This is a genomic window from Nostoc sp. (assembly GCF_036917535.1).
Lineage (GTDB): Bacteria > Cyanobacteriota > Cyanobacteriia > Cyanobacteriales > Nostocaceae > Nostoc.
Genome location: NZ_JBALDA010000108.1, coordinates 1 through 57,671, shown reverse-complemented (window position 1 = coordinate 57,671; position 57,671 = coordinate 1). Strand labels below are relative to the sequence as shown.

At 40.7% G+C, this 57,671-nt stretch carries 46 protein-coding genes and 6 pseudogenes (1 of these 52 running past the window's edge); 17 read left to right on the top strand and 35 right to left on the bottom strand.

Annotated features, from left to right (window positions below):
• Together V7K56_RS37430 and V7K56_RS35640 are read left to right on the top strand one after the other, a co-directional pair.
• A pseudogene (locus tag V7K56_RS37430) lies at window positions 1-583 on the top strand (ISH3 family transposase) (its annotated part extends 84 nt beyond the left edge of the window); the annotation flags it as partial.
• Window positions 584-911: 328 nt separating this feature from the next.
• Window positions 912-1,719: pseudogene (locus V7K56_RS35640) on the top strand (IS5 family transposase).
• Between the two features lie 75 nt (window positions 1,720-1,794).
• On the opposite strand, the gene V7K56_RS35635 reads toward V7K56_RS35640, so the two are convergent.
• The 17 genes and pseudogenes from V7K56_RS35635 to V7K56_RS35565 form a co-directional block, all read right to left on the bottom strand.
• Complete coding sequence (locus V7K56_RS35635) at window positions 1,795-2,343, bottom strand: hypothetical protein (protein WP_334918674.1); 549 nt, start codon at window positions 2,341-2,343, stop codon at window positions 1,795-1,797.
• Window positions 2,328-2,672, bottom strand: a complete 345-nt coding sequence (locus V7K56_RS35630) for a hypothetical protein (RefSeq protein WP_334918672.1) — start codon at window positions 2,670-2,672, stop codon at window positions 2,328-2,330. The genes V7K56_RS35635 and V7K56_RS35630 overlap by 16 nt, the downstream gene beginning before the upstream one ends.
• A 5-nt stretch (window positions 2,673-2,677) precedes the next feature.
• Window positions 2,678-3,247, bottom strand: coding sequence for a hypothetical protein (locus V7K56_RS35625; protein WP_334918670.1), 570 nt, complete (start codon window positions 3,245-3,247; stop codon window positions 2,678-2,680).
• 199 nt (window positions 3,248-3,446) lie between these two features.
• Complete coding sequence (locus V7K56_RS35620; protein WP_334918668.1) at window positions 3,447-3,836, bottom strand: DDE-type integrase/transposase/recombinase; 390 nt, start codon at window positions 3,834-3,836, stop codon at window positions 3,447-3,449.
• Window positions 3,793-3,927, bottom strand: a complete 135-nt coding sequence (locus V7K56_RS37425; RefSeq protein WP_442940376.1) for a DDE-type integrase/transposase/recombinase — start codon at window positions 3,925-3,927, stop codon at window positions 3,793-3,795. Before V7K56_RS37425 ends, V7K56_RS35620 begins: the two co-directional genes overlap by 44 nt.
• Window positions 3,928-3,992: 65 nt before the next feature.
• Complete coding sequence (locus V7K56_RS35615) at window positions 3,993-4,340, bottom strand: NmrA family NAD(P)-binding protein (RefSeq protein WP_334918666.1); 348 nt, start codon at window positions 4,338-4,340, stop codon at window positions 3,993-3,995.
• A gap of 31 nt (window positions 4,341-4,371) precedes the next feature.
• Window positions 4,372-4,566, bottom strand: coding sequence for a carotenoid oxygenase family protein (locus V7K56_RS37420; RefSeq protein WP_442940375.1), 195 nt, complete (start codon window positions 4,564-4,566; stop codon window positions 4,372-4,374).
• An 817-nt stretch (window positions 4,567-5,383) separates the two neighbouring features.
• Window positions 5,384-5,581, bottom strand: a pseudogene (locus V7K56_RS35610) (ISLre2 family transposase); the annotation flags it as partial.
• Between the two features lie 62 nt (window positions 5,582-5,643).
• Window positions 5,644-6,336, bottom strand: a complete 693-nt coding sequence (locus V7K56_RS35605) for an alternative oxidase (protein ID WP_334918665.1) — start codon at window positions 6,334-6,336, stop codon at window positions 5,644-5,646.
• A 110-nt stretch (window positions 6,337-6,446) separates the two neighbouring features.
• Entirely contained in the window at window positions 6,447-6,887 is a 441-nt protein-coding gene (locus V7K56_RS35600; protein WP_334918663.1) for a DUF1622 domain-containing protein, read from the bottom strand.
• 12 nt (window positions 6,888-6,899) lie between these two features.
• Entirely contained in the window at window positions 6,900-7,718 is an 819-nt protein-coding gene (locus V7K56_RS35595) for an MIP/aquaporin family protein (RefSeq protein WP_334918661.1), read from the bottom strand.
• A gap of 39 nt (window positions 7,719-7,757) precedes the next feature.
• Window positions 7,758-9,344: a GMC family oxidoreductase gene (locus V7K56_RS35590; RefSeq protein WP_334918659.1), complete on the bottom strand. Its 1,587-nt coding sequence runs from the start codon at window positions 9,342-9,344 to the stop codon at window positions 7,758-7,760.
• Window positions 9,345-9,387: 43 nt separating this feature from the next.
• The gene (locus V7K56_RS35585; RefSeq protein WP_334918657.1) at window positions 9,388-9,717 is read right to left on the bottom strand and encodes a hypothetical protein; all 330 of its coding nucleotides are present in this window, start codon (window positions 9,715-9,717) and stop codon (window positions 9,388-9,390) included.
• A 374-nt stretch (window positions 9,718-10,091) separates the two neighbouring features.
• Window positions 10,092-11,147, bottom strand: coding sequence for a catalase family protein (locus V7K56_RS35580; protein WP_334918655.1), 1,056 nt, complete (start codon window positions 11,145-11,147; stop codon window positions 10,092-10,094).
• Window positions 11,148-11,301: 154 nt separating this feature from the next.
• Window positions 11,302-11,709 (bottom strand): hypothetical protein, encoded by a 408-nt coding sequence (locus V7K56_RS35575; protein ID WP_334918653.1) that lies wholly within the window; start codon window positions 11,707-11,709, stop codon window positions 11,302-11,304.
• Window positions 11,710-11,932: 223 nt separating this feature from the next.
• Complete coding sequence (locus tag V7K56_RS35570) at window positions 11,933-12,871, bottom strand: NAD-dependent epimerase/dehydratase family protein (protein WP_334918651.1); 939 nt, start codon at window positions 12,869-12,871, stop codon at window positions 11,933-11,935.
• Window positions 12,872-12,919: 48 nt separating this feature from the next.
• A complete protein-coding gene (locus V7K56_RS35565; RefSeq protein WP_334918649.1) occupies window positions 12,920-13,306 on the bottom strand; it encodes a nuclear transport factor 2 family protein in 387 nt (128 codons plus the stop codon).
• A 616-nt stretch (window positions 13,307-13,922) separates the two neighbouring features.
• On the opposite strand from V7K56_RS35565, the gene V7K56_RS35560 reads away from it, so the two are divergent.
• The 4 genes from V7K56_RS35560 (at window position 13,923) to V7K56_RS35545 (ending at window position 20,810) form a co-directional block, all read left to right on the top strand.
• A complete protein-coding gene (locus V7K56_RS35560) occupies window positions 13,923-14,117 on the top strand; it encodes a hypothetical protein (protein ID WP_334918647.1) in 195 nt (64 codons plus the stop codon).
• 3 nt (window positions 14,118-14,120) lie between these two features.
• Entirely contained in the window at window positions 14,121-14,306 is a 186-nt protein-coding gene (locus V7K56_RS35555) for a hypothetical protein (RefSeq protein ID WP_334918645.1), read from the top strand.
• A gap of 557 nt (window positions 14,307-14,863) precedes the next feature.
• Window positions 14,864-17,314: a two-partner secretion domain-containing protein gene (locus V7K56_RS35550; RefSeq protein WP_334918643.1), complete on the top strand. Its 2,451-nt coding sequence runs from the start codon at window positions 14,864-14,866 to the stop codon at window positions 17,312-17,314.
• Between the two features lie 787 nt (window positions 17,315-18,101).
• Window positions 18,102-20,810 (top strand): CHAT domain-containing protein, encoded by a 2,709-nt coding sequence (locus V7K56_RS35545; protein WP_334918641.1) that lies wholly within the window; start codon window positions 18,102-18,104, stop codon window positions 20,808-20,810.
• A gap of 400 nt (window positions 20,811-21,210) precedes the next feature.
• On the opposite strand, the gene V7K56_RS35540 is transcribed toward V7K56_RS35545, so the two are convergent.
• The 3 genes from V7K56_RS35540 to V7K56_RS35530 all read right to left on the bottom strand — a co-directional run bounded on the left by V7K56_RS35540 (window position 21,211) and on the right by V7K56_RS35530 (window position 22,935).
• Entirely contained in the window at window positions 21,211-21,768 is a 558-nt protein-coding gene (locus tag V7K56_RS35540; protein WP_334918639.1) for a TonB-dependent siderophore receptor, read from the bottom strand.
• 19 nt (window positions 21,769-21,787) lie between these two features.
• Window positions 21,788-22,081: a hypothetical protein gene (locus V7K56_RS35535; RefSeq protein WP_334918637.1), complete on the bottom strand. Its 294-nt coding sequence runs from the start codon at window positions 22,079-22,081 to the stop codon at window positions 21,788-21,790.
• An 83-nt stretch (window positions 22,082-22,164) separates the two neighbouring features.
• On the bottom strand, window positions 22,165-22,935 hold the full coding sequence (locus V7K56_RS35530) for a DUF928 domain-containing protein (RefSeq protein WP_334918635.1): 771 nt from the start codon (window positions 22,933-22,935) through the stop codon (window positions 22,165-22,167).
• Window positions 22,936-23,769: 834 nt separating this feature from the next.
• Between V7K56_RS35530 and V7K56_RS35525 the strand changes: the two genes are divergently transcribed.
• Genes V7K56_RS35525 through V7K56_RS35515 form a run of 3 tightly spaced genes read left to right on the top strand, consistent with a single transcriptional unit; the run spans window position 23,770 to window position 28,818 of the window.
• Window positions 23,770-25,212 carry a sigma-70 family RNA polymerase sigma factor gene (locus tag V7K56_RS35525; RefSeq protein ID WP_334918633.1) on the top strand — a complete coding sequence of 481 codons (1,443 nt, stop codon included), beginning with the start codon at window positions 23,770-23,772 and terminating at the stop codon, window positions 25,210-25,212.
• Window positions 25,213-25,231: 19 nt separating this feature from the next.
• Window positions 25,232-26,467 carry a DUF1822 family protein gene (locus V7K56_RS35520; RefSeq protein ID WP_334918631.1) on the top strand — a complete coding sequence of 412 codons (1,236 nt, stop codon included), beginning with the start codon at window positions 25,232-25,234 and terminating at the stop codon, window positions 26,465-26,467.
• A 5-nt stretch (window positions 26,468-26,472) separates the two neighbouring features.
• Window positions 26,473-28,818 (top strand): CHASE2 domain-containing protein, encoded by a 2,346-nt coding sequence (locus tag V7K56_RS35515; RefSeq protein ID WP_334918629.1) that lies wholly within the window; start codon window positions 26,473-26,475, stop codon window positions 28,816-28,818.
• 154 nt (window positions 28,819-28,972) lie between these two features.
• On the opposite strand, the gene V7K56_RS35510 is transcribed toward V7K56_RS35515, so the two are convergent.
• The 3 genes from V7K56_RS35510 to fni all read right to left on the bottom strand — a co-directional run bounded on the left by V7K56_RS35510 (window position 28,973) and on the right by fni (window position 32,695).
• Window positions 28,973-29,212, bottom strand: a complete 240-nt coding sequence (locus V7K56_RS35510) for a hypothetical protein (RefSeq protein ID WP_292873746.1) — start codon at window positions 29,210-29,212, stop codon at window positions 28,973-28,975.
• Window positions 29,213-29,733: 521 nt separating this feature from the next.
• A complete protein-coding gene (gene sppA, locus V7K56_RS35505) occupies window positions 29,734-31,569 on the bottom strand; it encodes a signal peptide peptidase SppA (protein ID WP_334918627.1) in 1,836 nt (611 codons plus the stop codon).
• A gap of 76 nt (window positions 31,570-31,645) precedes the next feature.
• Window positions 31,646-32,695 (bottom strand): type 2 isopentenyl-diphosphate Delta-isomerase, encoded by a 1,050-nt coding sequence (fni, locus tag V7K56_RS35500; RefSeq protein ID WP_334918624.1) that lies wholly within the window; start codon window positions 32,693-32,695, stop codon window positions 31,646-31,648.
• A gap of 153 nt (window positions 32,696-32,848) precedes the next feature.
• On the opposite strand from fni, the pseudogene V7K56_RS37415 reads away from it, so the two are divergent.
• Window positions 32,849-32,923: pseudogene (locus tag V7K56_RS37415) on the top strand (Uma2 family endonuclease); the annotation flags it as partial.
• A gap of 231 nt (window positions 32,924-33,154) precedes the next feature.
• Here the strand turns inward: V7K56_RS37415 and V7K56_RS35495 are convergent.
• From V7K56_RS35495 to V7K56_RS35475, 5 genes and pseudogenes are all read right to left on the bottom strand, one after another.
• Window positions 33,155-35,248, bottom strand: a complete 2,094-nt coding sequence (locus V7K56_RS35495; RefSeq protein ID WP_334918622.1) for a beta strand repeat-containing protein — start codon at window positions 35,246-35,248, stop codon at window positions 33,155-33,157.
• An 896-nt stretch (window positions 35,249-36,144) separates the two neighbouring features.
• Window positions 36,145-36,312 (bottom strand): annotated as a pseudogene (locus V7K56_RS35490) (phenylacetate--CoA ligase family protein); the annotation flags it as partial.
• A gap of 129 nt (window positions 36,313-36,441) precedes the next feature.
• Window positions 36,442-36,552 (bottom strand): annotated as a pseudogene (locus V7K56_RS35485) (tRNA-dihydrouridine synthase family protein); the annotation flags it as partial.
• Between the two features lie 346 nt (window positions 36,553-36,898).
• Complete coding sequence (locus V7K56_RS35480) at window positions 36,899-37,282, bottom strand: hypothetical protein (protein ID WP_334918620.1); 384 nt, start codon at window positions 37,280-37,282, stop codon at window positions 36,899-36,901.
• 590 nt (window positions 37,283-37,872) lie between these two features.
• Window positions 37,873-38,115, bottom strand: a complete 243-nt coding sequence (locus V7K56_RS35475; RefSeq protein WP_334918618.1) for a hypothetical protein — start codon at window positions 38,113-38,115, stop codon at window positions 37,873-37,875.
• A 509-nt stretch (window positions 38,116-38,624) separates the two neighbouring features.
• Here V7K56_RS35475 and V7K56_RS35470 point away from each other — a divergent pair.
• Complete coding sequence (locus tag V7K56_RS35470; protein ID WP_334918616.1) at window positions 38,625-39,449, top strand: TIR domain-containing protein; 825 nt, start codon at window positions 38,625-38,627, stop codon at window positions 39,447-39,449.
• A gap of 134 nt (window positions 39,450-39,583) precedes the next feature.
• On the opposite strand, the gene V7K56_RS35465 is transcribed toward V7K56_RS35470, so the two are convergent.
• Complete coding sequence (locus V7K56_RS35465; RefSeq protein ID WP_334918614.1) at window positions 39,584-39,838, bottom strand: hypothetical protein; 255 nt, start codon at window positions 39,836-39,838, stop codon at window positions 39,584-39,586.
• Window positions 39,839-39,959: 121 nt separating this feature from the next.
• Complete coding sequence (locus V7K56_RS35460) at window positions 39,960-40,184, bottom strand: hypothetical protein (RefSeq protein ID WP_334918611.1); 225 nt, start codon at window positions 40,182-40,184, stop codon at window positions 39,960-39,962.
• 57 nt (window positions 40,185-40,241) lie between these two features.
• Here V7K56_RS35460 and V7K56_RS35455 point away from each other — a divergent pair, with 57 nt between their 5' ends.
• A complete protein-coding gene (locus tag V7K56_RS35455; RefSeq protein WP_334918609.1) occupies window positions 40,242-40,868 on the top strand; it encodes a transposase in 627 nt (208 codons plus the stop codon).
• Window positions 40,869-40,892: 24 nt separating this feature from the next.
• On the opposite strand, the gene V7K56_RS35450 is transcribed toward V7K56_RS35455, so the two are convergent.
• Entirely contained in the window at window positions 40,893-42,407 is a 1,515-nt protein-coding gene (locus V7K56_RS35450; RefSeq protein ID WP_334918607.1) for a phenylacetate--CoA ligase family protein, read from the bottom strand.
• A gap of 134 nt (window positions 42,408-42,541) precedes the next feature.
• On the opposite strand from V7K56_RS35450, the gene V7K56_RS35445 reads away from it, so the two are divergent.
• A complete protein-coding gene (locus tag V7K56_RS35445) occupies window positions 42,542-44,242 on the top strand; it encodes a serine/threonine-protein kinase (protein WP_334918605.1) in 1,701 nt (566 codons plus the stop codon).
• A 43-nt stretch (window positions 44,243-44,285) separates the two neighbouring features.
• Complete coding sequence (locus V7K56_RS35440; RefSeq protein WP_334918603.1) at window positions 44,286-46,439, top strand: serine/threonine-protein kinase; 2,154 nt, start codon at window positions 44,286-44,288, stop codon at window positions 46,437-46,439.
• Between the two features lie 173 nt (window positions 46,440-46,612).
• On the opposite strand, the gene V7K56_RS35435 is transcribed toward V7K56_RS35440, so the two are convergent.
• The gene (locus tag V7K56_RS35435) at window positions 46,613-47,218 is read right to left on the bottom strand and encodes a Uma2 family endonuclease (RefSeq protein ID WP_334918601.1); all 606 of its coding nucleotides are present in this window, start codon (window positions 47,216-47,218) and stop codon (window positions 46,613-46,615) included.
• Between the two features lie 249 nt (window positions 47,219-47,467).
• Here V7K56_RS35435 and V7K56_RS35430 point away from each other — a divergent pair, with 249 nt between their 5' ends.
• Window positions 47,468-48,517, top strand: coding sequence for an aldo/keto reductase (locus V7K56_RS35430; protein ID WP_334918599.1), 1,050 nt, complete (start codon window positions 47,468-47,470; stop codon window positions 48,515-48,517).
• Window positions 48,518-48,631: 114 nt separating this feature from the next.
• A complete protein-coding gene (dps, locus tag V7K56_RS35425; protein WP_334918597.1) occupies window positions 48,632-49,204 on the top strand; it encodes a DNA starvation/stationary phase protection protein Dps in 573 nt (190 codons plus the stop codon).
• Window positions 49,205-49,418: 214 nt separating this feature from the next.
• Here dps and V7K56_RS35420 read toward each other — a convergent pair whose 3' ends face one another.
• Window positions 49,419-50,774: an AAA-like domain-containing protein gene (locus V7K56_RS35420; RefSeq protein ID WP_334918595.1), complete on the bottom strand. Its 1,356-nt coding sequence runs from the start codon at window positions 50,772-50,774 to the stop codon at window positions 49,419-49,421.
• 405 nt (window positions 50,775-51,179) lie between these two features.
• The gene (locus tag V7K56_RS35415) at window positions 51,180-52,973 is read right to left on the bottom strand and encodes a glycosyl hydrolase family 18 protein (RefSeq protein ID WP_334918593.1); all 1,794 of its coding nucleotides are present in this window, start codon (window positions 52,971-52,973) and stop codon (window positions 51,180-51,182) included.
• 304 nt (window positions 52,974-53,277) lie between these two features.
• Between V7K56_RS35415 and V7K56_RS35410 the strand changes: the two genes are divergently transcribed.
• Complete coding sequence (locus tag V7K56_RS35410) at window positions 53,278-56,007, top strand: CHASE2 domain-containing protein (protein WP_334918591.1); 2,730 nt, start codon at window positions 53,278-53,280, stop codon at window positions 56,005-56,007.
• Here the strand turns inward: V7K56_RS35410 and V7K56_RS35405 are convergent.
• Entirely contained in the window at window positions 55,985-56,746 is a 762-nt protein-coding gene (locus tag V7K56_RS35405) for a DUF928 domain-containing protein (RefSeq protein ID WP_334918589.1), read from the bottom strand. The genes V7K56_RS35410 and V7K56_RS35405 overlap by 23 nt on opposite strands.
• Window positions 56,747-57,671 lie beyond the last annotated feature (925 nt).

Below are 57,671 nucleotides of genomic sequence, written 5' to 3'. Positions count from 1 at the left end.
TTATATTTAGACCGTGAGTTCTTCTGTGTGCCTGTCATCAGATGGTTACAAGCTTTAGATATTCCATTTGAAATGCCAGCTATTATTCGAGGCAAGCATGGAGAAACTAAACAATTAATTAGAGATAGGCGTAGCTACAAAACTAGTTACACTTAAACAGCGATAAATATGGTTCAGTAACTTTTAGTGTGTGGATAGTTTGCACATATAAAAATGGTAAAAGACGAGAGCATGGTCGGGAATTTTTTGTTGACGCTGTTTATAAAGTTAAGTTAACTTTACAGATTATACATGATGACTATCGTCTGCGTTTTGGGATTGAGAGTAGTTATCGTATGAAAAACCAGTGTCGCATCAAAACTACTATTAAAAATCCTACAATTCGGCTTTTATTTGTAGCTTTGGCATTCTTAATTATTAATGTTTGGATTTATCTAGTATGGCATTATATTAGCCGTTTAAAAAGAAGTACTAGACAAGTTTTTTCTCATCTATTTACTCTCAAACAGATGCTTGAATTTTTACACCAAGTATAGACCGTAACTATGGAGTAGCCTGCGAAATTTATTTACCGTCCGGCTAATTTTGGTCGTTTTGCCACTATTTCTATAAGTTCAAGTTATAGTTGTTCTCTCGAAATCGGCTGTTCTACATTCCTAAATAAACGGTATCACAGACTACTATTTTTTAGCGATCGCAAAACTTTTCGGTCTACTAGTTGCGCGAGGTGTAATGAGCCGATTACCTCTTTAAAATTTCGTTTTTGTCCTTACTGTGGCTTTCCATATAAGGCATCTAAGAATTCTGAATCTTAAAGCTAGTTATGAGAATATTAGTGTTATTTATTACTTGTAACCTTAATAAATGAAATTTTAGAGCTTTTTTAAACTAAACCGTTTAGTTTGTACCTGATGACAGCTTCGCCAGCTCTACGCCTACTACCACCACAAAAACCGATCACAGGCAAGCCAAATAATGACCATCACACAGTTGTGAATGGCATTCTTTGGATACTGAGAACCGGAGCGCCGTGGCGAGACTTGCCAGAACGTTATGGGAAGTGGGAGAGTGCGGCAACAAGGTTCTATCGGTGGCAAAAAGCCGGAATTTGGAACCAAATCTTAGAACATCTGCAAGCACTCGCTGACGAACAAGGAAAACTTGATTGGGAAATTCATTACGTCGATGAAACAGTGATCCGCGCCCACGACTCACACAGCTGGTGGAAAAAAGGGGGTGTTCGCGTAGCGTCTCGAAGAGAAGAAGATGAGAAACTAGGTCGTTCTTGTGGTGGTTTCAGTACAAAAATACACATACGTTTTCGTTGGTAAAGGTAAGCCGATTACTTTTATCCTTAGTCCAGGCCATCGTAATGAGTCGATTTTTCACCGAACAATTGATGTCACAAGGTGCAGTCAAACGTTCTGGGCGAGGTCGCCCGCGTGTGAGACCTTTAAGACTGGTTGGAGACAAAGGTTACACTGGTCGTCGCATACGTAATTACTTGCGCCGTCGCGGTATCCGTCTGACCATACCACGGTTATCAAATGAACCACGTCGCGGCCCTTTTAGCCGTGAAATCTATCGTCAACGCAACGAACAGTTGAACGTGCTATCAACCGACTCAAGCAATTTCGCCGCATTGCTACCCGATATGAAAAACTTGCTGTAAATTATACAGCCATGATAATGATCGCCTTCATTCTGTTGTGGTTATAGTTTGAAAACACGCCCTAAAACGTCCTCTGATCAGTACACGAATTTATTCATTTACTAGCGTCTGCCAGTCTCTCACTAATTGAACAGCTTTTGGGACGTACTGGCGTCGGGTATCAACCAAAACTCAAATTGCCGTAAGAGCTTAATCTCGTCTACATCAATGCCCAATCGCTGTCTTATAGAGCTGATTGGTTCATTCTCATAGGCGGCAAAATTAAACTCATTAAGCTGTTTAACTTTAAGTCTTCTGCCATAGGCGAAGCCTAAATCAAACGCTTCTAGATCATTTCGACAAAATTGATAGGCTTTAGGATAGAGGAACTGGGCAAAAAACTTGAATATTGCTAGGTGAAACCACTTTGTCTTCAAGTCATTTCCCATTGTAAATCCAAGGATAAAGGCTTCATCTTGAGCTGACTGCTCTCGTCCTAGTAGGATGTGAACATAATCGTGATTACGCAAATTGATCTTTCCGGGTAATGCTAGAAAACTGCCAGGATTCTCTAGCAACCAAACTAGAAAAGGGATGTCTGCCTGTTCATCGCCCTCTAATGCAGAATAAGCTTGTTTTAGGGTTAGCTGATCTGCTTCAGCACTTAGACTCGCAATCAAGTTAACAGCCACCGATACACTCCTAAGCAATCGACAAAGAAAAATAAAGAGGCAGTATAGAAGGCCATAGTGTGATTGCGCTCCAGCAAGCTAGCGATTAGCAGTTGGCTGGAACTTAGGGCCAAACCCAAAAATCCATAGCCGCTAATTGAGGTATTTGATGCGAGTAAAATTCCTCCAGCCATAATACAAGAACTGCTGGACAGCTTTAGGGCTTTACTAAAGAACCGCAGATGGTTTATCAGCCAGCCACTTCCAGAAAAGCTTGTTTTAGGGATACTCATTGGTGCGTCATTCCATTGAGGACGATAGTCTAACAGCTTGCTGATGCATGTAGGCATAAGTTCTAAAGTTGAATCGTGGTTAGAACAATGCCCAGAAATGCACCTGCGATCGTCTGGGCGATCGTGTGTCGCTCCAGCACAATTCGTGCTTTACTAACTAGTGGCAGTAGTAGATAGAAGGGAAGTACAATCGCGCCAAATTGAACAGTCAGTGCTACTAAAGAGCAACCCATCGTTGCAGTGTGAATACTGATTTTCCACCAGTAGGAAATGATGGCAACGATTAAAGTTTCTGTGGCATAGCACCTCATAAGAGTCTGGATCAAGTCAGGGGCATGAACAAAAGATAAAGCGAGAAGACCAATGAATAGTACAATTGCAGCCACCACCAGGGGAAGAAAACGTTGTCGGCGATTAGGAATATCTGGCGAACTAATTAGCCCAAAACGAATGAAGATGAGGAGACACAAAATCATTAAACCAGTGGTAAACAGATCGGCAATTGCTAAAAACTCAACTTTTTTAGAAAGATTCAACTGTTGATCTGCCCATATCAGGAGTAAAAAAGTAATAGCTGGGTCAATCACTGGATTGAACACCGTCGAAATGATTTGTGCGTTGGTTCTGTTCATTGGCTTGTGAAATCAAATTGAGGACAGTTCTATATGGCGTTTCGCGAGATCGCCTCTTGGCAGTAAGAAAAACCAAGATGCAGGCGATTGGGGCAGTCATGCATAAACTCCTGCAAACTATCTATGTCCTGTTGAAGTCTCAGCGATTCTGTTGCAAAAATTTCTAAGTGACAAACGAACGGGTTTCGTTCGTATTTCTTTAAGCACTCACTCCGAAGATTTTATTGATAAATTCTGCCTGAGATACACTGTCCCCTTGGTTGATTCCTTTCACTTGTCCTTTGCGAATCATATTCATCACCTCAATCCCTCTCAAAGTCCTCCTTACCGCGTTTAACGATTGAAATCCTATCATCGGGTTTACAATCCGTTTCACGTTGCGATGGTCTTGCTCAATGATGTTGTTAAAATATTTGCTTTGCCGTAATTCGGTCTCAGCTTTTAACGTTTTATCCTGCTTCAACTCATCCATCGCAACCGGATACACGGCATTTTTATCGACCGTAATTACCCGTGGAGTCTGAGTGTGCTTCACTCCCAACACTTTACGAAAAAAGCGTGCCGCGCCTTTCCATTCCCCGCTTCGCACTCAGCATGAAATCCAGCGTAATTCCGTTAGAATCGACGGCGCGATACAAACATTTCCACTCTCCTTTGATCTCGATGTACGTTTCATCCACACGCCACGAATCGTTGGTTGGGTTCAGATAAGGTCGAATGCGCTTGTCCAATTCTGGCGCGTACTTCAACACCCACCGATGGATCGTAGAATGATCGACTTCCACTCTTCATTCTGCCAGCGAATCGCCCAGTAGGTCTCGGTCTTCTCGCCGGTGTTGAATCCGTCGATGTTGATGTAGGCGCCGTCGCATCCCCGAAATCCCTCCCGCAGCACCGCTTCGTCGGCGAACGTGCCTTCGAGGATGGTTACATTGCCAAGGGCGAGAAGCGCCTTCGCGCGCGAGGAGTTGGCGTCGCGGCTCAGGACTCGAACAGAGTATTTCCTGTCGGCGACCAAACTGCTGACCACGGGCATGCCCTGAGCACCGGTGCCGCCGATGACGAAGATCTTAGAGGTGACGTAAGCTGGCATTGGGTAACTCCTTGTAACTCTTAGAACCAAATCATGACGCACTGAACCAGTAGCCGTGAAAGTTAAATGGCACATGGTGCCTCAAATGTGCGATTGCAATTGAACCATCCGATAGATGTTCGGCAGCAAAAATCGCGAGGAAGCTCTTTTTGGTGTACCCATTCAATACCTCTGTTAGCAACCAGCCTGGTTCTTCAGTGAGATTAGCACTATTGTCGGTTAACAGGTTGTTTGTCGCTTTAACAGATTGATGTCATCAAAAGAGAAAATTATACGATGTCAGGTTTTCAGTTGTTGATGCGATCAGCTCTGGCTGGGCGTTCCACCATCATTAATCAGTGCCTTGTGAGGAATGTTCAAAAAATTAGAACTCCTTAAAGCCGACTTGACTTTAGCAGTTTATGAGAAAACGACATTAATCTGTTAAAGTGACAAACAATCTGTTAACCGACAGCTGGTAACTTTCATCTTCTTACTTCTCCCGCCTTTTTTCCTAATTCACATTAGGCGTAAATTACATATTCAGTATTCACTAAGCGAACGGTTTTGACTAGTAAAGATATAGTGCGTTAACATTCGACTTAAGCTTGTCAGGCGAGGCTAGTCGTTCTAAGCCAGTTCCACAAGATATAGTGCGTTAACATTCGACTTAAGCTGGGACAGCAGGTTAATTTAGTATAAGAAGTACACGTACAATTAGCGGGTGATACAGAGTTGGTGTGCTAGGAGAGGCTACTGGGAAATGATTTTTAAGCACCTGGTCAGGGAGCATCCCAATTTGGCAAAAAGAGAGGAGATAAGCAAGTTTATTCGGGAGCAACGCGATTTTCTGAAGTCAGACAAAAAACGAGCGATCGCTAAAATATATAGCTAAGTAAAAAGTTATTTTTTTGACGTATAATATCCTAAGTAAGCACAACAATTAATCTTAATGAGTTATTTCAAAAAGATGACTGGTAGGTAATTTGGTAATAATTCCGCTTGAATACTAAGTATTAATTATCACAATAAGCTGGTAATGAGAGAGTTTATGTATAAATTGTTCAAGCACTGCTGGAGTTAAGGAAAGAATTAAAAATAGAGTCACAAAAATTGTTCCAACTTCCAGCTATCCATTGACATCGCAGATGTAACATAATCTCTGCGTTATTTTGAAGCCAAAACTTACCGTTTCCCTTTATACGTAAGTTAACAGCTTGACGAATTAAACTTTCAACTGCACCACTACCAAGTGGTAGCTGATGGGCGGCAACGATGCCTTGTTTCTTCAGAGCAGGTTAATTACGAATTAGTAATTATTTGGTCAAACCTCTGCTTGGCTCGATAAAACTTTTGTCACTTCAAAAACTGTATGGGGACTTTTGAAGGTTAACCGTGCTTCTGGTTTCTGGAGTGCCACCATAGTTTTCACATGTTCGCATTCGTCATCACGGATGTTCACAAACACATCGTATAAATTATCTACTTTGGGACGGCGAAATTCATGACCTGGTGCAGTCTGAACTTCATCAAACATATACAGATCGCCATCGCGGTAGAAGTTAATTGCAACCTGGGGCGCTTTTTGAGCTTTCAGTTGGGCTTCATTGGTTTGCAAGTATTCGTCATAGGTGTGGTAGGCATGACCTTCAATTAGTTCCATCAAGTAGTAGGCGTAAGCGGGAAACAACATGTAAATCGGTACAACCACCCAGTAGTAAGCCACAGCAACGTGTTGAGCGATGAAGCGATCAATCCAGAGGCGACCGCCCCCCAGTGATTCCATGATTAACAAATGATGTAATTCGTTCCAGGTTTCAGCAAAGTGAACTTTCAACAAGTCAGCTTTGCGCCAGTAACCCAGCGTTTCATAAAAATGCAGCACCGATAGATAAGAAAAGTAAGGAACGCGGGCGATGGTTTCCAACATATAAAACCGAGCGTAGGAACGATTTCCGTACACGACATCTACAATGAATACGAAAAAACTGACGATCGCTCGAATCAAAACTTTCATGGTGGATTCCTCCAAAATCAGAATACATTACTGATTAGCCGATTTCGAGATTTGACTTTGACAAAGAGTTTTAGCCTTAACTCAACGGTGTTAGTACATAGACCACTAATTCATTTCAGTTTTTCACTGACTTTGCCATCAAGAGGGTAGGCTGTTTGTTGTAATTCTCGTACTTCTCGTTGTAAAAAGAAGTTGAGGAAGGTACGGATTCCAGTAATCGCTGCAAGTTTTGCCACTGCATCCCACGAGGGGGAAATAGCTGTGCCGACAATATCGGCAGCTAATAGAAATTCCAGCGCTAAGGCCAACACCACTCCTAGTTCTAAACGGATCGTTTCTTGGAGAACCCGATCGCGTCTCCAGAAACGCAAGATTTTTCGGAGGGTGAGAAGGAGTGCGATCGCAACTGTTAAAATTGCAATGCCTTCTAGAAAAACTTTCAAAAACGTTGCAAATTCTTGCAATAATCTTTCTGCTAAAAGTGTGAACCCAGAGGTGTGTTCTGCATCAGAGTTTAAGGCAATGGCTATCCAAGCAGTATAAACTGACATACCCATCTAAGCTCATTTGTGCGAGTGAGGGTGATATTGGAAATGAGGCAGTTTGACATTTTTGAAAATACTGGGGTAATCAAAAGTGTGATAGAGCTTTCCAGTTAGAACATCCCGTTCTTCTAACGCAATTAGCCGAAACGCCCCCACCGCGATCGCAGCACCCATTGGCGGAGCAATCCAATAAATCCACTGATGATGCCAATTTCCTGTGATCAGTGCCGGAGCGAAACTCCGCGCCGGATTGAGACTTGTTCCCGAAATTGGAGCTTCTTGCCATACCATCCCGGCAATTAACAGCCAAACGACTAAAGGTGTCCAGCGCATCAGCCGATAATGACTGACAAAGATAAAAATCGTCAATACCAACACAAATGTAATCGTGACTTCTGATAAAAATACAACCCACAGCGGATAATTCAACCCAGGTAGCGTCATGCCGTTACTAACGCTTCTGGCATAATCTCCCCATAGAGTCACGAGCAGTAAAACGGCAGCGATCGCTCCCAGAAATTGTCCAATTACAAAGCCAATGAAATCTCTAAGGTGCATTTTGCCATGTATCCAAAATGCGAGTGAGACAGCAGGATTGATGTGAGAACCACTCAGTTTACCGATCCCAGAAACGGCTACAATCGCTCCACTTCCAGCAAAAATTAGTCCCGTAATTAGCCGCCGAATGCTTGAATCAGGCACAAGCTTTTCCATTGGCAAACCATGCCCAAAGTTAAAAACGATTGCACTCAAACCGATTAAAATATTGAAAGCAGCTCCGAGGAATTCTGCAAAGTATTCGCGCCAATGCCACTGATTCTGAACCCTAGAATACATAGTTGATGAGTTTTGTCAACACATTTACACATGAGCGAGTTAGTAGGCAATTGCTGTCTGTGGTTGCTTTGAAACGCTACTTGCTGCTTTAATTAAGTCGGCTGCTTTTTCACCGATCATAATTGTAGGCGCGTTCGTATGTCCCGTAATTAGAGTTGGCATGATGGATGCATCGACGACACGCAACCCTTCAATTCCATGTACCCGCAGTTCGGGGTCTACAACTGCCATTGGGTCAGTTCCCATTTTGCAGGTGCCAATCGGATGAAACACCGTACCACACGTTTCCCGGACGTAGGCTGCAAGGACTTCATCGCTAGTCACGTCAGCACCAGGAGCAACTTCCCTACCGCGAAACTCATCAAAGGCACTGTTATGAAGCAATTGGCGCATCAATTTAATCGCGTCAACTAGCTTTTGCACATCGGATTGACTTTGCAGATAGTTTAATCGAATTATCGGTGTATCTTTAGGTTCGGGCGATAGTGAAGCGCTGCTGCCTTCGGCAGGACGCAAACTGACGCTACCAATGTTTTGGGGATGATTCAAAACGACTAGACCTGTAAAGCCGACACCAGAATTAGGATAGCCAGGAGGTGCCCAGAGAATCGGCCCAAAGATCAGCTCTAAATCTGGCGCAACATTTAGATTAGCCTCGCTATGCAAAAACAATCCAGTTTCAGCGATGCCATTACTGGTGTTTGCTGTATGCAAGTTCTGAGTGGACTCATACGGCACAGCAACGAAAATGTGATCTCGCAGGTTTTGACCGACCCCTGGTAAATTAGCCACGACATCAATCCCCATTGGTTGTAATTGTTCTGCATCTCCAATACCGGATAGCATAAGCAACTTAGGCGAATCGAACGCGCCCGCACTCACAATCACTTCTTTGTTGATCCTAACCTGGTGTAGCATTCCTTCATGCAAATATTCCACCCCAACGGTACGAGTGCCCTCAAACAACAACCGAGTCACTAATGCACCCGTTTGAATTGTCAAATTTGGGCGATCGAGAATAGGTAGGAGAAATGCAGCTGCCGTACTGTGCCGTTTACCATCCTTGACCGTGAACTGAAAAGGGCCCGCACCTTCTTGGTGCATAGCATTGAAATCAGGATTATAGTTATATCCCATTGCTATACATGCGTCTATAAATCTCTGGGAGATTGGAGCAGGAGAAATGATATCGGTAACACTCAACTCGCCTTCTACACCGTGGTATTGGGAAGCACCGCGTTGCTGATTCTCGGATTTATTGAAATAGGGCAATACATCTTGGTACGACCAACCGGGATTGCCTAATGACTGCCAATGGTCATAATCGTGATGATTGCCCCGGATATAGAGCAAGAAATTAATTGCACTGCTGCCTCCCAAGACTTTGCCACGAGGACAAAAGATTTTGCGATTATTTAGATACGGCTCTGGCTCAGAGAAGTATCCCCAGTCCACTTCAGTGCCAGGTAGGGTTGTGCAGTCCAACGGGATTTGGATTTCTGGTTTTGTATCTGGATTGCCCGCTTCGAGCAACAGCACAGTCGTGTCAGGGTCTTCGGTCAAACGATTAGCAACCACACAGCCTGCCGACCCGGCACCAATCACAATATAGTCATAGTGAGTCATGATTCTTTCTCCTTTATTGTCTGTCATGGATTTTTGGAACACATCAAATCTGTGCTATGCCACTATCTGCCAAAATCTCTTGTGACTGTCGAATCGATTTCAGTCCTTGCCCACACAGCCAACAGCCCAATCCATCTATCACTAAGCTGAGAATGGCAGTAACGTAAAAGAGCAAACCCCAACCTTCCCAAGAAACATGAGAGATATGAGCGGGACTCATGGCAATCAAATGAATGTATGTTGAAACCAAGATCGAACCTATCAATGCATTGAGCAAAAACCAGATTCCAATGCGGTAGAACCGTGTCCAAAGTAAAATAGCCGCAATCATGGGAGCCAGAACCAATGCGCCTCTTTTGAGTAGTGTTTTCATTGTTCTCTTTGTTTATTTGCTTTGATTATGCAACGGTGTTTTAATCGCGTTTATGAGCTAGCTCAAGTTTGAAGGAATTTAGCGATCGCTCTCAATGTTCAGATACTTTGGTTTGTAATGAGGCAGAAGGAGTTCAGAAGGCAGAAGGCACCGACGCTTAAAAACGTGGGATTGAAACAAGGACGCTTTATACCTTTGCGTTTTCCGCTGGTATAATTCTTTCTTTTAAAATGGGCAATGACCCATAACTAAAAGTTTCTATTAATACTTCTTTCCTTCTGCCCTTCGGGTTCGCCAGTTCCCCTCTCGGCAGAAGCCAAGATGGAGACTGGACTCACTTTCTGCCCTCTGCCTTTTTTCGGTAAAGCGAACAATTACTGAGGATCGTCCAAAATTGAACTGTGGGCTTGCGGTTCTTCGATGCGGTGTTGTGCGTACTTCCGCCGAGCCTTGACGATCTCCTGATACACCTTCTTGCGAGCTAAGTTGACGCTACCCAGAGGTTCGTGTTCGGGCAGGGTGTGCCAAGCCATGAACGATAGCCCCTCATCCAACCGCTTCCGTTCCTCGAAGTCAAATTTCTGAGCAGGAACTGTGATGGTTGCAAGCTTAATAAAAGGTGAGTCTTCCTCCTTCCACTCTTGCATGGGATTTTCAATGGGAGTTTTTTCATCGTCAACGTAGAGCTGCACCAAGAAGTCAAAAATTGCATCTTTGCCCTTTTCTGTGAGGTATTCGACGACTGCCTCGCGCAAGTAAGTCTCGGAAGTGGGAGGCGAACCGGGAGTATCTTGCTGATGAGGTTTTACAGAAAACTTGATCGACACAGAGCCAAGTTTATAGGGAGTCGTACTCCAATATTGGATCAGCAGCGGATTCGCCACTTGTATGCTCGTAACCGCTTTGAGGACTTCAAAAGTGGGTGCTAGCGATCGCAACTCTTCTTCATTTGCCTGACCGACGCTTGCTTTGGTCAGGTTAGCAAACCCTTGGGCATCGCGCACAAAGAACACTGGATAATTAATCAGCAAAAAGTCTTGGGTTTCCTGCTCATCATCCAGAACTTTTTCACCTTCTACCTGTAAAAGTTTAATGGCAAGCGCCCGAACATCGGGATCGAGGTCTGACGCGAGTTTACCGCGCTTTTGTGCGGAGGAAGCATTGGAGAGTCTCATCCAAAGCGGGTAGGTTTTGGGTTGAGCAAAGACACCGACCCGCAACGATTCCGGAATATCTTCCTCAACTTTGAACTCTCCCCAAACTAAGGCATGACTTTTAGGATGGTCTTTTCGCAGGTCTGGGCCCTTCTCAGCTTGAACTTTGAGATCGATATTCACGATGGTATCAGTAGCTGCTTCTTGGGCAGCAGTGTCCAAGATGGTATCAGTAGCCGCTTCTGGGACAGCAGTGGATAAATTAGATTGGCTCATGGTTCTTTCTCCTCTCCTGATTGTGAGTGTTTTAAGACTGAGAAAATGACGGTTGCAGATGAGACTTTATAAACTCTAACTGCTTGTCGATTGCTAGTTCGCAGTGCTGTTTCTTCCAGTGCTGCAATCTATGAGAACGATGATAGTTACTAACTCATAAGACCTCCTCTGGTTGCTGGATTGTTTTCAATGCCCATCCACTAATCCAACATCCCAATCCATCTACAATTAATATTAGGATAGCTGTAACTTGAAATAGCAAGCCCCAACCTGCAAAGGAAACTTGAGAAACATGATCGGGGCTAATTACGATTAAATGATTGTAAATTGCAAAAAGCAGTGATCCTGCCATTGAAAAGAGCAGCAGCCAGCTACCAAGGCGGTAGAACTGTGTCCAAAGTAAAACGGCTGCAACGATGGGAGTCAAAAAAATTACAAAAACCACAAACGAACTTTGAAGCACAGACAGGCCAACAGGGATTTCCACATGCGCTAAACCATGCAGTCCGTTGGTGATCGCATGGATGACTACAATAGTTGTCCCATATTGAGCAATCTTCATATTTATTCCTCCTAAGTAGAAAACTTTAACAGACATCATTCATCGATAGCAGTAGAAACGCAGATTCCTTTTACAGTTTGGTTTAGCGTCCGCTAAAGGAATGAACAAAGTACATGCTAGCCTGCTTGTAGAATGCCCAAAGGGCTGTAAGGCGGGCACGAACGAGAAGACGATTCTATGAAGAAACGTGAGGTATTATAACTTTTTGGTCAACTTATGTGAGTTAGCTTGCACGAGCAACAGCAGTGTCAACCATCCATTCCAAAGGTCGCGGCTGAAAATTTAATTCACGTTTTGCCTTGGCATTCGATGCGCCTCGCATCTGAGTACCGTAGTAGACGGCATCAGCACCACCGATTCGCAGAGCATCCTCAACCGATATCTGCGGCGGCGGCAAAGCATTGAGCCATTGAGCAAAAGCAGAGAGCCAGACGCGCACCTCTAAGGGTTGATCGTTGGTAATCAGGTAAACACCAGGATTGCCTCGCTCTGCTGCCGCAACTGTAGCGATCGCTGCATCTTCAATATGTAACCACGACCACACACCTTCGCCATTCCCAACGATCGGGAATTGTTGCTGCCGTACCTGTTGAGCAACGTCGCCATCGGGGGCAAACCAAGTGCCAGGGCCGTAGAAGAAGCCATAACGCAAGGCAATTCCTTCTATATTAGGCGTTTCGAGTAAGCGATGCTCAATTTCATTCACTGTACGTGCATCTGCTGCAACTGCGGGTGAAGCATCCAAGGATAGCGGTGTTTCTTCATCTGCCAATCCAGTACCAGGAACCGCCCAGAATGCGATCGATTGTCTCAAGTAACGACGTACGCCTGCGGCTTGCGCTGCTGCCAGCACATTAGCACCCCCTTCTTTACGAAGACGCTTGTTCAGTGGTGCTGCTGCACTCATCGATTCGCCAGTATAAGTTTTGGGTAGAGCAGTGAGTTGTTCGATCACCACTTTCGGTTGAGCGCGAACGACAGCAGCTTTGACAGCTTCTGCATCGAATACATCTGCGATCGCCAATTCCACACCTTGTTCGGCCAAAGCATTGGCTCTTTCTGAAGAACGGGTCAACGCAACTATATCATGTCCTTTTGCCAGCAATTGCGCGATTAGCGGACGACCGATCGCTCCCGTTGCGCCTGCAACAAAAATTTTCATTTGTGAACCTCCTGTTGAAGCTTGTGAAACATTTACATTTTGTTTAACTTATGCTATGGCAGCTTTCATTACATCAGTGTCGATGTAAACCTCTAGTCGCACAATTTTCTCTTTTTGAATTGTCCAGATATGAGCTAAGTTACAACTGAATTTTTTTCCAGTTTGCTTTGCTACGCCACTCGTTTTGCCGATCGCAACGGTTTTATCGCCAGCTTGAATGTAATTATATATCTCGACTGAAGAATCAATTAATGGAAAAAACTTAGAAAAAAAAACCTTGCTTCCATCAAAGCCACGATAGTGACCGCCCCAAGGGAGTTCTTCAGTTTGGTAAAACTCAACGTCAGGAGACATTAAAGAAAAATAACTAGGAATATCTTTTTCGTTCAGGTAAATGTAAGCCTGCTTGACAATTTCTAGAGAATTTACTGACATACTTTAGCGTCCTTTAGACACAATAGGTTAAATGGTTGCCAGGTTTGTAATCATTTCTCCCACTTCGATTGTGCGATTGCATTTCAATCGTTTCTATGAGCTATAGCAGGAGGCAGGAGGCAGAGGGCAGGAGGTAAAACTATTGCTAACTCTAGCATTCACCCCATCCTTATGTCCTAACCTGTGTTACTACGGCTATAGCTCAAACTTGAAGAGGCGATTTCCTTTGATTCATTTCTCTGGGTTAGTTGACAAGACTAAAACAGAGAGTTACAAATTGTCAAAATCTGCTTAGGTGGCATCACTTGGACACCAGCAATGAAGAATCTTTCCATTTGCCCCTAAATTACGATGTGAAACTTTAGTTCTATAAATCTATGGGTGTGAGCGAATCAACATTATGCAGCTAGTGAGAAAAAATTTCTTTACGTATCGTCGTAGCGCACAGGAGTGGTAACAGATTATCTTCCACAGTAAGCTTTTTGTCGAACATGGCGAATTGTAGCAAGGTAGCATCGGTCAAGTTGGCAATATCAACATCACTACAGGGTCGCTTTCTCTCACCAATGGCACTTTACTATATTCCAACACGTATGGACAGGGAAATGCAAGCAGTGTGAATATCAATGCCCGCGATCGCGTTTCCCTATATGGTCAAGAATCTTATTCATTATTCATCACCCCTAGTAGTATCTTTACCCAAGTGGATCAAGGCAGCGTTGGTCAAGGTGGAGATTTGACGATCGCAACTGTTAATTGGGTGACATTGAATCCTCAAGAACAAAAAAGCACAACTGTAGGGGAAAACTGACACTTGATTCCAAGTCTGGGGCGCAAAAACCGTAAATTAGAAGTTCCACAAATCAGCCCGACTATTGTGGAAGCTACTAGTTGGATAATAAATAAGTCTGGTGTGGCGCAGCTAACAGCCTCTACACCCGTAGCTACATATACCAATACTTTTAATTCCGCGATCGCCTCCAGCGGGGCTTCTCTTTGAGACGCTACGCGTAGCTTGCTTCCCCGTAGGGGTACACCCATTGCAGCTTGTCCAAATTAACAGGTTGAGTTAATGAGCAAAAAACTTTTGCAATTTTTCTTCTTAAGATAACGCTGTTTATTATCCTCAGGTTTCATTACTACTTCACTGAAGAACTTTTTACAATAGATGTTAAAAATATTACAAATTTAGTATTTTTAAACTCTTGACTTGAAATTTTGATTCTCCAAAGCATTGCTTAAGCTTTGTTACATTGCAATTTATAACACTATTAATTTTGCCTATTTTAATATAAACTTTCTTGAATAAAGTCAACAAATGCCAATGTATTAATCAAAAGTTTAATTGCTGTTTAATTATTTCAAACAGAGAATGTAGAAAACAACTTTATATAAAAACTTAAAATTGATCTGGCGAGATGTTTAAGATTGTTCAAGTGAAATACACAATCCAAAAACTGCATAAAAATCATGTTGAGGGTAACGAGAAACTTAAACTTGTTGAAATGTTTAAACATTGCTGTTACTAGTGCAGTAATTGGCGCTGGAAATTGTGCAATGTCTACGATGGGCTGCGCCTACGCTCAAATCGCCCCAGATAATACTCTCCCGATTAATTCTAATGTTCAAAAAATTGGCAACACTATAAAAATTGAAGGTGGAACTACTGTGGGAAGCAATTTATTCCACAGCTTTAGTGAGTTTTCCCTTCCTACTGGGAGTACAGCTGATTTTAACAATAGCCTGAATATTCAAAATATTATTAGCCGAGTGACAGGAAAGTCTCTCTCTAATATTGATGGTTTAATCCGAGCCAACGGTACAGCTAATCTGTTCTTGATGAATCCCAATGGGATTATATTTGGTCAAAATGCGCGGTTGGATATTGGCGGTTCGTTTGTGGCGACTACATCTAATGCAATTGGGTTTGGTAATCAAGGTTTTTTCAGTGCAACAAATCCGAATACTCCACAACTATTGACAATCAATCCAACGGCATTACTATTTAACCAAATTCGTGCCGCATCCATCGAAAATAACTCAGTTGCTTTCTCCGGTTTGAATCAATCCACTAGATTTAAAAGAGCAATGGGTTTGCGCGTACCAGATGGCAAGAGTTTGCTGTTGGTAGGCGGTGATATCAAAATGGATGGTGGAGGTTTGTATGCTTTTGGAGGGCGAGTCGAGTTAGGTGGGCTATCAAGTGAGGGAACAGTTGGGTTGAATGGAGATGGTAATAATCTGAGTTTAAGTTTTCCTGATAGTGTTGAAAGAAGCGACATTTTCCTTAGCAAGGGTACGGAAGTAAATGTATATGCACCTAATGGTGGTAGTATTGTAGTTAATGCCCGGAATTTAGAGATGACAGGAGAGAGTTCTCTGGGTGCAGGCACAGACAGGGGACTGAGTTCTGATAATAGTAAGGCGGGAAATGTTTCGGTTAATGCCAAGGGAGCAATAAAACTTAACAATAGGAGTGCCATTGCTAATCTGGTGCTAGTAGGTGCAAACAGACAGGCAGGCGATGTCAATATCAGTGCTAGCACGTTACAAGTTTTGGGTGGGGCGGGGGTATTTACTACTACATTAGGTGCAGGCAAGGGAGGTTCTGTGAGGGTTGATGCCCAAGATGTGCAACTAATTGGTAGAAGCGCTGATAATGAGCGTGGCAGTAGTTTGAATGCTTCTGCAGAGTCAACAGGGGATGCGGGAGATTTGATTATTAAAACTAATACTTTGCTAGTGCGAGATGGGGCAACGGTGAGTGTTAGTACAGGTGGTGCGGGCAAGGGAGGTTCTGTAAGGATTGATGCCCAAGATGTGCAACTGATTGGTACAAGCACTGATAATAAGCGAGCCAGTGGTGTGTTTGCTTCTACAAAGCTCAACTCAAGAGGCGATGGGGGTGATTTGATTATTAAAACTAATACTTTGCTAGTGCGAGATGGGGCAACGATAAATGTTAGCACACGTAGTGCGGGCAAGGGAGGTTCTTTGAGGGTTGATGCTCAAGATGTGCAACTAATTGGTAGAAGCACTGATAATCAGTCTCTCAGTGGTTTATTTGCTTTCACACAGTCAACAGGGAATGCGGGAGATTTAATTATTAAAACTAATACTTTGCTAGTGCGAGATGGAGCAGCAGTAAACGTGCAAAGTCGCGGAACAGGAACTGCAGGCAACATGACATTAAATGCTCGCTCTATACGTTTAAACAACAACGCTTTATTCAGCGCTACTACAAGCAGCGCTAAAGTTAACCCGAATAAGGAACAGGCGATAATTAACATTAACTCAAAAGATTTGATAATGACTGGCAATAGTAATATCACTACCAACGCTACAGGAGAAAACGTTATTGGTGGCAATATCAACATTGATACAGATATTTTAGTCGCATTTGTCAATAGCGATATCAGTGCTAATTCTACTGACTTTCGGGGCGGGAATGTAAAAATCAATGCTACGGGGATATTTGGCACTCAATTTCGTGATGCACCTACTCCAAATAGTGATATCACTGCCACAGGCAAAAATCAGCAGTTGAATGGTTCAGTCCAAATTAATACACCCGATGTAGATCCCAGTTCGGGATTAGTACAATTACCTGCCGATTTTGTAGATCGGTCTGGTTTGATTGCTCAAGACTGTCCTGCAAATAAAGGAAATTCATTTACCATCACCGGACGCGGCGGTTTGCCACCTTTACCAACACAAGCACTTGGCACTAATCAAACTGCAACTGTTGATTGGGTGACATTGAATCCTCAAGAACAAAGGAATACAAATGTAGAAAAAAGTCCACATTTAGGGAGGAATCTGTGGCACAAAAACCGTCACCTAGAAGTTCAACAAATCAGCACCCCGATTGTAGAAGCAACTGGTTGGGTAATTAACAACTCTGGTGCTGTGGAGTTAACAGCTGCTGCACCTATAGCTACACAGACAAATGCTTTTAATTCTGCAATTGCAGCTTGTCCATCCCAAGCCGCCGCTATTCAAAAATAATGCAAGTTGCTTTTGTCTGACTTGAAGATTGAGAGAAGCCCAAACAAAACCAATTCTCTAAAATCTTTAAATCTAGACTGAGATTAGCTTTCTTAGTTACGAATTACGAATTTGTATGATAGTTCGTTTAACCAACTTTCAAGTTGTAAATGCAAGTGATAACTAAAAACTCCCGGTTATTATAATCGATAGCATTATGAGAATCGCGGTCAAGTAGTTCATTCAACAATGCGATCGCCTCACTATAATATCCTTATTTAGATAATCTCAAAGTATGAGAGTGTAAATAATTTTTATCGAAAACTAATTCACTACTTCTTTTTGTATCATGTTTAATAGCAGTAATTGTAGTAGCAATTACAAATTCAGGAGAATGATTTTGTTGGATTGTAGAAGCTCTTGACATATATTATTGACCTTGATGAAGTGAAACTTGAGTTCTATGTATGTATGGGTGTAAGCAAATCGATATTATGCATTCAAAAACTCAAACAGCTTAATTTAAGAAAATTTTTAAAATTAATAGTTGTGTTTTGTTAAGATTATAAAGAAAATATATTTTTATAAGATAACCAATAAAAGTATGATAATGAATACTTAGCAGTAAGTAATAACTACTCTTTGATATGACTGTATACGTTTGAGCAAGGTAATCAAGCCAGATATTGCGCTGAAAAATTGCTTCTGTAAAATTGCCGTTAGTCAAAATTAGTACGAGGCAAAGTCAGTGATAAAAAAAAGACTTCGATTTTTCCTTGTAGTACAGCGCTTGATAAAAAGTATTATTGTGACTTGCAAAATTCGCTTTTATTCTCAAAAGTGGTTAAGAAGAATTACAATAGCTGTTTTGGTTGCCTTGTTAAGCGTTTCGGGAGTTTCATTTCCTGTATTCTCTGAATTGACTCATCAACCAAATGCTCAACAGTTGGTTGAACAAGGTCGAAAACTCTACGAAAATGGAAAGCTATCTGAAGCAGTGACAGTTTTGCAACAAGCAACAGATGTTTTTAATTTGCAAAAAGACGAATTAGGAAAAGCGATCACACTCAGCAATCTTTCGTTAGTCTTTAAGCAACTTGGACAGTGGGAAAAAGCAGAAGCTGCAATTACACAAAGCCTCAACCTATTAAAAAACTCACACCTCAAAACTCAGAACTTGGCAATAATTTTGGCACAAACCCTAGATATTCAAGGAAATCTGCAATTAGAACTAGGCAGAAGTGAACAAGCTTTGGACTCATGGAAGCAATCTGCTAATACCTACGCTCAAGCAGGTGATGAAGTTGGTATAATCCGCAGTTTGATTAATCAAAGCATGGCACAGCAAGCTTTAGGATTTTACCGTCAAGCTCGTACTACCTTAGAAACGTTGCAACCCCGCCTTGAAAAACAACCAGATTCGCTTGTTAAAGCTATAGCTTTACGTAGCTTTGGTGATGTTCTGCAATTAGTCGGTGATTTAGAACCATCCTTTAAGGTTTTACAACAAAGCCGAGACATCGCCAAAAAATTACAATCTCCTTCAGAAATCAGTGCGACGCTGCTGAGTTTAGGTAATACTGCACTGGCTTTAGGTAATAGCCAAATCTTGCAGCAAGACAGTACCAGTTTTGAAAACTATACTCCGTTGCATTGTATAAACAGACCTGTCTCTACAGGATCTCTCAAATTTTATCAACAAGCAGCGCAATTCTATGAAGAAGCTGTCACCACAGCGACCTCACCACTTTCACAAATCCAAGCCCAACTCAATCATTTGAGTATATTGTTGAAACTTCAGCAATGGTCACAAGCTAAGAAATTATCTTCCCAAATTCAAGTAAAGCTAGCCAAAATACCCCCAAGTCACACAGCAAATTACGGACAAATTAATTTTGCTCAGAACTTGGTGTGCTTGAAACAAGCTACCAACGCAGATATTCCTTCATGGAAAGAAATTGCTCAAATGTTAGCGACATCTGTACAACAAGCTAAAAGTATAGGTGATGAGCGTTCAGTTGCTTATGCTTTAGGCGCATTGGGTGGATTATATCTAGAAAACCAGGATATAGCTAATGCTCAAAAACTAACTGAGGAAGCTTTAATACAAGCCCAAGCAATAAAAGCTGGGGATATAGCTTATTTATGGCAATGGCAACTAGGATACATATTGAGAATAAAACAAGATGTGGGTGGTGCGATCGCTTCTTACACTGAAGCGGTAAATACTCTGAAATATCTCCGCAATGACTTAATTGCTCTCAATCCAGATATCCAGTTTTCCTTTCGGGATAATATAGAACCGATTTACCGACAATTAGTCGATTTACTTTTGCAACCTGCATCTACAGCAAGTACAAAAGAAAGCATTAGTCAAAAAAATTTAAAGCAAGCTCGTGCCATACTTGAAACACTGCAACTAGCTGAACTAGAAAACTTCTTTCGAGAAGCTTGTTTAAAAGCCGAACCCGAACAAATTGATGAGGTAGTTGACAAAACAGATGCCACAGCAGCAGTAATTTATCCGATTATTTTGGCAGACCGTCTAGATGTTATTCTCAAGTTACCAAATCAAGCTGAATTATCTCATTACACAATTAATAAAAAAGCAAAAGAAGTTGAAAGTGTTCTAGATAAATTACAGCAATACTTAAGACAACCAGACCGGATAAAAGATGTTAATAAGTTATCTCAACAGGTTTATAGCTGGGTTATTAAACCGTTAAAATCTGAATTAGAAAGAAGGAATGTTAAAACGCTAGTATTTGTACTAGATGGGGAATTACGGAATATTCCGATGGCAGTTTTGTATGATAACGAACATCAACAATATTTAATTCAAAAATATGCTATATCCTTAGCTCCAGGTTTACAATTAATTGAACCAAAATCTTTACAAAAAGTCCAACTAAATGGATTAATTGCTGGAGTAAGCGAACAACGTAAAATAGAAGGACGTTCATTTACTCCACTGAAAAATGTAAAAGTTGAATTACAACAAATTCAGTCAGCTATACCTAGAAATTCAGAACTATTTAATCAAACCTTTACTAAAATAAATTTACAGAATCAAATTAAAAAAGTACCATATACAGTAGTTCATATAGCAACTCACGGCGAGTTTAGTTCTAATCCTGATAAAACATTTATTTTAACTTGGGAGCAGCTTTTAAAAGTCAAGGACTTTGATAATTTAATTCGACTCGGCGGACAAAGAGAATCTAAAGCTATTGAATTACTTGTCCTCAGTGCTTGTGAAACCGCTCAAGGAGACAACCGAGCTACTTTAGGACTTGCTGGAATAGCAGTACGTGCAGGCGCTCGTAGTACACTAGCAACTTTGTGGGCGATAGATGATGAGTCTACTGCTGAATTTATGAGTCAGTTTTATCAAGAATTAGAAAATAGCAAAGTAACTAAAGCCGAAGCTGTCCGTCGTGCTCAACTTAAGCTGTTGAATGATTATGAAATTCCTTATTTATGGGCACCATATATTTTAGTAGGAAATTGGCTTTAAAAAGGTAAAAGTAATAATTAATTAGACTTTTTGTAAAAGTTATTTCAGGTTTAAAAAGCGGTTGAAACAAATTCTACGTAGCATTTTTGCGGCAAACACAATTGAAGAATTGCGGAATGTGGGTTGTAATCAAAGTTAGGTAAAACTCACGCCGCAATTTGAGATAATCATATTGCCTAAACGCTAAGTAAGCTTGTCATCAGACCTCGCCCTTTGGGGATGCTCCAAACTGCTTTGTAATAGCTACGACAAAATCATCAAGCGATGCTGAAGGCAACCCTAAAGGGCAATGCCTATTCAACCGATACAGAGCGATCGCCTAAAAGTGCCTGAACAACAAGCGCGATGATAGATGCCTTTCACCCTCGTGACATCTCATCTGTAAGTCTACACATTATCATTAAAACTCCCACGAAATCGTGCCCTCAACCGCAAATGGTTCACCATAAAAAATACGCGCCCTACCGAAGGAACTTTCAAAATAGGTGACATCGAACAGGTTTTTGAAATTGATGGCGGCGCGCAACCCATTTCGCTGGTAATAAAGCCCTGCATCCGTCCGTAGATAGTTGGGTAGCTCATAGGTACTGTCGAAAAAGCCTGGTCTGTCTTCGACAAAGAACAATCCCACAGCCACGCCGAAACCTTGCAAGGAACCTCGCTGAAATTCGTATTTTGTCCACAGGTTAAAGGAATTTTCAGCCACATTGCCAAAACGAGTACCTACGGGAATCGAGTTGTCCTTAGTGACTTTGGCATCGGTGTAGGCATAGCCCGCAATGATGCTCCATCCCGGTAAAATTTCGCCCCCAATGGTGAAGTCAATACCCCGGCTTCGCTGTTCACCAATTTGAATCGAATATTCGCCTGGCGGTACGAAGGGTCTGGTGTCTTCAGTCAAAACATTGGAAAGGGTCAGGTCATAAAAAGCAAGCGTTGTGGAAAGTCGGTCGTTCAAATCTGCCTTGACCCCGACTTCATACTGGGTGCCGCGCTGTGGTTGAAATCGGTTGCCCTGAAAGCATAAACCAAAACTCTAGAGAATGTGGACGGTCAATGCCTTGTATTATTAGATTGTCATGGCGTTGGTAGCTCTCAATCTCCAACACCAAGTTTTGTCGCAATTCAACTCGTCGAAGATGTCCTTCTCCCAATGCCTGGGGATGCTTCCAGGTAAAATCTAACTCATCATCGGGGTCATTGTTTTGTCGGGTTTTGTCAGCTTCTTCAAAGAGTTCCTTTTGCGCCTGTGGTGAAAGAATGATGGTCATAATGAATTGAACTAGAACTTATTGAGATTAATTATCACTATTCTCTTAACCCTGCACAAAAATAAAATTATAGCCAACTACTTTTACTGTTTAATTTTGACTTCTCCTACAAAAGGTTTTTGGGCTAAATTCTCTAGATCAACACTTTGCAGTAGGTTAGCCCATTCATTATCTAAAGTGGCATTTTTAGGTTTAGCAAGGCGGAGTTTTGCTAATTCTGTCAGTGCTGAGTACCAAATATCATTTTGAGTGTATAGTTGAATGCGATCGCCTTCTGTAATAGCTGTTTTTAAATGCCTTTCCAAGTTAGATGTTAAGGCTACACGCTGCACCCATGCATGTACAAAAACTGGGTCTAATTGTTGTTGATTACAATAAAGTTTAAAGTACCATTGGTATGTTTTACTAACTTCCAGTGGTACAGCTGATGGTAAACTAAAACTCACAATACCTGGTATCTCAGGCAGAGTAAAAGCAGCCCGATAAATGTCGTTGTTTGCTTCATCTTGCAAGACAAACTCTCCGCTAGGTACATCATTAGATTGATAAGGTACAAACACCCAAAAAGTGGGATTCTCTTCAACAACTGAGCTTACTTTTTTTTCAGGTATTAATGCTATAAGTGGTACTTCTACAGATGGGCAGTTACCGCGGCTTCCTGCTCCTCCTCGTTGAGAAGGTCTACCTCTACTTGAACCATCTTGTGGCTGTTGATTACCACTGCTAGCTGGCTGCTGAGACTTTGCTATCAATATTAAAGGATAGCTAGTACAGCTAAATAGTGTCAAAAGTAGAATGATCAGAAATTTTATTTGAGAAAGAGAAAACATTTTCTGTATATTTTTTAGTTTCATATAGTGGTTTGCTTTGATTTGAAGAACTTAGTTGCGTGGTGAGTGTTCGCGAAGCGTCTCGCTCCAGAAGCGTAGCGCCAGCACGATAGATAGGGAACAGGAAAAACTGAGTACAAGTGTATATAGCTTCGCAAAAATCATATAGACTCCTATAGTCCTATATATTGTTAATGGGGACAAGAAAAATTTAATTATGCAGCGACGAAAATACATTAGCTAAGTCCTTGCGAATGTGCTTCACACACAGGCTTTCCGAAGTCCCACTTCGCTAATGAGCATCGGTGAGATATTAAGACAATCTTACTTTTGTCAATTAGAAATTATGCTGAAAATTTGAGAAACCGGAGGTATTAACTTAACTTTTGTACTGGCCTGATGGGTCAAGAATGAATCATGCCTATCAAGATGACGCGTAGGCAAACATTTACCGTAGGCATCGCCTGCTCAAAAATTCTGTTGACAACCCCGATTTTAGCAACATTTTAAGTACTATTGCTTATTGACAAATGATATCCGATCTTAACCTCTTACGAATGGCTAATGAGACACTTGTTCACGTAGCATTGACCACAAGAGAACAATCGCTTTATGCAATTTTTAAATAAAAAGTGCATAAATCGATCTATGTAACACCCATTAGAAGTATAGAGGGGTAATAAACAAAGTTAAACTTCTGCTCGAACAGTCAATTACAACAGTTTGGCTCCAATCTTAGATTGATTTTAACCTCTAATTATCACTTGAAGAATAAAAAAACAATATATTTAAAAGATTAATTTTAGATAAATTATGAAAAATTTATTTAATTAATTTATGTAAAACATAGTAAAACTTATGAATAAACGTGAAGGTATTGTACAAAAGTTTTCAAGTTTTCTCAGTTTGAGAAATGATAATAAAAGTTTCAATTTTATATGGAAACCTGATTTAGACCTAGAACGTAATATAAGTTTTTTAACACAGTCAGAACCAGATGCTAAAGAGGAATATTGGGCGCGTTATTTTCTGAAAATTCTCCGAAATATATTAGAGGAGGAATCACTAAAAGTTAGTTCGGAAACTGAGAAAAAAGAAAACTTATCAAAATCTTTTTTAAGAGCAGAAAAACATTTGTGTGCATACTTACAGGAAACTTGTCTTTGGGCAGCTAGAAAAAGCTATCAAAGATTTAAATTCATTCAGCATAAATATCCATTAGAGGAATACTTTCAAATAGCTAATTCAGCTATCTATCCTCCAGTTAAAATTTTTAAAAGCTTTAACTTTGACTACCATCAAACTAATATAGAAGGTTATGCTAAAACAGCTGTCGTCCGTTTTATTAGTAACACCATTTATCAAAAAGACTTAGAAGGTAAAAGAGAAAAATTTTCTAACTACGGTCTTTTAAAAGACTTAACAAGAAAAGAGATGCAGGAAGCTTTAGTTATAAAAGGAATAAATCATAACCGTGTTAGCTTATACTGTCTAGCTTGGCAATGTTTAGATGAAATATATCAACCTAACCAAAAGCAAGGAAGTCGTAGTTTAGAAACACCTACTGCACAATGTTTTCAGGGAATTGCATCATTATATAATGAACGGTACAAGCAATTAGGATTTATGGAAGCACCAGTTTCAAAGGACAAAATTCAAGAAATATTAGAAATTTGTATCCAAGCAGCTCGTGATTACCGAACAAAGCTTTTTCTACCTTTAGAAGACTACAATAACTTAAGTGATAGTCAGCATACTGCCTTAGATAATCTTGTCCAAGAAGAAGAATGGCAGCAAGTAAACTCACTTGTAGCAAGTTTATTTTCAGCTATACCGGAAACAGGTCAAACAATGTTAATACTCTGGCTGGGATTAAACTTAACTCAAACTGAGATGGCAGGAGTTTTGAAAAATAAATATCCTGAGCTACAGAAACAATATCAAGTAGCTCGACAGTTAGCAAGATATAAAAAAGTAATATTACAAGACTTTATTAACGAAGCTAACAAAATTTATCCTGAAATTTGCTTGAATGACGAAAAAGATATCGAAATCATTAAAACATCATTAGATGAATGCTTACAATCACACTGTCAAAAACTATGCAAATTTATTTTAGATAAAATTACTCAAGAATCGCAGGTTGAGAGTGAAACAAGTAATTTACAACATACATTAAAAGAAGCTTTTATCTCTCAATTAGAAATAGATATAGGTTTACCTACAAATTCTTTGTCAGCAGTTAGTAATAAACTAGCTGATTTCGTAGATCAATGGCTAAAAAATAAATTTTTTAATTAAGTAATAGGAATTAATAATTATGATTAAGTTAGATGATTTGACTCTAATCTATCCCGAACATATATGTTTAGATATATCAACCCAAGAGCGAGACGCAGCATGGGAGCAAACTATGCAAGAGCGTTACTCTAATACAGCTGCTCGCTGGAATGCCTATCTCAATCATTTATGTTTAAATACTTTTTTAACTTGGTTGCAAGCAGATACAGATTCACAAGCAATACCTAAGTTATGCTTTCAAAAAGGTGAATTACCGAGTATTTGGGAAGTAGTAAATGGCTGTGCGTTAACTCTGGGCAAGACTCGATTAGTGTTAATTCCTAGTGATAAAAGCTACCTTGGAGAGTTTCGGATTCCCCAAGAATGGATTGATATTCCCAGTTGGGCAGCTCATTACTATGTAGCGGTGCAGTTAAACCTAGATGAATGTTGGCTACGGGTGTGGGGTTATGCTAACTATCAGCAAATTCGCAAGCAAGCTACTTACGATATCATGGATCGAACTTATTGTTTAAATACGGAGGATTTAATTGCAGACTTAAATGTGATGTGGATAGCACAAGAACTTTTTCCTCTCAATATTCCAGAGGTTAAACTTCTACCTATTTTGTCAAAAGTACAAGCACAGCAATTACTTGAAAAATTAAATAAATGGACTTTTTCTTCGCCCAGACTTAATGTCTCTTTTGATATGTGGGGAACATTACTGGCGATGGATGAATTTCGGCAGCAACTTTATCAACGACGAGTGGAAAAGCAAAAAAATAATCAAGTTGAAGCTAGCTATGCGGTTAATAACTTGAGTTTATGGTTTCAAAATATCTTTAGTGTAGGTTGGCAAAATTTAGATACTTTATTAACAGCACAACAAAAGACTTTAGCCGTTCAATTTAGAAGTGATTTTGGGTTAAATGAAGGATATGTTAAACGAGCCAAGCTAATAGATTTAGGAATGCAGCTTGGAGGTAGTGCAGTTGTGTTGTTAATTGGGCTTAAAACAGAGATTGATAACAAAATTGGTCTGCGCGTACAGTTGCATCCAGCAAATGCAGAAACTTACTTAATACCTAATCTCAGATTAATTTTGCTTTCACAAACAGGAACAATTCTTCAAGAGGTTACTTCTAGAAGCCACGATCATTATATTCAACTCAAAAAATTTAAATCATCTCCTGGAATTCGCTTTAGTATACAAGTTGCTCTCGATGATGTCAGTATAAAGGAAGATTTTGTACTGCAAGCGCTTGACGATTGATAGCCATGACTAAATTAGTCGTGTTGAACTTAGGAAAGGGTAACTTGAAACAGGGATTTGCTACTGTTACAACTCAGTTGTACAACTATAGCAACCCTATACCAATACAATTTACAGGTAGCTTGCCTGCGGCACCAGAACTAATAGAACTTTATAGACGTTGGCAGTTGCTTTATTTGTTGCTGCATGAAACTCTTTCTCCTGGTCAACGTTGGCATAGAAACATGGCAAGCGATGCAGGTATTGAAATTGATGCAGAAGATATAACTAATATTTCCTCTGTTGAGTTTAGTAATTTATGTAATAAGTTACAAGATAAAATTAACATTTGGCTAAAATCTGAGCTATTTCGCAACATTGATCAGAAATTACGCACGAAATTAAATCCTCATGAAGAAATTCGGGTGATTCTGGAAACGGAAGATGACCAAGTTCGTCGGCTACCTTGGCATTTATGGAATTTTTTTGAGGATTATCAAAGGGCAGTATTTGCTTTAAGCGTTCCGGAAGTAGATGAAGTTAAACCATTAGGCAAATCTACTAGGGATAAGGTGAGAATATTAGCTATTCTTGGTAATAGTGAAGGAATTAATATTCAACAAGACCGGGCAATACTTGAACAACTACCAGGAACGCAGACTGTTTTTCTGGTTGAGCCACAGCGCTCAGAATTAGATCGATGGCTGTGGAACAAACAAGGTTGGGATATTCTTTTTTTTGCAGGACATGGTTTAAGTCAAAATGATTGTGAAATAAGTGAAATTTATATTAATCAAACTGAGAGTTTAACAATTTCTCAGTTAAAAAATGCTTTGAAAGCAGCGATCGCCAGAGGTTTACAACTGGCGATTTTTAACTGCTGTGATGGATTAGGATTAGTACGAGAATTGGCGTCGCTGCACATTCCCCAAATGATTGTCATGCGGGAAGCAGTACCAGATCGAGTTGCTCAAGAATTTTTGAAGCACTTTCTAGAAGCTTTTGCTAATGGAGAATCTTGCCATTTGGCGATGCGGGAAGCCACAGAAAAGTTGCAAGGTCTAGAAAGCAGCTTTCCCTGTGCTAGTTGGCTACCTGTAATTTGTCAAAATCCTACGGCTATGTCGTTGGTGTTGAACAAAGTAGGCTCTAAACCTACTAGCTTGCACAATCGAAATATTATTAGCACAATTTTCCAAGTCAGTATAGCCGCGACTGCCTTAATAATGGGGATGCGCTCTCTTGGCATATTGCAGTCATGGGAGCTTGCGGCTTTTGATGCAATGATGCGATCGCGACCTGATGAAGGACAAGATCGACGCATTTTAGTAGTTACCATCACTGAAGCTGATGTGCGATCGCAAAGCGCTAAAGAAAGAGGTGGAGCTTCACTATCAGATCGCGCCCTCGCTCAAGTTATAAAAAAATTAGAGCAGTTCCAACCACGAGTCATTGGCTTAGATATCTATCGTGAGAATCCCGTAGGAGCAAAGTATCATAAATTATCTATACTTATGCAAAAAAGCGATCGCTTCATTACTATATGCAAAGTTAGTGAGGAAAACAAAAATAGTGGTGTTTCGCCACCTCCTGAAGTTCCAAAGCAAAACTTAGGTTTTAGTGACGTTATACCCGATCCCGATGGCATTATCCGCCGTCAAATATTGGCTATGGCTCCTGCATCTCCCTGCAACACTGATAAATCTTTTAGCTTTCAATTAGCAAACCGTTACTTGCTTGCTCTTGGTATTCAGTCCAAACTTACCGCAGAAAAAAACTGGCAATTTGGCAATGTTGTCTTTAAAAACTTGGAAGAAAACAGCGGCGGCTATCATAAAATCGATAATCTAGGCCACCAAGTACTGCTTAATTATCGTTCTTCCCATCAACTTGCAACACAAGTAACTCTTGCAGACGTTTTGAACGATAAACTTACTTCTGATTTAGTAAAGAATCGAATCGTTCTCATTGGTACAACTGCTGAAAGTTTTCATGATTATTGGTCTACACCTTATAGTGCCAGTCAGTGGCCATACGAGCAAATGCCAGGGGTAATACTTCAAGCACACATGGTAAGTCAAATTATTAGTAGTGTTTTAGATAATCGTCCACTATTGTGGATGTTACCGAAGTGGGGTGAATTCATTTGGGTATGGGCTTGGTCGTTGATTGGCAGCATAATTATTTGGCAATTTCGGTCATGGTCAAGATTGGGATTGGTAGGAGTGACAGCTGTTTGTGTTTTATATGGTATATCCTTTGGTCTGTCGATCCAAGGAGCCTGGATACCACTACTGCCATCAATTTTAGTTTTGATACTTAGTGGAACTAGCATGAAAATTTATATAGCTTTTCAAATTCATCAACGGTAGACCTCTTGCAAAAGTCCTAGATAGGTGGGAAAAGTAGATTAGAGTTTGGGTAGCATCTATGACCTACTTTCCAAGTGAAGAGTCTAAAGTCAGAAGACTTTAAACGCTTGTGTGGTGTACGTCCAGATACTTTTAAGCAGATGGTAGTTCATGTTCAATCTTCATTCCGTAACTGCCAGACTGCACCAAAAGCGGCCCCAGCCCCAGCTAACAATCCAGTACTCATTCCTTGGATAGTTTTTTGAAATGGATCTTGGGTTAAGCACTCGCTTGTAACCTTACTGTCATCCAAACAGAGATTACTTTCTGCCCAACCAGCAGTACCTCCTAAAATTACACCTGTGATACTACAAGAAACAATTAGCAGCAAAAGGCGTTGTGTTTTTCTAGCCATAGATGGATGTTTTACTCAATTTTGTATTTTAGACTTTAAGATGACTCAATATGTAAATACACGTCTAAATAAAGAATTTTAGATTTTTCCATACTTGAGCCACTGTTTAAGCGGGCTGCCTCAGCAAAATTCCAAAATTAAAAATTCTGTCTAAGGTTGGAAATTTGTAGTTGACTCTCAACTACTTTACACATCCGGGCGGTAAATGTCAGCTGGTTTATGGCTGATGAGGCAAACTCATGCACCTCGCCGTAGTAGTCTGTCTTTTAAAGTTATGGGTAAACAATTTCGTAGTAAGGACTTTAGTCTTTATTTTCTCAGTACTAAAATCTTGACTACAAAGCCTCAAAACTAGTTTCACAAATTAGTATTCGGTAAGTTTTGCCTAATACGCTTGGGTTAGGGGTTATTGGTATAGGTAACTGGTTTTTCAAGACGCGATAAATCGCGTCTCTACAATCTGCGTTTTGGGTTTATCTGAACTGTATTGAGTTTTTGCTCACTGATGCTCAAAAAAATATCTACTCAATCTTCAAGTTGAAAGGCAAGCGGGCATAAACCCCTTGTGGATCGTTCATCTTTTGCAGAATCTCAACTTCCTGTTGCAATTTTTGGAATTCGGTGGTCAGGGGATTGGCTGATTTGAGTTGCGTCCCTTCAATTCCTAAAGCAGTCCGTACCTCTTCTGTTGCACGCCCAAAAAAGCGTTCTCTGAAACTGCTAGTGCGAGGATATTCTTGCACTTCCCAGTCTTCTCCTAGTTTCGCCTGCTTGGCAGTGTATGCGATCGCAGTATTCAAACCACCAATTTCATCCACCAAACCAATTTCTTTGGCCACCTCACCTGACCAAACCCTTCCTTGGGCAATTTCTGCTACTTTTTGTTCTGGGAGTTTGCGACCTTGAGAAACTTTATTCAGAAACATTTTATAAAGACGGTTAACACTGCGCTGATAAATTTCCAATTCTTGAGGCGATTTCGGACGCGAAACTGTTTGACTATCAGCATAGCGTGCGGTTTTCACTGAATCCCAAGTAATACCATTATTACTGGCCAGCTTTTCCCCATTGAATAAGATCCCAAACACCCCTATGGAACCTGTAATGGTATTTGGTTCTGCAAAAATGCGATTAGAGTCGCTAGCAATCCAATAACCACCAGAGGCGGCGACATCACCCATTGACACTACAACTGGTTTTACCTGACGAGTTAATTTCACTTCTCGTTGCATGACATCGGCTGCGGTAGCGCTACCACCGGGACTATTAATTCGTAATACAACAGCCTTCACATCTTTATCTTGTCGCAGCTTGTTGAAGATTTTGGCAAAGCGCTCGCCTCCTACTTGCCCATCTTCTCCTTTACCATCGACAATCTCGCCTTCAGCATAAACAACAGCTATTTTATTTTTAGAGTTACGTTCTACACCCAGAGATTTACCTGAAACTTGTGCATAGTTATTCAGGCTAATTTGTCGGAATGTTTTGTCTTCTTTATCGCTATTTGTCAACTTTTTCAGATCAGCGACAACTTCATCGGAGTATTGTACTCGATCGACTAAACCGCTAGTTTTGGCTTGTGTGGCTTCTAGTAGGGCTTGATTATCTGCGATCGCCTGTAATTTATCGGGTTCAAGTTTCCGACTTGCACCTACAGCAGTGCGCCACTCTCCCCAAACATCATCTAACAATTTCTGAGTTTGTTCGCGGTTTTCTGGACTCAATTTTGTGAGGATAAACGGTTCAACTGCCCCTTTAAATTTCCCGACTCGCACGACTTGAACACCAATGCCATATTTCTGCAATCCTCCTGCAAAAAACATTGGTTGTGAACTCAAACCATTGATTTCCATCATTCCCAGAGGGTTAAGTACAATGGAATCTGCCACTGAACTAAGGTAATATTCCTTTTTACTCCAATCACTGCCATAAGCCACAATCTTTTTCCCCGCAGCGCGAAACTCCTCCAGCGCTTTCCGAATTTCTTTTAAAGAGGCATAGCCGACATTCCCAGCTTGGCTTGTGCTTGTTGCATCCAAGTAGATCCCAACGATTCGCGGATCGCGCCGCGCTTTTTCCAAAGTTTCCACAACTTTGCGGAGTGCCATCTGATCTTCATCCACACCTGATATTGTGTTTTGAAACAGTTCGCCTGAATTAGGTTCGCTATCAGTGATTTTCATTGACAAGTCAAAAACCAACACTGACTTATTTTTCACATAAGGCTCAGTATCTTTTGAGGAGCTAGCAGCTAATATCAGCAAGAATAGTCCAGTAGTTCCTAGACCAGCGAAAATAATTAGTCCTAGTAAGGTGCCAACTAAACTAGCAAAAGTTTGTTTGATAAAATTACGCATTAGTTATTGGAAATTGGGAATTGGGCATGGGGCATTGACAAAGGACAAATGACTGATGACTAATGACCTACTTAATTTATTCTATGCGTTGTAAACTACCAGAGTGCTTTAACTGATACAAGGTAGCATTGCCAGTGCAGAATAAGACTGTGGTGATTTCGGCAATCAATACTTCAGCGAGTTCCGCAACTGCTGTCTCTGATGTTGCTGCTGCTTGCAAAAAAGGCATTGCTAAACCAGCTATATCTGCTCCCAAAGCGATCGCTGCTGCAACATCCAATCCATGACGCAAACCTCCCGAAGCAATTAAGGGCACATCTTTGGCGATCGCTCTAATTGTTGTAATGCATTCTGCTGTCGGTAAACCCCAATCAGCAAATGTCCTCCCTAAGCGACGTTGCAAGGGATTTTCGGCCCGTTCACTTTCTACTTTTGCCCAAGAAGTACCGCCTGCACCAGCTACGTCAATTGCTGCTACCCCAGCGGCAATGAGTTTGTTGGCGATCGCTGCTGAAATGCCATTACCAACTTCCTTTGCAATCACTGGTACTGGCAATTTTGAGCATAATGTAGAAATCTTGTCAAGTAAACCTCGAAAATTTGTATCACCTTTGGGTTGAATGCACTCTTGTAAAGGGTTAATGTGTAAAATCAAGGCATCAGCTTCTAAAATATCAACTACGCGCAAACATTCATCTAAGCCGTACTTGTAGTTAAGTTGCACAGCACCCAAGTTTGCAAGTAGTAGAACATCAGGGGCATACTTGCGGACAGCAAAAGTATTAGCCACCTGGGGTTTTTCTACCGCTACTCGCTGGGAACCGACACCCATTGCAATTTTGTAGTGTTGTGCGACTTGGGCCAAACGTTGGTTAATGATTGCGGCTTGTTCTGTTCCGCCAGTCATGGAAGAAATTAACAAGGGTGCGTTAAGGTTTTTTCCCAGAAAAGTTGTACTGATATCAATATCGTTGTGGTTGAGTTCGGGTAAGCAAGAATGGATAAAGCGATAACGTTCCAGTCCATTGGTGATTTGATGAGACTGAACATCTTCTTCTAAACAGATGCGAATGTGATCGGCTTTGCGATTCTGAGTTTGTGCAGAGATATTGGTAGGGGGGTTCACTGGTGGGTATAGCTAAAAGTATTGGCTTGCGATCGCTATTGTTACATTGTCTGCAATCGTATTTGTATAATAAAAGTATTTATTTTCGCTATCTTTCAGGTACGTTACGCTATTGATAACAGAACCATTTTCTCATTTGGTGAGTTAATTAATATGGTTTTACAAACACAAAAGCACTACACCCCTGAAGAATATTTGGAATTAGAAGAGAAGGCTGAATATAAATCGCCTGAGATTAGCGAAAGTATAGTAGGCAAAAGTTAGCAGACACGATCGCGGCAGTTTGTCTTCAAATGGCTCAATTACTTGGACGATAAGGCGATGGCGTAACATTTGAATTACTCAACAAAATGGCGATCGCGTACTAAAATGACTTGTATTGAGTACCATCGTTTGCGAAGTGCTTAGAATAGCACCTTGCAACCCATATTTAGAATAATGGCAAAGCGTTAATCAAGATTAAACAACCACAAAATTGTTTTTGGTTAGTGATAATCCAGCAGATAATTGTGCAAATTTTACCTGAGTAAAGGTACTCGCACTCCCATCAAGATCAAAATACAGTGCACCTGTATCAAAGTCGTAGATAAATCGCTGATTGCTTGTTGTTGCAGATGTTCCAATGGTGAATTGACTATCTAAAAGTAAACGTTTTAATTGCTGATCAAAACCATACTTCGATAACTGAATCAGTTCATTAGTGGCGTTGAAGTCATAAAGTGTATCTATACCTTCACTGTAATTATTGAAAACAAAGGTATCTATACCATCCTTTCCATAGAGGCTATCATTACCGTTACCACCCTTTATGGTATCATTGCCGTTGCCACCCTTTATGGTATCATTGCCATTACCACCATCAAGCGTGTTCTTCTCTGAGGCGGATACCGCAGAGAGAAAATCATTGCCATCGTCCCCAAAGAGTAGGTTCTTGCCTTTGGAATAGTCAATATTTAAGTAATCGTTACCAGCACCACCGTTGAGGGTGTTATTGCCAGAAGCGTCATCGTTCTTGCCGATAAAGAACTCATCGTCATCCCTGTAGCCAGACGCAAAGAGAGAATCATTGCCATTGCCCCCAGAGAGTAGATTATCGCCTCTTGAATGGTCAATATTTAAATAATCGTTTCCAGCGCCACCGTCGAGGGTATTATTGCCAGAGGCAGCGACGAGAGCAGCATATTCTGTGGAGGTGTAGGCACTAGCTACCGAGGCAGAGAGAAAATCATTGCCATCGTCCCCAGAGAGCAAATTATTGCCTGTTGAATAATCAGCAAGCAAGGTATCGTTACCAGTGCCACCGTTGAGGGTATTATTGCCATAAACCTGAATGAATACCTCTTCAATCTCGTAGTAGCCAGAAGCAGAGAGAGAATCATTGCCATCGTTCCCAGAGAGCAAATTATTGCCTGTTGAATAGTCAGCAAGCAAGGTATCACTACTAGCACCACCGTTGAGAGTGTTATTGCCAGACACATAGCCATAATACAAGTTTCCGTACATAGTTGAGCTAGAGGCAGAGAGAAAATCATTGCCATCGTCCCCAGAGAGCAAATTATTGCCTGTTAAATAATTGTGATTAGAATCATCCAATAGAATATCGTCACCAGTACCACCGATGAGAGTATCATTGCCTACGCCACCCCGCAGCAAGTCGTTGCCACTCTTACCGTCAATGATGTCATCACCTGCCTGACCATTAATTACATCATCTGAGTTGTCAAAGCCGTTGACATTGTTGTTGAGATCGTTAAGGAAGGTGACTGTGTTCTTTTTGAAGATGCTGCTTTGGGTGGAATTGGCATCGAAGACATCAAAGCTGTCCGCGATGCTAGTTTGCCCATCAAACACAATATTGCCGACCTGGGCTAAATAGTCTAGGTTTTCCAAGGCAAAGTTTTGCAAGACCACTTTGAAATCAAGCGCCTTTTCAAAAGAGATTTCTGTATTGTTACCAATTTGAGTTAATTGTAGATTTCTTGCAGTTAATGGGTCAGGAGAATATTCATCAGAATAATCTCCTGTAAATTGCAAGGTATCCGCTTCAGCAATCACCGCCACTGATGGGTTTGAGTCTTTACCAATGCCACCAAAATCAGTAATAATAATACCACCACCACCGTTCTCGCCGAGAGCGTAAACAAACTTATCCTTGCCACCGCCACCAGTCGTCAAGTTAGTATAATAATGATTTTTTCTAGTATAAAAAGTGTCGTTTCCACTGCCACCATTGAGGGTGTTATCACCATAGTTGATATTGGAGTTAGAGGTCACGTCAGAGGTAAAGAGAGTATCATTGCCATCGCCTCCCAAGAGCAAGTTATTGCCTGATGAATGTTCAGCATTCAAGATATCATTACCAGTGCCACCATTGAGGGTAGTATTGCCTGAGGAATAGTAAACATTCAAGTAATCGTTACCAGCATCACCGTTAAGGATGTCGTAGCTTCTATTGCCATATAGTTTATCGTCACCTGCTAAACCATTAATTAAGTCATCACTCGTTGTCCCATAGAGGGTATCATTACCGTTAGTGCCATTAATATTTGCCATAACTTTTTACCTACCTAAATCGATTTTTTCAGTAAATTTCAGTTTTCAATTTGTAGTTAGTGCTGTTTTATAGCACAAATAACTCATTTAACTTTGACGTTTTTGGCATACTTTTATATTACTCTTAAGAGCAAGCAATTTTTATTTCAAGATTCACTCTATTGACCAATTTGCAAGTAGTACTGATAACAACAGTTAACGACAATAGGAAGTTTCAAGCTTGTTTTTACTATCCTTGATTCAATAGCAATCGCTGAAAAAATGTTAAAAAATCAAGTTGAAATGTCTGAAACTCACAATGAATATTTAGTTTTTTTGCCAATGCGTAAGGCTTAATATCTAGAAAATAGAGAATAGTTGACTAGTGATAGGAAAAGAGGTTTTTACACCTTTGTTGTGAGCTATTGCTGTGGGTAAGTAGCTTGAAAATAAAGAATACCTAAAGAGTTTGATAATAAGTATATACTGAACAAGTATTTAGAAGTCTATAGTTAAAAAAATCTCTTTGCATACTCTTCACATTAATTGTTAACAAATGTATATAACAGTACTAAACTTTATATATTCTTTATATTCTTCTAATTTTTAGGCAATAATTTCCAGAAAGTAGTAGGCAAATATTTGAAGAAGTGATGAAATGTATTTTTCTTAGTGTTTGCTGCCAATGCATCTTTTTTCAGCGTAGCTGCAACGCCCAATTCATAACAAGCGATCGCATCCTTTTTTCATGCCTTGGAACTAGAATATTACCGAAACTTAAAAATAGAATTATTAGTTTCAAAATGCACAAGTTATGTATTATTTTCCTTAGTTTGTGAAGTAGTTTGAAATTCAATTTGGCAGTAGGAAATCTGTGCAACACTATTGCGTGTTATCTCTAACAAAAAACTATTGTCTTATTGACGGGTATAGCGATGTTTCACACCAATGGGAAAATATTCAAAATCACCCATTGGGGCTAATGTAACCTGTGGTGTTTGATATTCTGTGGGAACATAATTAGCAAACTCGCTATTTAAGCGTAACAATTGTGAAAGAATAGAAGATGCGATCGCTTGCCTTTCCAGCGATATTATAGCCGCAGAGTTCCTTTGCTGTTTTTACTAAGTACAGCCCACCATAAAACAGGTACGGAATTCGCTTTTTGTAATGAAACGTGTCCACTGACATAGCAATTTTTATTTCCAACCCCTTTTTGCGGTGACGTGTACTAAGTCTGGAATGCTTTCGCCAATCATTTGAGCAAAAACAGGGCGACCCGTATCGTTTTCGGTGATTGCTGCTAAAATGCTACGATTGAGTCGAAATTGTATTTGAAAAAGTATTTGCCAAAAAGTCAGGTTTTTGCTGGATAAAGAAAACTGAGTTCTTAATTTTGGATAAAGTCGAGCCAAGAAGTTATTTATAGTGTGCGACTTTGCGACTTATTATTAAGCGACAAGGATACGAGCAGCGATTCCTTCGGAGAGCTTCTCTACGAGACGCTTCGCGTAGCTTGCTTCCCCGGAGGGGTACGCTAACGCATTCTGTTTGCTGGCCAGCCTAACTACTAAGGTGCGATTATGCGATACTTGCGGCGGGCTACGCCTACGCAAAGCAATCGGCATCATTCACGGTGTAATGATGCCTAGTTGTTGCTTGTTACGCTGTCTATGTAGAAGCCGCTTTTGAGTCTGCGGTGGATTTTAACCGGGTGATAGTAGCTTTACGAATGCGATCGCTTTTGCGTACCCCGCCTGTCATTTCGTATTCTCGGCTGTCTTTGCCATATTTCGATACCACAGCACTGACTAAGCGTTCTGAAGTTTCGCGGATGGTCTTTTCAAGGGTTTCTATTTTTTCCTTTGCCGAGTCCAGGGTTGTTAGCATCATATTATACTGGTCAATCTCATTGCGGAGTTGCCCGGTTAACTCGGTTAAATAGCTTAAACTGATGGAATCACCAAAGTCAAGGTTAGAATTAATTGATTTAAATCCGATTACTTTCTGTTCAGTTTTTTCTAGCACGGTAGAGCTTCTTTTTTGGCGTGGCATCAATGGATACTTTTTACTAAACTTATCTTTCTAGAGTGCCTCAATGGGACAATGTTGCGGTTCAGTAAAGTTTACTAAAAAAATGTACTTTTTTAAACTGTTTTTTGATTGCTAATTCAGTAATTACACTTTAATAGAGAATAAATAGTTGAGAACGGGCTTGTCTTGTGAACCAACGGCCTTGTCTTGTGAACCAACGGCCTCGTCTTGTGAACCAACGGCCTCGTCTTGTGAACCAACGGCCTCGTCTTGTGAACCAACGGCCTTGTCTTGTGAACCAACGGCCTCGTCTTGTGAACCAACGGCCTTGTCTTGTGAACCAATGGCCTCGTCTTGTGAACCAACGGCCTTGTCTTGTGAACCAACATATAAAACTCATATTTGAAAGCCCTTCTTTGCTTGCCTACGATGTATGCACAAGTCTTCTAAAGTTGCCGGCTTTTGATCCCCCCAACCCCCTTATAAAAGGGGGCAAAAACTTCTCAAAGTCCTCCAATTTATTGGAGGATTTAGGAGGATCTACAACATTTTAGTTTTGTATAGAGATGTGTGTACACCGTAGCTTTGCTTGCAGAGAGGGGCTTGTGATATTATTTATCCTCAGAACGGCGATGTTTGGGTAACAGGCTCTTTTTCCGTTTTTCTTGGAGACTGCTGGCTTGTTTCAGGACTGGAATACACTGGTTTATCACCCACATAAAAACCTCGATTGGTGGGTCTCCTTGCTGAAGGCGGTTTTCGGCATTTACGACAATTAATGTAGTTTGCAGAAGAATTAGCAAGAAAGCGATCGCTCTTTGATTTGCACTTTTACCACGTTTTTTAGCTGACATCTGAATTCACCTTGTTTTTGGGTTTACAAGGTGAATTATTTTTTTGGGTATTTCCCCAGACACATCCCCCACGCAGCGTCTATAATGTTTGTATCATCAGCTTTTGCGGCTTGGGGAAGCTTGTTTGTTTGGGTAATTACAAATTATTTCAATTTTCTTTATATTTTGCTAATCGCTCTTGTTTCATCAAACTACCAAAAATCTGGCTAAACTGATAACATTTTTCTGGAATCGTATCTTGTCCATTTGTAGATTTGTTTGGATACTGCTTCAATGCAGCTTATTATCTGTAGTAGTTATGCACATTAGTATCGTAGACAACACGAAAAAACTGTTTCACGCAGCCTGTGCTATCCGTGGGTTGAAGATGAGTTAAGTGATAACTGAGCTAGTTGAGCAATGGCTCTTGACTGATGAAATAAGCTTAACGACTCAGGAGGAGAGTAGACGTAATTAAAGTCCAAGTCCCATGTGTGTGGTTAATTCTCTACAAATTGGGTTAGTCAATTATGATATACGAGTATGAACATGACGTATTTATCAGTCATGCCACTGAAGACAAGGAGATTGTTGCCAGACCAGTATACCAGAAGCTAAAAGACAAAGGCTATAAAGTTTGCTTTGATGAGGCTTCATTTACAGTGGGTGATAGCTTAAGTAGATCAATTGCTAAAGGACTTTTAGAATCAAGGTTCATAATTATTGTACTTAGCCCAAGTTTTTTTAAAAAGGGATGGACAATTCATGAATATCAAGGAGCTGTGCAAAGGAAAATTGAAGCTGAAAAAATACAAACTGGAAACCCTGTCATACTTCCTATATGGCATGAGGTTACTTCTCAAGATGTTAAAAAATTTGATCCAACTTTACTTGATATAGTAGCGACTAACTTTTCCAATGGGATTGATAAAGTTATTAATGAAATTGTTGCCGCACTCACAAAAGCTGGTATAAACAGTAGTGATACAGATATAACAACGCAAATTTCTTTGCCTCAGTTAGAATTTCCGTTTGAAACTGTGAAATTATACATAAAAGACAATAGTATTGAAAGTGTTACTCTGGCTCGTAAAGCTAATTATTTCATTGAGGATTTAGGATCTAATGTAACCCTAGAAATGATTTATATTCCAGGTGGTACATTTATGATGGGCGCTTCCACAAATGAACAAGGTAGCAAAGATAATGAACGTCCAAGGCATCAAGTAACAGTTAAACCCTTCTTTATGGGGAAATATCTCATCACTCAAGAGCAATGGCAAATAGTTGCCAATTCTTTTTCTAAAGTCAAGAGTGATTTAGACACACGACCATCAAAATTTCAGCCGTGTTGAACAGCTAGCGAGCGCAAATAAGCAAGTAAATTAGAGTTATGCTAAGCGCCTGAAACTACCAAATATCGTTTTTCACATTATGGTTAATTTGTAAAGTGCGTAACTCCTAAAATTATCCAAATAAACTAACCACTCTAGGCGGTGTATTGGGCTTTAGGCGTTACTTGATTTTGCTTAACTCGCTCTAACAATCCAGGAATTGCCAAAAGTTCTTGGGTTGCAGCTTCGCTTTCAGCATTTGCCAAATAAGCAGCAAAATCAGTCAGCACCTGTAATCGCTCTGGAGATAGTTGCTGGAGTAAGTCATTAAGCTGTTGCTGTAACTTTGCGACACAGATCAAATCTGCTGATGACCCATCATCCATCGGAGAATTATCGGTAGTATTCATTGCCTACTTCATAATTTCAAGGTTTAGTTTTTATTATGCCCCAATCACTGAAGATGATGAAAGTAACTAGCTTTTATACTTGACTTTTAACTTCATTGTGCCTAAGCTATCGACTATAAATTCAAACGAACTTGTGTTGTGAACCAAAGCTATCAAATCTTCCAGGTGCTTTGGTTATCTTAGAAGAAACTGCGACAGAGGCTATCGCCCCTAATAAAACAGATATTGTAAACAGAATGGGAATGTGATCGTTTTTGCGATCGCCCCTTGTAGAGACGCGATTCATCGCGTCTTTCTTTCCCGCATTTACATAGCGCGAATAATTCCAAATTTTTTGGGTTGGCAATTACATCAATGCAAAGCAATAATTGCATAAATTTTGATATCAATCAAAGATGTAATTATGAATCATTACGCTCCTCAACCAGAAAACAACAAACCTAGATACAAAGGGAAATATCGAATTGATTCAACCCGTTTGCCAGCATGGAGTTATACCAGTAATGCTAGATATTTCGTTACTATTTGCACCAAGGGTAAAAAATACTTTTTTAGTGATGTTGTAGAGGGTGAAATGCAACTATCACCAATGGGAGAAATTGCTCAGAAATTGTGGTATGAGATTCCTAATCATTTTTCTAATTGCCAGATAGATTCGTTTTGCGTCATGCCTAATCATATTCATGGGATTTTGGTTGTTAATCAAATACGAGAAGGAGACGCGAATCAAATACAACAAGAAGACGCGATTCATCGCGTCTCTACAAGGGGGGATGGTCAACGGGGTGGGGTTACTGGGTTATTTAATCCGATGTTGTCTAAAAATTCCATTTCTAAAATTATTAGGTGGTACAAAGGACGATGTACATTTGAAATTAATCAAATATATCAAGGTTTTGGATGGCAAGAAAGGTTCCATGACAATATAATTCGTAATGAATTTGCCCTCGATAAAATTAGACAATATATTATCAATAATCCAATCAATTGGGAACGCGATCGCCAACAACCACCCCATTTTCCCTTGTAGAGACGCGATGAATCGCGTCTTGTACTATTGACGCGTATAACGATGTTTCACTCCAATCGGGAAATATTCAAAATCACCCATCGGTGCTAATGTAACCTGTAGTATTTGATATTCTACCGGAACATAATTAGCAAACTCGCTATTGAGACGTAACAATTGTGAAAGAATAGAAGATGCGATCGCTTCTCTTTGAGCTTCACTACCCTCTACCCCTACTGCTAATTCCACAACTACAGATAAAAATCGATTTTTGTCAGCATCTTCCTTCACCTGCAACACGAATTTACCTGTCACCCATTCTTGAATTACTGGTTGTTCTAATCCCACCGTTACATTTTCGGGATAGATATTTGCCCCAAAGTAGGAAACTGTAAAGTTAGAACGCCCAAAGACATAAACGAAAGGTAGCTGATGAATACCTCTTGGTGATTCTTGAGTATCAGAACGCAGATTTTCCAGCGGATTAAATCCCCATTCTGCTAAAAATTGCAGCATCGCATCATAACTAATTATCCCGCCAGTATCCAAGATGTCATAACGCACTAAGGGAATACCGTTATCTCCCGAAAACAGCAATCCGCCATCTTGAACTTCAAAAAAGCGAGTGAATGGATCGTATTGTACTAGTGTAGGTAAACGCGATTCCCCAAATAAAGCTCTCGCTGCATCGGGATTTTCTGCCAAAAAACGGCGAATGCAGATACTTAATGGTGTTTCATTACCCAAAACTCCCGCATCCGCAGTCCCGTAGAGTGATGCAAAATCATAGCAAGGATTTCGCGAACCAACTCTTTCGCCAACCAAACTCCGCCATTCTTCACTAAATACTTCTCCTGCCATCACTAATTTAATCTGATATTGCTGCCACTCCACACTACGAGCGATACCAGTATCAATCACATCTTTTAGAAATGGCGGGTATCCCAATAACACAACTTGCTCAAAACCTGAGCCTAGTTCCTGCACAACTCGCAAGATTTCTTCTTTGTTGTTACCAGGAGTAATTACAGTGATAGGATAACCTTTGCTAGCAAGATAACGACAGCAATTAGTGGTAAACATCCCACCTACCCAAGTGCCTAAAGTGAAACAAATCACTGCTAGGGTACGTCTGGTGTCTGTATAGAAACTATCGTGAAAAATCTGTTCAAAGCGTGTGGCGATTTGGAGTTCATCTGTGAAAAAACGAGGCCAAAATGTCGGTTTCCCACTAGAACCTGATGAAGCAGCTATCATGTCGCACGCTTCGAGTTGTCCGTTACGGCACAAGTCAGCTAGAGGATAACGCAGTATATAATTTTGTTTAGCGATCGCAGGTAGTTTCTGAAACTGCTCTAAGGTTTGAATAGTCGCGGGATTAATTTCCCTTTCTGCTAAAAACGCCTTGTAGGCAGGTACATTCGCCGCCACATCGTAAAATAAACTCAAAGCTGCGGAAGTTTGAGTGTTGAGATGCCTTTGCAGTATCCTTTCTAAGGGGGTAGACAAAAAGTCTTCAAATGCTTTAATGACTTGCTGCTGTCTTGATTTGCAGTTCATGAGGCTTGTTATATATCCTGAAGTAGAATCAATACCGTTAAAATAATTCGTAATTCGTAATTCGTAGAATATCCGAAAATGAGGGTATGCGCGTTGTAGTCATTCAATAAAACTTTAATTTATCCTTCAGCACCATGCAGGTCTATTGCAGTAAACAACACACAAATAATGGTAGTAACCGCTTTTGTACCCATTGTGGTGAACCATTACCTCTTGCTGTGGGACAGGTTGTGGATAATCGCTATCAAATTATCCGTCATTTAGGACAGGGCGGTTTTGGACGCACCTATTTGGCGGAAGATATCAATAAATCCCATCAAACATGTGTGCTGAAGGAATTTGCACCCCAAGTACAAGAAAATCAAGATTTACAAAAAGCTAAAGAGTTATTTGAGAGAGAAGCGAATGTCCTGAAAAAACTCCAGCATTCACAAATTCCGCGTTTTCACGCCTCGCTACAAGTGAAGATAGGCACTAAAGATTTTTTCTTTCTAGTGCAAGATTATGTGGATGGTGATAACTACTACCAGTTATTAGAACAGCGTGAAAGTCAAGGAAAAACCTTTATTGAAGAGGAAGTAATCACCCTCCTGCAACAAATTTTACCTGTTTTATCATACATCCACTCACAAGATGTAATTCACCGTGATATCTCTCCCGATAATCTAATCTGGCGGCGTTCTGATAATTTGCCAGTACTAATTGATTTTGGTGGCGTTAAGCAATTGCCAGCTTCTCAAGGTTTTTGGCGTACCAAGTTGGCTGAAAATAATACTTTGCTGGGTAAAAAAGGCTACGCTCCAGAAGAACAGCTACGGCAGGGAAAGGCATTTTTTAGTAGTGATTTATATTCTTTGGCGGTGACAACATTAGTGTTGCTTACAGGTGAAGAACCACAAAAATTATACGACAGCTATCAGGGAATTTGGGGGTGGGGAAAGCAAATCCAAGTGAGTCCCCAACTGGAAGCAGTGTTAAAAAAGATGCTGGCTTATAGACCGAGCGATCGCTACCAACGAGCCGAGCAAATTCTCAGAGATTTACCATCGCTAACTGCAACTAAATCTCCAGGTAATTATATTACTACCAAAATTAAAACAATGGTAGTTGCTCCAGGAAGACAACGCGCCAGTGCTGTTGTGAGTAGATTCCAGAGGCAAACGCAAGGGATTGCTAAATCGGCATCTTTTCCTATTTGGATTCGCCCTTTTATGATGAGTTTAGGGGGGACAGCTTTAGTTGTCTTAACTGGCGCAGGTGCTTGGGCGGTGGTAAATGCAGTAATTAAGAGTGTAACTTCAATTACTATCCCATCAATTTCATTACCGCAAATTCCCCAGTTTCCCAATCCCAGCGGTAAACCAGCCGGCGATAAAGGAAAAAATAGCGACCTCCAGAAAATTATCAGTCGTCGTCAAGAGCTAGAAATTACTGAAGGATTTTTTATTCGCACAGTAGATGATTTATTTTATACAAAAAAACCAGAATTAAAAGGACGTAGCCTGACATCTAAACCTGAAGACGCTGGTTTACGAGATGAATGGTCTGGTATCGCTGACGATTTATTGGATAAACTAGAACAAGCTAACCTCAGTACAACAGCTCGTCGTAAATTAGGTAACTATAGTCAAAAAGATTACGATACATGGAGACGACAAGCGCGATCGGGGCAGTTTGGGAACTATACAATCGATCAATTGACTAAAGACACAAATGAAAAATTTGATCGGTTGTTTCCCGATCAAGAGCGTAAGAAACTCAATCAACAGACTTTTGGTCAAATTTGGTATGCGATCGCAGCCGATCAAGTCAGTAAAGTACAATCTGGCAAATAAGAAGACTGGGGAAGAGTAACAAATGACAAATGACAAATGACAAATGACTAAAATAATATATTGTTCTAAAGGACATGAAAATTCCCCAGATAGTCGCTTTTGTCTTCAGTGTGGTGAAAATTTGTTGGATGCGCCCATGAGTTATAGTATACAACCGGGACAGACTTTAGGCGATCGCTATGCGATCGTGCGTCAAATTGGCCAAGGTGGCTTCGGACGCACTTATTTAGCTGAAGATGTCAACCGTTTCCGAGAACTTTGTGTTTTAAAAGAATTTTCACCCCAAGTTCAAACCGATTACGTTGTCCAAAAAGCTGAAGAACTCTTTGAAAGAGAAGCGAGTGTTCTTTATAAACTGCAACATCCTCAAATTCCCCGCTTTCGGGAACTGCTGCGGCTGAATTTAGGGGGCAAAGAATATCTATTTTTGGTGCAAGATTATGTAGAAGGGGAAACTTACAATTCTTTGTTAAATGCCCGGATACAACAGGGTCTGCGCTTTACAGAGACGGAAATACGTCAATTGCTCCTTTCAATTTTACCAGTATTGGAATACATTCACTCTCTAGGAGTAATTCATCGAGATATTTCCCCAGATAATTTAATGCTTCGCACTGTTGACCAACTGCCAGTTTTAATTGATTTTGGCGGTGTCAAACAAGTAGTAGCAACCGTGGTCTCCGAATATTACCAACCTGGTATGGTTGCACCTCCGCCAGCACCAACCTTATTAGGTAAAATCGGATTTGCGCCCCCAGAACAAATGCAAACAGGGTTAGTATCTCCCCACAGCGACTTGTATGCTTTAGCAGCAACAATGTTGGTTTTACTGACAGGAAAACAACCCCAAGAATTAATTGATACCTATACTCTCAGTTGGCAATGGCGACGGGAAGTTAATCTGAGTCAAAATTTGGCACAGGTATTAGATAAAATGCTATCTTCTAGACCAGGCGATCGCTATCAATCAGCCCGTCAAGTACTCCAAGCCCTCAACCCGCCCTCGCCTAACTATCCCCCAACTCAATATCCCACTCCACCACAACCCACATCCGCTACCGTTGCCGTCTCCCCACCTCCCCCACCTTCTCCATCCCCCTCATATTCCTCATCTCCCCCACCTTCCTCTTGGTGGACACCTACAAAAACCTTCCTGGTGGCGGCGCTAGTAGTTGGTAGTGTAGGATTAATTTGGTGGGGAGTAAATAGGCGTGATGTCGGGCAAGTCCAACCTAACCCTACAGCCAGCCCTACTCCAACTAGCGAACAACCAACCGATCCTTTAGCGCAATATTCGCCAGCAGAAAGAGAACGCAAAGAAAGATTAAGCGATCGCCGTCAACAGTTGGGTATTGACTCTAACTTCTACGTGAACTTAGTGAATCAAGTTTTTTGGGACAGAAATCCCAGTTTACGGGGACGTACTCTTAGTAATGGCCCTGAAGATGAAAGTTTGCGTGCAGAATGGGATAAAACAGCTTCGGAATTGTTAGAAAAGCTTGCACCATTGAGTAATAATGTACGCCAAAAACTGGGAACTTACACCAGTGGTGAACGCGATCGCTGGAAAGAGGAAGTCAATAAAGTCAACGTTGGTAGTCGTTCTTTGTATGATTTGGGAGATGCGGCTTTCTTCAGTGTATTTCCTGAGCAGCGGGGTAAAAGTTTCCAGGGTCAGCCCATTGGACAAGTTTGGTATGGATTTGTTAGCGATCGACTCAGTGCAATCCTTGCCGGTAGCGCTTTCCAGAAACTTGTCTTTGATGCTGGAGCTACTGGCAAAACAGTCAACGGTATTCTCCAACCTGGTGGCGGTAAAGTATTGATTGCTGGACTTGCCAAAGACCAATCTCTAGACTTGAAGTTAGAAGCAAATTCCCAAGTCTTGTTATCAGTCTATTCACCCTCTGGCAAAATTCGATTTTTAGAAGATTCTACGAAGCGTAGTTTGTCAACTAAATTAGCAGAAAATGGATTTTATGAGTTTGTCGTAGTTTCTACAGCAACGAAACCAGTAGATTATCAACTCACTATTACAGCGGAAAATCCAACTCCTCTCCCATTTCCAACAGCAACGCCTACGGTAACATCCACGCCGATACCAGCTCCCACGTCAACGCCAACACCTACGCCTACAGAGATCTCCACACCTAAACCTGAACCTACACCAATACCAACTCCTGAGACAACGCCCTAATACGCTTGGGTTAAGCATCTTCATCTGCACGCTTGAGACTTGGGGGATAAAGAGACAATGATAAGAAGCACAAGAAGGAATTCCTCCTTTGTCTTCCCCGTCTTTCTTGTCTCCTCCACCAAGCCCTGTCTCCCTTAATCCAAGCATATTGTCCCCAGCCCCCAATCCCCAATTCAAATATGCATAATGTCGTCTAGCTTAAGTTGTAAATTTGGCAAGACACCAGAAGAAATAGTATCTCCTAAGCGGTATTGTTGCTGCTGGTACACACCGTTAACTAACTGACAAAGGGTGAAGGTAGGTTGTTTGGGATTGCCGATAAACTGCAATCCACCCAAGCCACGAAAGTCTACAATCCAATATTCTGGGATGTTAAGAAAAGCGTATTCTTCCACTTTTCTTGCATAGTCGTCTTGCCAATTAGTACTCACAACTTCAGCAACAAGTTTAATTGTATTGCTGTTACAAATAATCAGTTCTTTTTGCCAGAGCGGTTCTTTACTAAGTTCTGCTTTATCTAAAACAATTACATCAGGACGTAGTGCTGTGGCTTCAGATGCAGGTGGTTTAATCAGACAAGTTTTTGGAACTAGCCAGTTGAAATTAGAGTTAAAAATTTTGACATAAATTCTACCAGCAATACTACCTGCAACAGCTTCGTGTGTCCCTGTAGGTTCCATGTCTCTTAGTTGTCCGTCGATTAATTCGTAGCGTGTATTATCACCATATTGAGCTATAAATTCCTCAAAGGTAAGCAGTTTGGGTGAAGTGTAGGTCATTATGTCTTGTTTTGACTTAACGTAGGCTTATTGTAGCGACTGCCATTGCAAAGTACAAAAAAGGTGAGTTAATTTTTGGAAGCGATCGCATTAATAATGCAAGTCATCGCATTTACAAGGCGGCTACCGCATTTAAATAGTACGGAAATACAAATATTAAAAGGCTTGTCTCAAATATCCCCTTGATTTCCAGTTATCATGCCTTTGGAATGGTATTTGCTTAGTTTTTTCATTAATGAGAAAATATTTATGAGATATAAACTCTTGGGCAAAAGCGGGTTAAGAGTCTCTGAACTCTCCTTGGGAACCATGACTTTTGGTGAAGATTGGGGTTGGGGTGCATCTGTTGACGAAAGTCGAAAAATTTTTGATAGCTATGTAAAAGCAGGGGGAAATTTCATTGACACCGCCAACGGTTATACCAATGGTAGCAGTGAAAAAATTGTCGGCGAGTTAATCGCTAAAGAACGGGAACGCTTTGTAGTTGCGACAAAATATTCCTTTCCCTTGCAGATGAATGATAAAAAGGGCGATCCTAACGCCAGTGGAAACCATCGCAAGAATTTAATTCAGTCTTTGGAAGGTAGTCTCAAACGGCTGAATACTGATTACATTGATTTATTCTGGTTGCACGCTTGGGATTTCACAACACCGATTGAAGAAGTCTTGCGATCGCTTGATGATGTAGTGCGTCAAGGTAAAGTACTTTACATCGGCATTTCTGATACCCCTGCTTGGATCATTTCTCAAGCAAATACCATCGCTCATTACCAAGGATGGACACAGTTTGTCGCTCTCCAAATTGAGTATAGTTTGATTCAGCGGACACCAGAACGGGATTTGCTACCGATGGCAAAAGCTTTGGATTTGGCAGTAACGCCGTGGTCGCCCTTGGGTGGTGGAGTGCTGACAGGAAAGTATAACAAACCTGCTCAAGAAGGCGACGAACAAGGGCGAGTAGCAAGTTTAGGGGGAGAAGTTTCCCAAAAGAATTTAGCGATCGCTGAAGTTGTTAGTCAAGTTGCAGCAGAAATTGGCCATACACCTTCACAGGTAGCATTAGCTTGGTTACGCGCTCAAAGTGGTGTGATTATTCCGATTATTGGGGCACGTAAGTTAGCGCAGTTTCAAGATAACTTAGCTTCTTTAGATGTCAGCCTCTCGTCAGAACATCTGCAACGGTTAGATGAAGTCAGTCAAATTGAACTAGGTTTTCCCCATGACTTTTTGCAGAATGATGTAATTCGCGATCGCCTTTTCGGTGGTACATTCAATACCATAGAAAACCATCATATTTGACCAATAGTCATAAACAGTAACATATTCAGCCATTAATATAATCTGTCGTCAGAGAGTTTCGCACAGCCAACCAAAATCTGTAAAGTTAGATGCAAAAGGCATTAACGTAGAACTATGAGCGACAACACTATTACATCACGTTTGTACCCGACTCGTATTGATATTCCCGCTGAAGCGCGAGTGCAAATCGTGGTACTTCTCAACCAAAGCTTGGCAGCTACTTCAGATTTAAAAACCCAAGCAAAGCAAGCGCACTGGAATGTAAAAGGAACTGACTTCTATCAGCTACACCTATTATTTGATGAAATTGCTGGGGAATTGGAAGGGTTCATCGATTTGATAGCTGAACGCGTCACAGCTTTAGGCGGATACGCTTTCGGAACAGTTCGCGCCGCAGCTAGTAATTCGATCCTGCCAGAATACCCCTTAGATATTTTGGATGGCAAAGACCATGTGACAGCCTTGGCAGATCGCTTTGCATCTTATGCTAAACATCTCCGGCAAGCGATAGATAAAACTAATGAATTAGGCGATCTTGATACTGCTGACCTTTACACCGAAATTTCTCGCACCATTGACAAACGACTCTGGTTCTTAGAAGCTCATCTGCAAATAGCAGAAATTAAGGCAGAGAATGGTAAAGCGAGTACTACTCAAACTCAAAAGATAGCTGCTGGTGTAAAATAAGCACTTTTGAGAAACACTTGATTTACTAATAGGGTGCATTAGACTAAAGTTTAAAATACCCAATTGTAACAGTATCTTAATGTGAGTTCAATAAAACTCTCTACCTAGAACTAAAGTTCAAAAGTGTCCCTCTCCGAGTCGCAGAGGGACACTTTTACGTAGTAAAACTAGGCAGAGGTTATTAATACAGCAATGCCAAACTGGGGACTAGGGATTACAACACCCTGCAGAAATACTCACGGTACAAATTGCATCTAGGCATTACCTGATTGTCCTGTTGCTGCACTAATCCCATACTATGCAACTTATAAATCTGCATTGAATCTAATTCCACAGGCTCAAGTGAAGTGACCACCTTTTTTAACGCTTCTTTTAAACCTTGAGCTTCTTCCAAGTGTAGTATTTCTAAGTACCACCGTAGATGGTTGCTGTAAATTCCCGCTTCTGTGGAAGCATCTTGTAATAGCTGCTTTAGCGTTGTCTTTGTAGTGTAAACTTCGTACATTGCTAATCGCAGTAGATAAGGATGTCCTCCCACTGTATTCATTAATTCCTTTACCTGAGTATCATTCCAATTTAGTCCATGAAGGTGAGCCAAATCTATCACCTGCTTGTGGTCAAATTCTCGTAACGCCACTGGTAGCCCCGCATTAAAGGGAGATTGGTTCATGTCCAACGGGATATAAACTTCGGTCGAATGTGCCATCACCAGCCTTAGTTGTTTCCATTGCTCAGAAATTTTCCCTTTCTCATGCCAGCTTCGCAGCATCCCGAAAAAGTCTTCAATCACTTGATTATAAGGAAAAATACGATCCACTTCATCTAACCCTAATACCAAAGGACAATCTATTTCTGGCAATAAATACTCCTCAAAGTACACTGTGCAATTATCATTGCTACCTAAAATTTCTGTATCCCAATAATCTTTTAACCGATTTTCTAACTTTAACTTTCGACCAACTATTAAACACAACCAACGCACAAACTTGTCCAAATTCGTTAAAATTGCTCGTTCTACACTACTTAAATCCAAATATACTGTTTGATAATTCTGGGATTCAGCATGAGCCAGAATCCTGGTAAGCAATGAAGTTTTGCCCATCAACTTCGGTGCTTTAATCCGAATTAGGGAAGCGGGTTTAACGACTGTCTCGTAACAAAGAGACTCTAGACCATCTCGCTCCACATAAAAAGGAGAACCCAGAGGAACTGAACCGTCTGGAAACGGTAGCTCTGCTAACGGAGATTTTGACTGCTTGACATTGCTATGAATATGTGGAAGTAATTGCCTTTCCCAGGCTCTCTCCAGCGCTCCTTTAAAATTAGTCTTTGTTACCTCTTCTCCTAACGCTTCTGAAAGCTTTCGCCACAGATGAGGACCCACATCTCCTCTAAGATAGTTTACAGAGAGATGGTACTGCTCTGCCATCTTTTCATAAGTCAGACCCGGCCACGAGCCTTGAAGCACGTCTATTTCAATATCTTTGAGGTGTTCTCCAAGATTATTGAAGACAATTTGCTCGGCAACCTGTTTAGCTTTTTCCCAGGTAAAGGCTGATTTTGAGTTCATAGATGCTAAAAAAATAGCTGTTTTTATTACCCTTTTATAGTTTTTATTTCTTAGTATATAGACATATTTATCTATATCAATACTCCACACAATTTTAAGTTTAACCAATTGTCAAGCCCATGATCTTAAAAAGCTTGACTTTCATTTCAATGCCAGTTTTACCGCTCTCAATCTTGCTCCCCCTGGATGCCCACCAACAGCACACAGGCAACCAACGGCAACTCCCATAGAGAAGCAAGCTAGTAAGAGCAGACGTACCAGAAAAACGTAAAGAGCGCGTTTGCGTTGGCGTTAGCCAAGCGTTAATGATGTTAGGAGCGTCAGCCTCTCGTAGAGAAGAGAAGAAAAAAAAGAGAGGTTTTCACAAATGATTTAGGACTGGTTATATTACACTCAAGTTAAGTTCTATAACAAATTAGCAGCAGCAACATTAACTAATGAATCAGGATGAGTAATTGGCAAGTCACCAATGAGTTGCCAGAAAAACATTCCGCCTAGACCTTGTTGTTCAACATAATTAACTTTTCCCAGAACTGATTGTTTATCTTCGTAGGTACTAAACTCTTGTTTTTGAGAATTATAAATATAGGGAACTTTAGCACTATCATCCCAGTAATATTGATATTCATTTGTACCCACCTGATCGTGGATATCTCTATACAAAAGTGGATCATTTACCGAGGTAGCACTTTGAAACAATCCATCATTGTTAGAACCAGGTTTCACTCCCGCCCAAGTGTCACTGTAGAGAGGAACTCCTAAGACAATATCCTTAGGATCAACACCAGCACTCAAATACTTTTGAACTGACCAGTCAGCGTTGAGTTTGTCGCTGTTATATGATTGGTCGCTGCTACTTTTATACAAAGCAGCTTGGTGATTGGTTGTGTTTTCCCAATTACCGTGATAGTCATAGGTCATTAAGTTGATAAAGTCAACATATTCAGAAGTAGTTTTCAAAACAGTTGAGTTTAAATCGTAAGGAGCATCAGCGTAATCTGATGGCGACAATTGATAGGGAGAAGCAGAAAGCGCAGTAGTTAGCAGATATTTCTTTCCATCTGTAATAGATGCGTTATTAAGTTGTTGACGTAGCTCACCCAGCAATTGAGTGTAATTACTATTCTCCTCCTTCTTAGGAAATTCCCAATCAATATCGATGCCATCGAAACCATTAGTTTTCATAAAATTGATGGCAGACTGAGCAAAGAATATCCTAGATTGTGCCGTAGAAGCTGCTGAGGAAAAATCATTTTCTCCTGCACCACCTATAGATACAAGGATTTTTAGCTTGGGATTTTCAGTCTTGAGAGATTTTAGTACATTGATGTCACCATCCTGACCATCTTGACTCAATTTAACGTTACCTTGTGTATCAACATCTGCAAAGGCATATAACAAATGTGTCAGCTTATTAACCGGAAGAGTTGCAGGATTAGTAGTACTACTAATACCCCAAGAGGGTAAGTAACCAGCTACAATATATTGATTATTCATTGCAGGTAGTGTTGTCTGATTATTAGCTAAAGCTACATAAGTTCCATCTTGAGCAAAACCAACAATATCAGCTTTGCCATCACCATTCACATCACTAAGCTGACGTGGCTTTTGGTCAAAGCTATTCCAACCACCTTTATTAACAATAAAATCATCATTTTTCGCTACAAAAGCTTCGCCAAAAGTTCCATTACTTTGACCAAGAGAGACAAAGACATTATCATATCCAAAGCCAACAATATCTGCGCGACCATCACCATTGACATCAGCGAGTTGACGCGGATACTTGTCAAAGCTAGTCCATCCCCCTTTATTGATAGTAAAATCATCATTTTTCGCTACAAAAGCTTCGCCAAAAGTTCCATTACTTTTACCTAAAGACACATAAACAGCATTATCTGCAAAACCAACAATATCTGCACGACCATCACCGTTGATATCAGCAAGCTGACGCGGATATTTGTTAAAGTTAGTCCATCCCCCTTTTTTTGCAGTAAAATTATCGTTTCTAGCTATAAAAGCTTGACCAAAAGTTCCATTAGTTTGACCCAAAGACACATAAACAGCATTACAGCCAAAACCAACAATATCAGTTCGACCATCACCGTTGACATCAGCAACTTGGCGGGAAAATTTTCTAAAATTAGTCCATCTTTGCAAGAAACTAAACTTTTTGATAGCTAACTTTTTTGTTTCGTACATGATAACAATGCTTCATTTAAAAACTTACGATCATTTCACTAAGTCAGATACACCTTTGAGAAGTTTCTTCAACCCATACCAGTATCTTTATGCTATGTTGTGAATCATACAAGAGGAAAAAGTCAGATATCTATTAATTAATTAGGAATACTCAAAAATCGAAAATAGGTAAAAGTCAGCTAAAGTCAGTTGCTTGATGAAAATAGTATAATTATTCTCTGGCAATGCTAAATAATAAATTATTTATATGGCTGTATTATGAAACTAAAACTAAATATATTGGAAAAGGTAAAGGACAGCTTTGATGACAGCAGCTAAGTCAAACTTTGAATATCAAATCGGAGGGAGTCTTGAGAGTAGCGCTCCTAGCTATGTGAAACGACACGCTGATACAGAATTTTATCAGGGCTTAAAGTGGGGTCAGTTTTGTTATGTGCTGAACTCGCGTCAGATGGGCAAGTCTAGCTTGCGAGTGCAGATGATGCAAAGGCTACAAGCAGAAGGAATTATCTGTGTGTTTATTGACTTGACAGGAATAGGAACACAGGATGTAACTCCAGAAAAGTGGTATGCAGGAATTGTCCAATCTTTGGTGAGTAGTTGTCAACTGCACTCCAAAATTCAATGGCGAAGTTGGTGGCGTGAGCGGCGAGATTTGCTTTCACCGTTGCAATGTTTGAGCCAATTTCTTGAAGAAGTACTGTTAGTAGAGGTCAAGCAAAATATAGTTATTTTTATCGATGAAATTGATCGTGTTTTGAGTCAGAATTTTTCATTAGATGATTTCTTTGCTTTAATTAGATTCTTCTTTCAGCAACGAGAAATTAATTATGAATATAGGCGTTTGACTTTTGCACTATTAGGGGTTGCAAATCCTAACGAACTGATTCAAGATAAGACCCAGACACCATTCAATATTGGCAAGGCAATTGAACTGCAAGGATTTCAGCTTGATGAAGTGCAACCATTAATAGATGGTTTGAAGGAAAGAGTGAGTAACCCTAAAGCGGTTCTCATGCAGATACTAGAATGGACAGGTGGGCAACCGTTTCTAACTCAAAAGCTGTGTCAGTTTATAGTTTTGGAGTCAACTGCTCAAAGATTTTCATCCGTTGAGCAAGTAGTAAGGTTGCAGATTGTTGAGAATTGGGAATCTCAAGATGAACCTGAACATTTGAGGACGATTCGCGATCGCATCTTGTACAGAAATGAAAAACGTACAGCGAGATTATTAGAGTTATACCAGCAAATTTTACGTCAAGGAGAAATTTCTGCTGATGGTAGTGCTGAACAAATCGAATTACGACTCTCAGGGTTAGTAGTCGAGCAACAAGGCAAGCTTAAAGTATATAACCGCATTTACGAAGCTGTCTTTAACCACAGTTGGGTTGACCGTAATTTAGCACGGTTGCGACCTTATGCAGAAGCGATCGCAGCCTGGTCAGCATCAGCTTGCCAAGATGAATCTTATCTATTGCGAGGACAAGCTTTACAGGATACCTTAGGTTGGGCATTAGGTAAAAGCCTTGGCGATTTAGATTATCAATTTTTAGCCGCTAGTCAAGACTTAGCCAAACGCCAAGCCCAAATGTCACTGCAAGCAATAGCACAAGCTAATAAACTTTTGGCACAAGCTAGACAAAAAGCTAAGTCAGAAGTTTTACAACAGCGAATTGGTCAAAATTGGATACCACGAATTGCTATATGTGTGACTGCACCTATTTTGCTGCTGCGCTTTGGTGGATTGTTGCAGGGTGGCGAGTGGAATATGCTTGACCAGTTTTTTCGCTGGCGGCTGTTGCTAGAGTCACCAGAGAAGCGGATAGCAATTGTCACTATTGATGAAAAAGATATAAAAAAGGCAGGAAAGTGGCCTATTCCCGATCAAGTTTTAGCTAAAGCAATTGCCAATATTAAAGCCCAAAAACCTAGAGCAATTGGTTTAGATATTTATCGAGATTTGCCTGTAGAACCTGGTCATCAGGACTTGGTTAACATCTTCCAATCAACTCCTAACTTATATGGAATTGAAAAAATTGTGGGAAGTAAGATTAATACCATTGCGCCTCCTCCCACTCTCAACCCAGAAAGAGTGGGCTTTGCCGATCAAGTGGTGGATGCAGATGGTAAGGTGCGTCGTGCATTATTATTAGTACTCTCACAAGATGAAACACGCTACAGTTTGGCAATGAAACTGGCGCAGCACTATTTACAGGACAAAGGGATAACCATAGGATTGATTGACAACGACCCCCAACGTCAAAGGTTGCATTGGGGTAAAGCAGTTTTGGAAAGGTTTGTAGGCAATGATGGAGGCTACGTCCATGCGGATTCTGGAGGGTACCAAATTTTGCTGAACTTTAGAGGAAATCAGGAAAATTTTGCTACTTTTCCTTTAAGGGATATCTTGGAAAAACGCATTCCCCCTGATAGTTTACGCAATCGCTTAGTTCTAGTTGGCATCACTGCTGAAAGCATTAAAGATGTATTTTATACGCCCTATAGCAATGGTCTATTTAGTTCTTCACAGCCGATGACTGGGGTGAGCGTTCATGCCAACATTATCAGTCAAATAATTAGTGCTGTTGTAGATGGCAGACCTTTGCTTCGTGTTTGGCAAGAACCCATAGAATGCCTGTGGATTTTAGTTTGGGCGGGATTAGGAGCATTAGTAAGCCGACAGTTAAGGTCTTCAATCGCGATCGCTGCCACTATAATCCTTGTTAGTTCTGGACTTTTAGGGATTGGCTTTTTAGCCTTTTGCTTGGGCTGGTGGTTACCCATCACTCCCTCGCTGCTAGTGCTTTTGGGGTCAGCAGTCGCTTTAGAGTTGGTTACAACAAAGCAACTCGAAAGACTCCAATTTCATCGTACTTTGGCACTACTTTCAGAAATGTGCCAAGACCATCCCCTTGCTGGAGCAATTGCCATTGAATACCTCAAACAGTCAGAAAGCCAGGATAATCAGGCTTTTATCGAGCAGCAGTTACGAGAAAAACAGTCAGCCACTTCTACAATCGAAGCGGTTGAGTAGCGATCGCTTCTAGCCCTACAGACTTAAGAAAGTCAGTCCAGATATCTGCTATGGCTTGATTATTAGGCTGAGTGTTTCTGATTTGAGCTAGGGTAATGAGCGCATCGTACCAAATTCCTTGTTCACTGTAAATATCTGCCTGCTCCAAAGTTGTCCTCTGCTGACTCTGGAGTTGAGGTAAAACCACACGGCGTACCCACGAGGTGATTACTGGATCGTTAGGGCTAGGTTTTTCCCCACATGTCAACACTAAAACCCACTGATAATTTTTGCCTACTTCCAGAGGAGGTGAACTATCTGCTGACTTAATGCTAATAATACCAGGTTCACCTTTAATGGGAATCAAGGTTTGAGAATGAAGCTGATTATCTTCTTTCACAAAGCTTAAAACTAATTGCTTGGCAGATGTTTGCGGTAGATACACTAAAAATGTCGGATGTTCTGCTGTAGTCAACCCGTAGTTGCTGTCAGAGGGAACAAGAGACATTAGAGGGGTCTGGTTAGATGGAGTAGTGGTTGATTTTGCATCTTGAGGACATTGCAAATCATGACGAGACCCTGCTGATGATGTAGATTTTGGCTTACCCTGATTTGCTGGTGGTTTGAATATTATCCGCTGGAGTTTTGAGCGAATAGTCCGCGTTGGAATATTTGCAATTGACTGGGCAATTGTTGGTTGCGTCCCTATAAGAAACAACCCTATTGTAATTAGATAAATTAACTGTTGACTATTTAACATTGCTTATTTTCTGGTAAATTCACACAATGCAAGGATTTTGGCGAACGAGCGTCACCTGTCCCTTGCAAGTCTTTGACAGGAGAAAGGTTTTTGGATTTTGAATTTTTTAATCCAAAATCTAAAATCCGGTCAAATATACTTAATTATTAAAGCAATACCTTCGCCAATTTACGAGGGTGAGTTAATCATGCTTTAACTATTAACTCCCTTTTCTCTGAGGCTAAAGTATTAACAGTTAGTTGGGCAATGGAAGCGTAGGCGTACTCCTACGGAGAAGCAAGCTAGCAAGAGCGTCTCGTAAAGAAGCCTGTCGTAGACATCGCTCGTTTAGGGGGTTACTTAGAACATCAACGTAATACACCCATTGGTATCCAGATACTGTGGCGAGACTGGTTAAAATTACGTGAGTTCGATGAACTAAAAAACGGCAGGAGGAAGGGCCGGTAACGTGAGTTCGACAAACTAAAAAACAGCAGGTAAGTGTTTGAGGTACATATCAAGTGAGGGTTTTGTAGGCAAATAGGTATAAGAAATTAAGACTGCCATGATTTCAGCGAAGCCTACGGTGGTCACTGAGCTTTGTCGTACCACTTCCCTGCAGGACGCGAACGTGGAAGCAAGGGACTTCCAGGAAATAAAATATACAGTTATTGAAAATGATAATCATTACAGGGAGAGGAGGGCGGGGGTTGCCAACGGCAACCCCCGCCCTCTCCAAATACACATGAAAAATCTGCACTTTTCTGGCTTGTGTCAAAAGTGCTAGTATGATTAATTCTTGTGAGAGAAAACTTTAATAACTATTTTTTAAAGCTATGTTGCTGCATAGCAAATATCAATAAACCATTTCCCTAAATCTGGGAAGGATTCATAGTTGGAATCAGTCAAACGCTTGATTTGCTTCTCAAGAGTTAACATAGCTTCT

What these genes read in the sequence shown, in the direction of transcription:
- V7K56_RS35405 (WP_334918589.1), bottom strand. Translation starts at nt 56,746, where the DNA reads ATGTTAAATAGTCAACAGTTAATTTATCTAATTACAATAGGGTTGTTT.
- V7K56_RS35510 (WP_292873746.1), bottom strand. Translation starts at nt 29,212, where the DNA reads ATGGCTAGAAAAACACAACGCCTTTTGCTGCTAATTGTTTCTTGTAGT.
- V7K56_RS35465 (WP_334918614.1), bottom strand. Translation starts at nt 39,838, where the DNA reads ATGAATACTACCGATAATTCTCCGATGGATGATGGGTCATCAGCAGAT.
- V7K56_RS35455 (WP_334918609.1), top strand. Translation starts at nt 40,242, where the DNA reads ATGAATCATTACGCTCCTCAACCAGAAAACAACAAACCTAGATACAAA.
- V7K56_RS35475 (WP_334918618.1), bottom strand. Translation starts at nt 38,115, where the DNA reads ATGTCAGCTAAAAAACGTGGTAAAAGTGCAAATCAAAGAGCGATCGCT.
- V7K56_RS35580 (WP_334918655.1), bottom strand. Translation starts at nt 11,147, where the DNA reads ATGAGCCAATCTAATTTATCCACTGCTGTCCCAGAAGCGGCTACTGAT.
- V7K56_RS35575 (WP_334918653.1), bottom strand. Translation starts at nt 11,709, where the DNA reads ATGAAGATTGCTCAATATGGGACAACTATTGTAGTCATCCATGCGATC.
- V7K56_RS35585 (WP_334918657.1), bottom strand. Translation starts at nt 9,717, where the DNA reads ATGAAAACACTACTCAAAAGAGGCGCATTGGTTCTGGCTCCCATGATT.
- V7K56_RS35470 (WP_334918616.1), top strand. Translation starts at nt 38,625, where the DNA reads ATGATATACGAGTATGAACATGACGTATTTATCAGTCATGCCACTGAA.
- V7K56_RS35445 (WP_334918605.1), top strand. Translation starts at nt 42,542, where the DNA reads ATGCAGGTCTATTGCAGTAAACAACACACAAATAATGGTAGTAACCGC.
- V7K56_RS35520 (WP_334918631.1), top strand. Translation starts at nt 25,232, where the DNA reads ATGATTAAGTTAGATGATTTGACTCTAATCTATCCCGAACATATATGT.
- V7K56_RS35600 (WP_334918663.1), bottom strand. Translation starts at nt 6,887, where the DNA reads ATGTCAGTTTATACTGCTTGGATAGCCATTGCCTTAAACTCTGATGCA.
- V7K56_RS35430 (WP_334918599.1), top strand. Translation starts at nt 47,468, where the DNA reads ATGAGATATAAACTCTTGGGCAAAAGCGGGTTAAGAGTCTCTGAACTC.
- V7K56_RS35570 (WP_334918651.1), bottom strand. Translation starts at nt 12,871, where the DNA reads ATGAAAATTTTTGTTGCAGGCGCAACGGGAGCGATCGGTCGTCCGCTA.
- sppA (WP_334918627.1), bottom strand. Translation starts at nt 31,569, where the DNA reads ATGCGTAATTTTATCAAACAAACTTTTGCTAGTTTAGTTGGCACCTTA.
- V7K56_RS35530 (WP_334918635.1), bottom strand. Translation starts at nt 22,935, where the DNA reads ATGAAACTAAAAAATATACAGAAAATGTTTTCTCTTTCTCAAATAAAA.
- V7K56_RS35420 (WP_334918595.1), bottom strand. Translation starts at nt 50,774, where the DNA reads ATGAACTCAAAATCAGCCTTTACCTGGGAAAAAGCTAAACAGGTTGCC.
- V7K56_RS35410 (WP_334918591.1), top strand. Translation starts at nt 53,278, where the DNA reads ATGACAGCAGCTAAGTCAAACTTTGAATATCAAATCGGAGGGAGTCTT.
- V7K56_RS35440 (WP_334918603.1), top strand. Translation starts at nt 44,286, where the DNA reads ATGACTAAAATAATATATTGTTCTAAAGGACATGAAAATTCCCCAGAT.
- V7K56_RS35550 (WP_334918643.1), top strand. Translation starts at nt 14,864, where the DNA reads ATGTCTACGATGGGCTGCGCCTACGCTCAAATCGCCCCAGATAATACT.
- V7K56_RS35615 (WP_334918666.1), bottom strand. Translation starts at nt 4,340, where the DNA reads ATGCCAGCTTACGTCACCTCTAAGATCTTCGTCATCGGCGGCACCGGT.
- V7K56_RS35595 (WP_334918661.1), bottom strand. Translation starts at nt 7,718, where the DNA reads ATGTATTCTAGGGTTCAGAATCAGTGGCATTGGCGCGAATACTTTGCA.
- V7K56_RS35590 (WP_334918659.1), bottom strand. Translation starts at nt 9,344, where the DNA reads ATGACTCACTATGACTATATTGTGATTGGTGCCGGGTCGGCAGGCTGT.
- V7K56_RS35625 (WP_334918670.1), bottom strand. Translation starts at nt 3,247, where the DNA reads ATGAACAGAACCAACGCACAAATCATTTCGACGGTGTTCAATCCAGTG.
- V7K56_RS35495 (WP_334918622.1), bottom strand. Translation starts at nt 35,248, where the DNA reads ATGGCAAATATTAATGGCACTAACGGTAATGATACCCTCTATGGGACA.
- V7K56_RS35415 (WP_334918593.1), bottom strand. Translation starts at nt 52,973, where the DNA reads ATGTACGAAACAAAAAAGTTAGCTATCAAAAAGTTTAGTTTCTTGCAA.
- V7K56_RS35515 (WP_334918629.1), top strand. Translation starts at nt 26,473, where the DNA reads ATGACTAAATTAGTCGTGTTGAACTTAGGAAAGGGTAACTTGAAACAG.
- V7K56_RS35435 (WP_334918601.1), bottom strand. Translation starts at nt 47,218, where the DNA reads ATGACCTACACTTCACCCAAACTGCTTACCTTTGAGGAATTTATAGCT.
- V7K56_RS35480 (WP_334918620.1), bottom strand. Translation starts at nt 37,282, where the DNA reads ATGCCACGCCAAAAAAGAAGCTCTACCGTGCTAGAAAAAACTGAACAG.
- V7K56_RS35525 (WP_334918633.1), top strand. Translation starts at nt 23,770, where the DNA reads ATGAATAAACGTGAAGGTATTGTACAAAAGTTTTCAAGTTTTCTCAGT.
- V7K56_RS35630 (WP_334918672.1), bottom strand. Translation starts at nt 2,672, where the DNA reads ATGCCTACATGCATCAGCAAGCTGTTAGACTATCGTCCTCAATGGAAT.
- V7K56_RS35605 (WP_334918665.1), bottom strand. Translation starts at nt 6,336, where the DNA reads ATGAAAGTTTTGATTCGAGCGATCGTCAGTTTTTTCGTATTCATTGTA.
- V7K56_RS35565 (WP_334918649.1), bottom strand. Translation starts at nt 13,306, where the DNA reads ATGTCAGTAAATTCTCTAGAAATTGTCAAGCAGGCTTACATTTACCTG.
- V7K56_RS35535 (WP_334918637.1), bottom strand. Translation starts at nt 22,081, where the DNA reads ATGACCATCATTCTTTCACCACAGGCGCAAAAGGAACTCTTTGAAGAA.
- dps (WP_334918597.1), top strand. Translation starts at nt 48,632, where the DNA reads ATGAGCGACAACACTATTACATCACGTTTGTACCCGACTCGTATTGAT.
- V7K56_RS35450 (WP_334918607.1), bottom strand. Translation starts at nt 42,407, where the DNA reads ATGAACTGCAAATCAAGACAGCAGCAAGTCATTAAAGCATTTGAAGAC.